This window comes from Roseivirga sp., assembly GCF_049099775.1.
Classification (GTDB): domain Bacteria; phylum Bacteroidota; class Bacteroidia; order Cytophagales; family Cyclobacteriaceae; genus Roseivirga.
On record NZ_JAGDZM010000018.1, the window covers coordinates 1 to 50,528 of the forward strand.

The following is a 50,528-nucleotide window of genomic DNA, read 5'->3' on the forward strand; positions in this document are numbered from 1 at the left end:
TTTTGCCCTAATATGAAGGGAATTGACTCCACTTATATAATTCAGCACTCTTTTTAACCGAAACGGAAAATAAAATTGATTCTTTTCGTATCATTCGGAGAGAAAGACGTAACAGTATATACTTTGCCTGCATTTATAATTTTCGAGGCCCCTTCTATTCTATTTGGATTGTTTGCAATCCTGATCCCGATTATCATTCACCTTTTCAATCTTAGGAAAGTAAAGAAGATAGAATTTTCTAATACAGCACTATTAAGAAAGGTTCAAGAAGAAACATCTTCAAAACGAAAACCAATCGAACTACTAATTTTAGCTTCGCGCATCTTGGCGATTATATGCTTAGTCTTAACCTTTGCTCGCCCCATTTATAAGAGTGAGAGAAACGAGCTGAGTTTTCAGGACGAAGTTTTAATTTACTTTGACAATTCTCAGAGCCTCTCAGTAAAAGGAGATGGAGACCAAACAGGTTTTGATAAAGCATACAACCTTGCTCAAGGTATTGTTAACGCTTATCCTGAAGGAACAATTTTTCGCTTTATTGAAAATGGTTACACCAATTCTGTCACAACAGAATTTACAGAAGCTTCCCTTACTGATAATTTAACAGAACTACAGCAGATAGGTGTGGGCCGATCATTTGATGAAGTCATTCAACGAAAGGATGGTCAAAACATTGAAGGAGATGTCTATTTGGTATCAGATTTTCAGAACACAGCCGGATTAGAAAAATTAAGAGCAGATACACTTAGCCAGTATTTCTTAGTGCCCGTAACAGGGAACGATTACTCAAATATTTCTATTGATACAGCTTTCCTCCAAAACACCTTTCTTTCTGGGAATGTGACCAATCTCTTAAAAGTGAGATTTAAGAGAAACGATAAAACAACTAATAGCATTGGTACGAAAATCTATTTTGAAGATCAACTTTCGGGAACTGCACAAATAGATTTTAAAGAGACACTTTATGCAGAGCATGATTTTGAAATTCCATTGGCAGAAGCGAGGCTAGATAAAATACGGATCAACATAGATGATCCAGGTTTAGCGTTTGATAATGATTTTTATCTTACAATTAATCAATTGGATAAAGTTCGTGTATTAGAAATATATAACGGTCAATCACCTACTTATCTGTCATCGCTATTCGAAAGTAATGAACTCTTTCAGTTCGATAGGTTGAGCATTAACGCATTGGACAATGGGGTTATAGCCGCGGCGGATTTTATTATGATCAATGAATTGAATTCCCTTTCCAACCAACTTCAAACAGCACTAAAAACAGCTATTACTAATGGAAAGGCGGTTGTAGTTGTGCCTTCAAATGATGGTTCAGTCAGTAGTTTCACTGGATTAGGATTGAGCGTTCGAAATGATACCGATGAAATGATTGAATTGGACGTTCCAGACTATGAAAATCCTTTTTTTGAAGGAGTGTTTGAAGAAAACTCCCCAAGCCTAGATATGCCTTCTGCCCGAACCAAGTATAGACTGATTAATGAAGAACTGTCTTATTTGTCTTTTAGAAATGGTCGTTCTTTCCTTTCGAAGGTAGTAAGCGAAGGAAACCTATTCTTTTTTGCCAGTAGCTTTGAGGCAACGCAAACCTCGTTTACCAATCACGCCATTTTTGTTCCCGTTATGTATAAGCTGGCCTTAGGTAGTAAAGTGAGTCTAACCAATTTATACTACTATACGGATAGTGAAACAATATTTTTCCCGATCGATAGACCAGATAATACAAAGGTTTATTCTTTGAGAAAAAATGAAGAAGTAATTATACCAGATCAGCGGCAAGAAGAAAGTCGTTTGATTATGGAAATACCAAAGGACTTAATTGAAGTAGGTCAGTATGAGCTACTCTTAGAGGAAGAACTTATTGGCTTAATATCGTTCAATCTTCCCAAACAAGAATCAGATGTTAAAGAAGTAGATTTTGATGTGCTGGAAGACCTTTCCAGAGCCAATAACATATCTATTTTGAACTCAGCAAGTAGTTCGAGTATCGAAAAAGATTTAGCCGCAAGTATCAACGGATTACCACTTTGGAAGTATGCTCTTTTAGTAGGATTGCTTTTTCTTTTTGTGGAGATAATTTTAATCCGATATTTGTAGCATGGAATTCTTAATCCGTGCTGGAGAAATTCTTCAACCCAATTCTCCACTTCACAAAACCAAAAAAGACATTCTTGTCTCTAATGGTAAGATTACTCAAATAGCAGATAGTATTGATTTTGAGGGAAAGGTTATAAGTGCTGAGCATTTAAAAGTCAGCGTTGGCTGGGTTGATATGCGAGCGCATTATAACGATCCAGGGCAAGAGCATAAGGAGGACATAGAAACAGGTGCCAAAACTGCTTTGGCAGGAGGCTTTACGGATGTTGTACTCTTACCCAATACACATCCAATTGTAAGCACTAAAAATAGTGTTTCCTATTACCAGCGGTTTAATAAAGATTCTCAAGTCGACTTGCACGCTATTGCGGCAGTGACTGTAGGTTGTGAAGGCAAAGAAATCACGGAAATGATTGATTTGCACACTGCAGGTGCAATTGCCTTTTCTGACGGTATCAAACCGATTTGGCACACGGATATCCTCATAAAAGGCTTACAATACCTTCAGAAATTCGATGGATTACTAATCAATAAGCCTGAGGACAGGCTTCTGACTTCATTCGGGCATATGAACGAAGGAGAAGTAAGTACCATGCTGGGGCTAAAGGGAATGCCCACACTTTCAGAAACCTTAATGGTTGAAAGAGATCTCAGTTTATTAGCCTACGCGGGAGGTAAAATTCATTTTTCATTAATATCAAGTGCTGAAAGTGTAAGGCTAATTCGCGAAGCAAAAGCTAATGGATTAAAGGTGACTTGCGATGTGGGTGTAAACTACCTGAAGTTCACCGATGATGATTTAAATGACTACGATACAAACCTGAAAGTAAATCCACCTTACAGAACGGCTGCGGATAGAGATGCGCTTATTGAAGGCGTGAAAGATGGAACCATCGATGCGATTGTCAGTGATCATTTACCACATGATGAAGAGTGTAAAAAATTAGAATTCGACTTAGCAGACTTCGGCTCGTCGAATCAACAAACATACTTTAGTGTTCTAAATGAAGTATTTGGCAATGAATTAGATAACCTGGTAGATCACTTTACTGATCGTCCGAGAGAAGTTTTAGGCCTTGACAAGCCGAAAATTGAAGTTGGCCAAGATGCATGCCTAACTTTATTTAGCCCGGATCAGCCTTGGGAATTTAACTCAAAGACAAATCAATCAAAATCAGTTGCTTCGCCATTGTTCAATTCTAAACTTAAGGGCAAAGTCATAGGCGTAGTCAATAAAGGAGCATTATTCCTCAATTCTTATGAAGATTAAGCTTAATCCGATAATTCCACAACTCTCTGTGAAGTATGGGGCAGTAGGTGGTATTCTTGCTGTAGTTGCGTTTGCGGTGTTTCATTACATGGGCCTTCCCGCAGGTAGTTTCATTTCATTTTTAGCAACTGTGATTGTTGTAGGTATGTTTATTTTTCTGCCTATGCGTGAGTTCAAATTTCAAAATAGTGCTGGGTTTAGATTTTATCATGGGATGACCATCGGGTTTATAAGTTACCTATCAATTGCTACTGTTTTTAGTCTCTTTTATCTACTCTTTATCAAAGTAATCGAGCCAGATTATATCATAGAGAAAATGGAATTCTTAAGAACTAATCTAATCGATCAGCGCGAGCAAAAAATTGAAGAACTCGGATTAGAGGTTTATGAAAGACAATTGAAAGGAATGGATTCAGTATCCGTTTCTGCCGATGTATTGAGCGAATTTGCCAAAAGGCTGTTTATAGGTCTGTTCCTAGCGCCAGTGTTTTCAATCATTCTTAGGACACGTCAAGCTTAAATTATATCGTTAATCATCACATACTATCGCTTAAGTAAAAACTTAAGGGGAATAGTTCTTACTAGGTATAATTGTAGAAAATAAGTATTTTTCGATCAAGCAACCTTAAAATAAAAATCATGGATGAACAAATAAATAGCCGGCAGTACGCACTTAAGTACGGTGTTATACTGGGTTTGGTAGGAACTCTTGTATGGGTGCTCCCTGCAGCACTTAGGCTTAGCATTTCAATACTATTCCTAGTTTACTGGGCGTATTTTGTGGGCGTTTTCTATTTAGCACTGTCAGCTTTCCGTAAAGCAAACGGGGGTATAATGTCTTTTGGCCAAGGCTTTGGAATAGTCATGCTAGCAACGCTAATTGGTGGAGCAGTACGAGCAGTGCTTCGTTATGCATACTTAGTTTTTGATGGTGGTTATTTTGAGTTCGCTCTAGAGGCGCAACAAAACAGTCCGTTTGCACAACCTGAAAGTACAGAGGAAGCAGCAGGCTTTATGGAAGCTATCTTTACCCCAGGCGGTTTTGCAATAATGTCTTTTATAGGCGCTATATTTGCCGGACTGATTTTTGGTGCTATTGTATCAGCAGTCATGAAAAACGAAGCCGAAGAATTTTGATACAAATATCTGTAGTAATACCGCTTTATAATGAAGAAGAGTCATTACCAGAACTCATAGAATGGATAAGCCGTGTGATGAAAAAGCATGGCTTTCTTTATGAAATAATCTTGGTTGACGATGGAAGCGATGATAGTTCTTGGACTGTTATTGAATCACTCTCTGAAAGTCATCCAATAAAAGCCATTAAGTTCAATATGAATTATGGCAAATCCGCTGCGCTGAATATTGGCTTTAAAAATTCAATAGGTGAAGTGGTCATTACAATGGACGCCGATCTGCAGGATAGCCCTGACGAAATTCCTGAGCTTTACGAAATGGTAAAATCAGGCACCCAACTCGTATCAGGTTGGAAAAAGAAAAGATTTGATCCAATATCAAAAACGATCCCCTCGAAACTTTTTAATGGAGTAACTAGGCTACTATCAGGAATTAAACTCCATGATTTTAATTGTGGCTTAAAGGCATATGATCAGCGACTGGTCAAGACCCTAGATATTTATGGCGAGATGCATCGCTATATACCTGTAATTGCGAAGAGAAATGGATTTAAAAAAATCGGTGAAAAAGTAGTTGAACATAGAGCTCGGAAATACGGGAAGACCAAATTCGGTTTAGAACGTTTCATTTATGGCTTTTTAGACCTTCTTTCTATATCGTTTGTTTCTAGATATAAGAAAAGACCAATGCATTTTTTCGGAAGCTTGGGAACAGTCTCTTTCTTATTAGGTTTCGTATCAGTGATTTGGATTATCTGGGAAAAAGTGCGGGCGATTGTTTTCTTGAAAACTTCAGATTATCGAGAGGTAGTTGATCAACCACTATTCTTTATTGCCATCACAGCCATAATTATCGGTGTACAACTCTTTCTAGCAGGATTTGTTGGTGAAATGATGGTCATGAATTCACACAAACGCAACGACTATATTTTCGATGAGACGATTGGTTTGGATCAATGAGACTTTACTCTGTCGTAATACCTGTTTACAATCGCCCTGAAGAAGTTAGAGAATTACTCACCTCTCTACTTGACCAAACCTTCAAAAATTTCGAGATACTGATCATTGAAGATGGTTCAACCAATAAGTGCGATCAAGTCGTTGAAGAATTCAAAGGAGAGCTCGATATTAAGTATTTCTTCAAAGAAAATTCTGGTCAAGGTTTTACTAGAAACTATGGCTTTGAAAGAGCAAATGGAGATTTTTCTATCGTCTTCGATTCTGATTGTATTATACCCAAAGAGTATTTTCAAGAAGTAGACAAATTCCTTGAAGCGAATGAAGTAGACGCTTTTGGAGGACCTGATAGCGCACACCCTTCGTTTAATAGTCTTCAAAAGGCCATCAGCTACTCAATGACATCCCCATTTACAACAGGGGGGATTCGAGGCAATAAAAAACACGTAGGCAAATTTCACCCTAGAAGCTTTAACATGGGTATTTCCAAACGAGTTTTTGAGGAAACTGGAGGTTACCGATTGACACGAATGGGTGAAGATATTGAGTTTAGTATTCGTGTCATCAATGCTGGGTTTAAAACAGCACTCATTAATCCCGCTTTTGTATACCATAAAAGAAGAACCAGTATTTCGCAGTTCTATAAACAACTACACTTTTTTGGTAGAGCGCGAGTAAATGTAAATCGGTTTTTTCCAGGAGAAATTAAAGCCATCCACTTATTGCCGGCAGCCTTTACACTTGGCTTTTTGACATGGTTGAGTACTTTTTTCTGGAATGACCTGTTATTTCAAATCGGAGGATTAATACTAAGTTTATACTTCTTAGGAATTTTGCTCCATGCTATTTCTGAAACAAAGAGCCTTAAAGTTGGCCTAATAAGTATCGTGACATCTTTCGTACAGTTATTTGGTTACGGCATGGGATTAATTACTGAAAAACTAAAGCCAAGAGGTAATCAACCTTTTGCACAGAAATAGATAATCTCTTTTTTTGGAAGAGCATAACGTCTAACTGTCTCTTCAGGAAGTTCCATCACATAGCGATCTTCTGTTACATTGAAACCACCCTTTTCAAGTCTTTTCCCATAGTCCAACCCAAACAACCTAACATGATCATCTTGCCAATAAACTCTTTCTCGCTCTTTAGGGTCAGTAATAGAAGGGTCTTCTAAAGTCTCCTCACGGTTATAATCTTGAGGAGACTGGATAATCGCCCATCCGCCAGGTTTCAGCACTCTATGAATTTCACTCATAGCTTTAATATCATCATCTACGTGTTCCATTACGTGGTTGCAGAAAACGACGTCAAAAGTGTTATCCCCAAAAGGTATGTCATGCACATCCATTTTAACATCTGCTAAGGGTGACTCTAAATCGGCAGAAGTGTAATCTATATTGGGCATCGCTTTGAACTTTTTGATAAAGCAGAGCTCAGGGGCAATGTGAAGTAGCTTTTTATCGGCCGAAAAGAAGTCAGTTTTATCCTTAAGGTATAACCACATTAACCTATGCCGTTCCAAAGAAAGCGAATCAGGGCATAGAGCATTTGGCCTCGGGTTTAACCTACCATATGGAAGGAATTTTCGATAAGATATTTCGCATACCGGGCACTCTACATTGCTGCCTCTCATGAAAAGACTGATAAACCTTAGACCATAATGGCTAAAATACTGCAAGTACCTACGAGGAACATTCCTCAGCATGAAACTAATTAGTTTCTTCATGATTTATTTTTCGTCAAAGATAGAAATCTGTTCCAAGTAAATGACGACCACCTAAATTATGATTCAATCATGTAGTATCGCCTATTTGCCGTTCTTATAATTAGACAAGCTCGATTAAACGTTGGGCTGCTTCAAAACATCTAAAGAATTAATGCCCTAGCATAAAAAAATAAAACAATTGTTAGTGCTTACGGTTTATGCAATGTGTTGTAAAAATCATAACTATTTCACTCGTTCTCAATTATTTCAGAGGCGCTAATCTTTTTTAGATGGGAGTAGAATGATTTTTATTAGACATAATTTTGAAGAGAATTTATAAGGAACTGAGGTTAATCAGAAAGTCATGAGAAACAAGTTAATCATTTTTAGTATCGCAATCATCGCGGTGATCATCGTTGCGGTCCAAGTATTTAATCCAGCAAAAGCTGAAGAATCGGCAGTGCTATTTGCTGAAGCAGAGCGCGGAGAGTTTACGGTCGAAGTAACTACAACTGGTGAGTTGTCAGCAGAACGTTCAACGAAAATAATTGGCCCTGCGGCAGCAAGAGATTTTGGTATTCGTCAAATGACAATTCAAAGGCTCGTTGAAGAAGGTACTCAAGTAAGCGAAGGTGAATTTGTTGCTCAACTCGACCCGGGAGAGCTTTATGATAAGATACAAGCCGAAAAGGATAGACTTACAGCAGAAATTGCAGAATACGACAATGCTAAAATTGACACAGCCTTAACACTAAGTGGTGAGAGAGATAAGCTGATTAATCTTGATTATAATATTGAGGAAAAGAAACTTCAATTAGAGCAGTCTCAGTATGAGCCACCTGCGACAATTAAAAAATATGAAAATGAGTTGGAAAAACTCAAAAGGGACAAGGTGCGGGCAAATGAGAATTATGTCTTAAAAATACAGCAAGCGAAGTCTAAATTAATCGAAGCCACTTCTGACTTAAAGCGTGTAAGAGATAGATACGACAGAATGAACAATTTGATTTCTGACTTTACTATTACTGCCCCTCAATCGGGTATGGTAATCTACACTAAAGGTGGATTTGGAGGAGATAGAGTTGTAGAAGGCTCTCAAATTAATGTTTGGTCTCCAGACGTGGCTGAACTTCCAGACCTATCAAGTATGATTTCTACAACTTTTATTAATGAAGTAGATATTCGTAAAGTAAAGCCAGGTCAGCCAGTTGAAATGGGTTTAGATGCATTCCCTGAGAAAAAATTGACTGGTAAAGTCATGAGAGTAGCGAGAGTAGGTCAGCAAAACCCCAATTCTGACGCTAAGGTATTTGAAGTAGTTGTAAGGTTGAACGAAAGAGATTCAGATCTTAGACCTGCAATGACTACAAGTAATATTATTGTTACTGAGAGATTAGAAGATGTTGTGTTTGTACCATTAGAGTGCTTGCACGTTTACAATGATTCAATCAACTATGTTGTTAAAAAAGGTGGTATACTTCAAGAAGTTAAAGTAAGCAAGACGAATAGTAATGAAGCTGTAATAGATTTAGGCGTAGAAGCTGGAGATATGCTTTACATGTCACTTCCTGAATCACTTGATGGTAAAGAGCCAAACCTCATTCCTGAATTAAATGGAACGAGAATGCAGAAATATGAAGCAGCTCCCGAGCAATTGCTTAATGAAGAATGGTTAATGCCTGACGGTTCTCCAATGAACCAACGTATTATTGATGTCTTAAAGCAAAGAGGAGCTAAAACTCCAGCAGAGGGGCTTGAAATGATGAAGAGCTTTGGTGGTGGTAATAGAGGCGGCGGACGACCAAGAGGTGGCGCAGCAACTTCTGGAGCGGCAACATCAGGACAACCATCTAACTAATTCTTTTAAGAATGGATTTTAATAAGAAGAGTCTATTATCCAATTTCTATATTGCCATGGAGGCGGTGATCGCTAATAAGTTAAGATCACTGCTGACAGCACTAGGAATTATCTTTGGTGTAGCCGCAGTTATTGCGATGCTTGCCATTGGTAATGGTGCGCAATCAGAAATTTTGGAGCAAATAGAGCTCGTTGGCGTGAACAACATCATTGTTAAGCCCAACATAGAGCAAGTGGAACAAACATTAGGAGATGATACAGAAGAAGACGGTAATAAGTTTTCTCCTGGCTTGAAGCTTCTAGATGTCGAAAGTATTAGAAAGAGTATTCCAGGGGTCAAGAGGTTGAGTCCTGAGATCCTACTGGAAACCTATATTATCAAAAATGGTATCAGAAGATCTTCTAAACTAGTAGGTGTAGAGCCTAGTTATTTTGAAGTGGCCAATTTTGAGTTGCAGAGTGGTAAAATGTTCAGTGACCAACAATTGCTTAAAGGAACACCTGTTTGCATAATAGGAAAAGGCATCCAATCTAAGTTCTTCCCAAGAGAAAATCCAATAGGGAAAAAGATCAAAGTGGGAAGTCAGTGGTTAGAAGTAGTTGGTGTTTTGAAAGAGCGTTTTATTTCTGAAAAGGCTATGACTAATCTCGGTATTAGAGATTATAACATGGATGTATATACGCCAATTCAGACTGTTTTAGTTAGATACATCAATAGAGATTTAGTAACAGGTTCCGGTTTGAAAAAGAATTTTGGAACAAGTTTTAGGTCTTTTGGAAGAGGCGGTTTTTCTATAACTACATCGTCAGCATCTGACGATAGCGATAGTAAACCATCAAACTATCATCAAATTGACCGTTTAGTTGTTCAGGTAAACGAATCTGAAAAATTGAATCCTACGGCCGACGTATTAGCTAGAATGCTTGAAAGAAGACATTTTGGTGTGGTAGATTTTGAAGTCACTATTCCCGAGCTCTTGTTGAAACAACAACAGCGTACTCAAAACATTTTCAATATTGTTTTAGCAGCGATTGCTGCTATTTCACTACTAGTAGGTGGTATAGGTATTATGAATATCATGCTAGCATCAGTATTAGAAAGAATCAAAGAGATCGGTTTACGCTTATCCATAGGCGCTAAAAAAGCTGATATCATTATGCAGTTTCTTTTCGAATCGATTGTTATATCGGTTTCCGGAGGTATCGTAGGTGTAATTTTAGGTGTAGGCTTGGCCTATGCAGTATCGAGTTTAGCAGATTTCCCAACCCAGATTAGTTATACATCTATACTCATATCATTTGGTGTTGCGGCAACTGTAGGGCTTGTTTTTGGTATAACACCAGCGAAGCGAGCAGCCGAGCAAGATCCAATTACTTCATTAAGACACGAATAATTCAACACATATGAAAAAGGTCATTATTCTTTTATTGGCATGCTTTTGCCTCTCTCAAACATCAATTTCTCAAGAAAAAAGAGTTCTTACACTTGAGGAAGTTATTGAGTTAGCCAGAACGCAGTCAAGAAATGCTAAGCAAGCTGAGACAAGTAGGAACTTAGGTTATTGGAGTTACAATGTATATAGCTCTCAATTAAGACCGCAATTGTTACTACGAGGTACACTTCCAAATATTACCGATAGAGCAACGCCAGTGACCCAAGAAGATGGAGAAATTGCTTTCGTAACGGTTAACCAAAATAATTCGAATCTAAGCCTCGGCTTAGAGCAAGTCTTACCTTGGACAAATACAACCATTGCTCTAGAGACTAATCTAGCAAGGTTTGATAACTATACTAGCGATATTACAAGGTATCAAGGAGATCCGTTTGGAATTACTTTGACGCAACCGCTTTTCAATGTGAATCCATTCAAGTGGGACAAAGTAACCCAACCTCTAGAATTTGAGCAGTCTAAAAGACAGTATGTTCAAAGCCTAGAGTCTACTTCGCAAAGAGCGGCTCAGTTGTTTTTTCAAGTTCTGGAAGAGCAAATGAATTTGCAAATTGAAGAGCAAAACGAAGCTGCTAGTGATACGATTAATAAAGTTGAGCAAGGAAGGTATAATATTGGTACTTCGACTGAGGATGAAGTGTTACAAACACAACTTGATCTAATTACTGCTCAAAGTGGTGCACAACAAGCTAGACTTGATTTGCAAACAAGCTCATTAGAGTTGAGAAACTTTATTAATATCACTGACGATGTTCAATTAGAATTAATTCCTCCTGCGGATGTTCCTGAATTTGCAATTGAATATGAGACTGCTTTACAATATGCCAAGGAAAATAGAGCTGAATATCTTGATTTTCGATTAGATCGTTTGAATGCGGAACGACAAGTCGCTGAGGCTAGAGCTCTAAGGTTTAGTGCTACTTTGAGAGCCTCTTTTGGATACAATAGTGTTTCTACTGACGCTTTAAGAGGAGTTTACAGAGACGATAATTTGGCGACGGGTTCTACCTTTAGATTAGATTTCGCACTGCCAATTCTTGACGGTGGAAGGAATAAAGCCAGAATGAGGCAAGCACGAGAACGTCAGCAACTTACCGAGTTCAATATTGAACAAGGTCAGATTACTTTTGAGCAAGAAATTGCAATTTCCGTTAGAAATTTCCAACAAATTAGAAGTCAGATAGAAATTGCATTGAAGCGTCAAGAAATCGCACTCAAGCGTTTTGAAATAACTAATGGGAGGTATTTAGCTGGTAAAGTAGATATTCTGGCTCTCGTAAATGCTAGAACTACTAAGGACTCAGCTTTAAGAAGCTATATTACTGCCTTACGTCAGTATTGGAATGCTTTTTACGAATTAAGAGCTCTGACATTGTACGATTTCAAAGAGGATAAACTGTTGTACAACCCATTATTAGAGTATGATCCAAAGACTGATTCAGTAATTGAAAGGGTTCGGAAGAAATAATTCTTTAATAGCCATAGAAAAAAGCCATTTCCGATTTTCGGAAATGGCTTTTTTGTTATTGGCCAGTGTAATTGAAAGGAGTAATAACCTTCAGTTCATTCTTAATCTCATCCGACACGTTCAGCGTACCGATAAACTCCTGAATAGTATTTGCGGTAATCCGGTCTCCTGTTCTTGTTAGTGCTTTAAGCGCTTCATAAGGCTTTGGATAACCTTCTCTTCTTAAAATCGTCTGAATAGCTTCAGAAACTACGGCCCAATTATCTTCAAGGTCAGCATTTATTGCAGCTTCATTAAGCTCAAGCTTTCCTATGCCTTTGATTAATGATCTGAGTGCAATGAGTGTATGTCCTAAAGGCACTCCTACATTTCTTAATACCGTTGAATCCGTTAAATCTCTTTGCAATCTTGAAATAGGAAGTTTAGCAGAAAGGTGTTCGAAAATCGCATTAGCAATACCGAGGTTTCCTTCAGCATTTTCGAAGTCAATTGGGTTAACCTTATGCGGCATAGCTGAAGAACCCACTTCACCCGCTTTTATCTTTTGTTTAAAATAGCCCATCGATACATATTGCCATATGTCGCGAGAGAAATCTATAAGTATCGTATTGATCCTTTTTAGTGCATCGAAGAGAGCAGCTAAATGATCGTAATGTTCAATTTGTGTTGTCGGGTTACTTCGTTTTAAGCCTAAATATTCACTAACAAAGTGGTCACCGAAATCAATCCAATCTTCATTTGGGTAGGCTACATGGTGTGCGTTAAAATTACCGGTAGCACCACCAAACTTTGCAGCAAAAGGTACATCGCCCAGCATTACTAATTGTTCGTCGATTCGAGCGCTAAAAACAGCTATTTCTTTACCCAATCGAGTTGGAGAAGCGGGTTGTCCATGCGTTTTGGCCAACATAGATACATTGGCCCATTCGCTAGACATTTCTTTTAAAAGTGTATTCACTTCTAGGAGTGTAGGTTCAATAACTTCATGCAAGCCTCTTTTAAGTGTAAGCGGTACTGAAGTGTTATTAATGTCTTGAGAAGTCAAACCAAAATGGATGAACTCTTTAAAATCAGAAAGGCCCAATGTGTCAAACTGTTCTTTGATGAAATACTCAACAGCCTTTACATCATGATTAGTCGTTTTCTCGATTTCTTTAATCGATTGTGCATCAGCTTCAGAGAAATTCTGATATATCTTTCTCAAAGCATCAAAAAGACCACTATCAACACCATTCAATTGAGGAATTGGTTTTTCGCAAAGCGCGATGAAGTATTCAATCTCTACCTCAACTCTATATTTGATCAGTGCATATTCTGAGAAATACTCACCTAAAGACGACGTGACTCTTCTATACCTACCATCTACTGGCGAAACTGCGGTTAAACTATTTAATTCCATGAATTGCGATTCTGATTTTGAGAAAGGGCAAAGATACAAAATCAATCATTGACAGGTAAGCCCACTGACAGCTAATGCTCTTACCTAAGCTTCATTTCTAGTGAATAAGTATTTACCTTTGCCCAATCAAAAAAAATAGGGCGATTTAAACTCTTTGCCCAAACTTTTGTTACACAGAAAAGAATTTCAATTCAAGTTATGGCATTCGGTTTATTCAAGAAGAAGCAAGGCAAGGTACCTGAAGTTAAAACAGGGTTTCTTAATCTGAAAGTGAAAGAAGTTATTCACGAAACAGCAGACGCTGTCAGTATTCATTTTGAGCACCCTGTAGGCAGTAATATAGAATACAAATCAGGTCAGTTTTTAACTGTCATTGTGAATGTAAACGGCAAGGAAGAAAGAAGAGCATATTCTCTTTGTACTTCACCATTTGTGGATGATCATCCTGCAGTTACAGTAAAGCGCGTTGAAGGAGGTATAGTCTCTAACTACTTGAATGATCATGTAAAAGCAGGAGATACCATGAAGCTCATGGAGCCGAATGGTAATTTTGTAACTACTATTGATGCAAACCAAAACCGTCATGTCATATTGTTAGGTGGAGGAAGTGGTGTGACACCTTTAATGTCACTTGCCAAGTCAATTTTAGACCAAGAGCCTAATTCGAAAGTCACTCTAGTCTATGCTAATAGAAATATAGATAGCATCATCTTCAAGGATGGTTTAAAGGCTATGGAATCTAATGACAATTTTAATGTTGTTCATGTTTTGGAAACTCCTAATGCTGAAGTCCCTAGCCATGAAGGTTATCTGACACAAGGGATTGTCAAAGAAGTCCTTGATAACCTTGATGATGAAGCATCTGAGTTCTTCATCTGTGGGCCTACACCTATGATGGATGTAGCCATTAGCGCTCTTGAAGGATTGGGAATAGGAGCCTCTAAAATCAGAAAAGAAAGCTTCGTTTCTACAGCTGCCGAAAAGAAGGAAGAGAATGCTGATTCTGACGAGCTGGTTGCCAGAGAGGTAACAATCATATACGATGGCGACGAGTATAAATACACCGTAGAACCGGATGAAACAATTCTTGAAAAAGGATTAGATGAGGATGTTGACCTTCCTTTCTCTTGTCAAAGTGGATTATGTACCGCTTGCCGAGGTAAATGTCTTTCAGGAAAAGTTAAGATGGATGAGGATGAAGGCCTCTCTGAAGCAGAACTTGATGAAGGATATGTGCTTCCATGTGTTGGTCATCCGCTTACAGATAATGTAGTCATAGAGATCGGTTAAAATAAAATTTTAAAAGAATTGAAGCCCAGAGAAAAATCTCTGGGCTTTTTTTGTCCCCAAAGTTGTAACACATCCGACATATAAATATCTAATGCTTAAGGAATGAATTTTGCCTTTATGGTATAATTTGATTAAATCTGAAAAATGAAACTCACAACACATTCTGGTGATGCTAAGTCGAAAGATTTATTAAATCAATATCGTGATGTACGCAATCTTACTGAAGAGATTTGTGCGCCCTTGCAGCCAGAAGATTTTGTAGTTCAACCAGCCACAGAAGTGAGCCCTCCGAAATGGCACTTGGCTCATACCACATGGTTTTTTGAGAATTTCATCTTGAAAGAACATATGCCTGGGTATAAAATTTTCGACGACGATTATCATTTCCTTTTCAACAGTTACTACGAAACGGAAGGAGACAGATGGCAGAGGTCGGAAAGAGGGTTCCTTACTAGGCCTTGGGTGAAAGAAGTAATGGCATATCGCGACTACGTAGATGAACATATGTCGCAATTTTTAACCGGAAACGCATTGAGTAAATCAGTGGCAGATGTACTTGAAATTGGAATTAACCATGAACAACAGCATCAAGAGCTATTGGTTTATGATGTAAAGCATATACTCGGAATTAACCCCCTTTTTCCATCCTATAAAAGCTTCAGTGTAAATGAAGAAGAAGTTATTCTTGATAATAAATTCTTAGAAGTAGAAGAAGGTGTGTATCCAATTGGCTATCAAGGCGATGATTTCCACTTCGATAATGAGGAAGGCGAACACAAAACCTTTGTACATGCTTATAGAATTCAAGACCGATTGATTACTGCAGGCGAATACATGGAATTTATAGAAGCTGGCGGCTATGAAGATTTTAATTATTGGCTCATGGAAGGATTCGAGTGGGCCAAAGCAGAAAAAATTAAAGCACCATTTTACTGGTTTAAGGAAGATGGTGTTTGGAAACACTATACGCTATCAGGCTTAGAAGAAGTCAATCCTAATGAACCTATAACGCATATCAACTATTATGAGGCCGATGCTTTTGCAAAATGGAAAGGAAAGCGCTTGCCAACTGAGTTTGAATGGGAAATTGCTTGTAGAAAGTTCGAACCCACTATTCCAGAAGTTTCAAATTTTTTAGACCAAAGAAATTTTAGGCCTATGCCTAGAAGAGGGAAGAGCAATCAATTTTTTGGCGATGTTTGGGAATGGACAAGTAGTGCTTATGCGCCGTATCCATATTATAAAAAGGTCGATGGGGCGCTTGGAGAGTATAATGGTAAGTTCATGATAAATCAAATGGTACTAAGAGGAGGTTCCTTCGCCACAATGAAAAACCATATTCGTCACACTTATCGAAACTTCTTTCACCCTAATTTACGTTGGCACTTTACCGGCTTACGGTTAGCCGAAACGATTTAATATGAATGAACACACAGAGGCACTCAGTGCCTTCGCATTAGACATAAAAAGGGGCCTTGATCAGTTCCCTAAAACTTTACCTTCCAGATACTTTTATAATGAAATAGGTGACGAGCTATTTCAAAAGATTATGGACTTGGATGAGTACTATCTTACCCGAGCCGAATTCGAGATATTCGTTCGTCAAAAGGCTGAAATTTTAAAAGCCTTTCAAGGTGATAATCAGAAATTTCGTTTGGTAGAATTGGGAGCCGGTGATGGAACCAAGACGAAAGTATTGCTTTCTCATTTTGTTGAGCAGCAGGTAGACTTTACGTACTCGCCAATTGATATATCTGGTAATGTACTCGCGCAACTAGAAGAAGCCTTAAAATCTGAAATCCCCTCTCTGCATGTAGAACCTATCGTTGGAGAGTATTTCAAAGCCCTTAGTGCCCTTAACACCGATAACAGCTCCAAAGAAGTAGTACTTTTCCTAGGGTCTAACATCGGAAATTTTGATCAAGCATCGGGAGTTGAGTTTTTGAAGCATATCGGCGATAATCTTTCGTCAGGAGATATGCTTTTAATAGGTTTCGATTTGATGAAAGACCCAAGAAAAGTTCTCTCGGCTTATAATGATAAGGAAGGAGTCACCAAAGCCTTTAACTTGAATCTACTCACCAGAATTAATGCAGAGTTGGGTGCAAATTTTAAAATCGACCAATTCGATCACTTTCCTACTTATGATCCGTTAACCGGAGAAACCAAAAGTCATATTGTAAGCAAGATCAAGCAAGAAGTATTTATTGAGGCTTTGGGCGAAAGTATCGAGTTTCAAGCTTGGGAAGCAATCCACACAGAAGTTTCTCAAAAGTATTCCTACAAGATGATCGAATCCTTTGCAGAAGAGGCCGGATTCCGAATTGTCAAGAATTTCACGGATTCCAACGACTATTTTGTCGATTCGCTTTGGGAAAAAATGTAGCAATTGCTGGTTATTAGGTTTTAATGCTCCGACAAATTCAGAACAATGATCCCAAATTATTGTCTGTTGATTTTATATAATACTAGCAGTAACTGACGGGCATATTAGTTACTAGGTCCTATTAAGAAACAGTATTTAATGGTACGCAACTATGTGATAAGCCTGCCGTTTTAATAACTATGAAAAAGCTTCTTTCTGTTCTTATTGCCTGTTTCTTAATCAATTCGCTTTCAGCAAAAGAAAAAAATATTGCTGGAACGCTGAGTGATAATACGGTGATTTCAAGCACTATTCTGGGTTATGATCTACAATACAGAGTCTACACCCCCGAGAACTACGAGCAACTGTCGGACCTTCCCGTAATTTACCTAACAGACGGGCAGTGGTATTTAGAAGCAGGTAGCATGCACGAGATCATGGATGAAATGATTTCGAATGGCGAAATAGAACCTCTTGTTGCCGTTTTTGTTGATAATCGCGATCCGCACAACCTAAAGAATAATCGGCGTAACAAACAGTTTTTAGGTTATGACAATTATATAGATTTCTACAGGGAAGAACTTGTACCTCATATTGAAGAAAACTTTAAGGTGAGCAAGCAGCAGAAGGACAGGGGCATTATGGGTTTGTCGTTTGGTGGGTTGAACGCTACTTACTTTGGGGCGAAAGCATCAGATACATTTCACATGTTGGGTATACAATCCCCTGCCTTGCATCCGGTTTCAGAAATTTACGATCTGTATTTAAAGCAGGACCGGTTACCACTGAAGATATTTTTAACAACAGGTACCAAAAACGATACGGAAGTGCATGCCAGACGATTGAAAAGCACTTTAGAAACCAAGCGCTATGATTTTAAATATATGGAAGTAGATGAAGGGCATAACTGGAGGAATTGGAAACCGCTCCTTGATGATGCGCTGCTCTATTTTTTCAAGGCTAAATAGGCTTGAATTGCTCAAACGCTTGCTGGCAGCTGTTGCAGTAATGCATAGACCTGCATAGGGTAGGGCCAAAGGGCGTTTTCATTTCTGTATCCTCGCTGTTGCAATGCGGACAATTAGCCCGTTCAATAATGTCTATATCAACGATCATATCATGAGCAGGAGGAGGTGCTAAACCAAAGTTCTTGAGCGCTACTCTTCCCTTTTCTGAAATCATGTTCGAATTCCATTGGGTTTCGAAAGAGATAATCACGTCGTAGTCAGAAACCCCCCTTTTTTCAAGAACGTCTTTAACGTCTTGTTGCATAACGTCCATAGCGGGACAACCAGTAAAAGTAGGTGTCATGTTCACCACAACCTTATGGTTTGACGATACATCAATATTAGTAATTACGCCTAGATCGTTCAGCGAAAGTACCGGTATCTCCGGGTCTTTTACCTCTTCTAGCCACTCTTTTACAATATCTTCTGATAATTCAGTCACCATATGTTCACTACTTAATTACCAATCCGCAGTTGGGTCTACTTTAAATACCTCCGACATTTCGGTCAGTAGAGGTTGTAAATGCTCCGTATGGACTCCATTTCTTCCACCGGATTTTGCCTCTATTAAAGCTAAATCTGGCAACTCCAAGGCCGTTTCTTCTAAAACAGAAGTAATCGCTGGAATCCATTGTGCCTTAAGAGCTTCTTCTCCACCAAAAATTCCGTCGTTGATCAGGTCTTCTTCAAACGCAGATTTCTCAAAAATTCCCAATGCATATGGCATAGCCATGTCTAAAGAATTCTGAAGCCTAGAAATACTTTCTTGCGTAGCAGAACCAAGTTGCTTTATCCAAACCTTAGCATGCATGCTGTGATATTTCGTCTCACCTTTTATCTTCTTAGAAAGATTGGCAAGCGGTTCATAGCTTGATTCAGATAACATCTGAAACCTGATGAGTTCGGCTGTATCGAATAAGAAATGTCTTATTAGACTGAAATCATATTCACCATTTGGTAATTCTACGAATTGAGAATTATGGAACTGTTCAGCATTTCGCATAAATGCAACCGTATCAGGGTCAGATTCGCCTAGCTCATTCAGTATTTTGAACAGTTGCCAGCTTTGCCCAACCTTATCTTGTGCCATTGAAGAAAACGCAATATCTTCTTCTAGAAGTGGCCCAAAACCAGTCCACTCAGAATTGCGATGACCTAGGATTAGTTGATCATCGGCCATTTTATATAATAGCTCTTTTAGTGCTTGCTGATTCATCTATTCTCTTCTTTGAATGCCTTTATTTTATCCGCTGCCCTATAATCAATGGCATCACGATATTTTTTTTCCTTCAATGTATTCCAGATATCTGCATCTTCCTCGTCCGACATCAAAATGTCTTCCGTTCGGATAACCCAAACATTGTAAACGGGTTTACTTCTTGGATATAATTCCTTTGCAGCGAGCATAGCATCCTGGGAATTTTTTCCCAGCGCATTACCAATGTATTTATGCTGTTTGCCTCGTTTTAGTAGGTGGAAAATTTCAAACGATTCTGATTCATCACCAGAGTAAGTGCCCTCAAAAGTGTCGTAAACATCTTGAAGGTTATCTGTAAATACCGATGTCTTGATAAGCTCCGTTTTTGCTACACAAAGTGCATTACAAAACATTCCTCTTCGACTGAATTGCTCTTTCGCAAAGAGAAATGCCATATCTAGATTAGGTGCGTGTACGATACCCGCATGCTCGAAAGGCTTACCTTCTTTTGTTTGCACAAATGTTTGGTAAGTTTCGAATTGATCTAGTTCATCTTTTGCAGCCATTGGTGCATCAAATGATTCCGGTAATTTCAATCGGTTTACCCTAGGGTCTAGTGATTCTAACATCAAAATTATGCTAAAGGCGTAACGTATTTGGTCTTTGGCGCAAGCAAAGCCTGTCTTACCCATCTACCTCTTTCTTCGGCAGTTCGTCTAACAGCAATTCGTTCCTTATTGCAAGGGCCATCGCCGTTAATTACGCGCTTAAATTCTTCCCAGTCTGGTTCTGTAAATTCCCATTGCCCAGTTTCGGTGTTTTTCTTCAGGTTCTCATCTGGAATGGTTAAGCCAAGTTCCCAGATCTTCGGAACGTACATATCCAAAAATTGCTGACGACATTCGTCATTAGAAGCCATCTTTACCTTCCATCTCATTAGTATTTCAGAGTGAACTGAAATCTTATCAGAAGGGCCGAAGAAATGCATCATTGGTGCCCACCATCGATTGACGGCAGCCTGCATCATTTCTCTTTGCTTAGGCGTACCTGTGGCCAAATGAATCACGCAATGGTGGCCATATTTCAAGTGGAATGATTCTTCTGCACAAATTCTTTCTAAAGCTCTACAATAAGGTCCGTAACTGCCCTTGGAATTAGCTAATTGGTTTACAATTGCACCAGCATCTACCAACCAAGAAATGAAACAAGAATCTGCCCATGTAAAGGCAGGGTAGTTAAATATGTTTGAGTACTTAGATTTTCCAGAAATCAAGTCTTCAATTTGTTGCTCTCTTGGTTTACCTAATGTTTCGGCTGCAGAATAAAGCAATTGTGCATGACCTACTTCATCTTGGACTTTGGCCATTAGTGCCAATTTTCTCTTAAAACCAGGCGCACGAGTAATCCAAGTACCTTCAGGGAGGGCACCGATAATTTCCGAATGTCCGTGCTGTTCAATCATCCTAATGAGCTGCTTTCTGTAAAGCTGGGGCATCCAATCAGAAGGTTCAATTTTTTCTCCTCTATCTATTCTGGCTTCAAATTCAGCAAGTTTGATCGGATCTTCCTCAGCAAGCGCTGTGGCTTTCATAGTTTCAAATGTGTTTCCACCTCCGTACATAAGATTTATTTTTTAAGCCCGTTTAAAATCATTTTTGATAACCTTGAACCAATTTCATCTGGAGCTAATGAGCCATGCGGCTTATACCAGTTATGAGTCCAATTCAGTGAAGAAAGTATGGCAAGCATGGTAAATCGTGCATCTACGGCCTCAAATTCTCCACCCTCAATACCGTCTTCTATTATTTGTATAAAGCGTCCTTCATAGTCATTTCTCATCGATAAGAAATCTCCCAAGAATGGTTCGCTTAAGTGTCGCCATTCATTAAAGAAAACGGCAGATGCCGCTGTATCTTTTGTAATCACAGTTACGTGAGCAATAGCGGCCTTTTTCATTTTAGCTGCAAAACTCGAATTCTCCGATTCTACACCCTTCCACGCTTCAAAAAATTCATCCGCCATGCGAAAACATATTTTTTGAAGAATTTCTTCTTTAGATTTGATGTGCGAATAGAGACTCGCGGCTTCAATGCCAAGTTCTTGAGCAAGATCACGCATAGAGGTTGCAGCGTAACCACGTTCTCGAAAGAGTGCCGTTGCCGTTTCTTCAATTTGCTGCTTCCTGTTCTTTTTAACTAGCGTTTCCATTCACTCAAAATTAAACATACTAACGTTCGTTAGCAAATTATTGTTTTAACTCTTTCAATAACCTTATGGTACTGAATGATCCTGAATTTAACAAAGACAAGTTTATAAAGTCGCTTGAGTCGGTAATCTATCTCTTTTTAGTGATTCCATTGATCCTTTTTGGCTGGGTGTTTCTTGAGAAAGAAAAGGCTGGCGGATTAAGGTCGGTAGTATTTGAAGACCCAGACATCATGTTCCATAGTGTAATGGCAATTGGAATTGGTTATGTGCTTATGCGCACTATTGCGACATGGAAGAAGGATATTTTAAAAGCCTTAGAAAGAACAAAAGAGATAGACGTGAAGCTAAAAGCTGTGCGTAAACCTATAATATATAGAAATATTATGTGGTCTATTGGTGCTGGAATTTGTGCTTATGGACTCTACGAAAAAGGGGATATGGTTTATGCGATTGTATTCACCTTGTTTTTAGTTCTGATAACTACTAACAGACCAAGTACAAGATATTTCGTAAAGTTCTTTAAGCTAAAGGGAGAGGAAAAAGATTGGATGTTAAAAACAGACCAACTGAAAGCTTGAATTAACGATCAGTTGGTCTGGATTTTTTTTAGAAGATTACGCCAATGCTCACAGGGTTTAGCTGAGGGCCATTTCCATCTTCAAACAATTCGTTAAAGTCGTAGTTCACGAACATATCGAAACCATTGATTCCTAGCTGAAAGCGCATTCCGTATCGGAAATCATTTACGAAGAAACCTCCTTTGTCTTTCACCTTATCTCTGCCATCATCATCTTTGAAAATGTATTTGGCTTTGTTGCTAAGTCTTAGGCCTACATATGGGCCAATTCCCACTCGAATGCCTTTTCTGGCACTGAATGCAACTCTAACATCATCTTCTTCATAAACGCGAACAAGTCTTTTCCCTCGTCCAAAATCAAACATAGGAACGGCTTGAAAATTTAGGTAAGTCACTTTAAGCTTACTCTTAATTGCGCTATTGATGTTTAAATCTTCTACAAAATTTAGTTCACCACCATTTGGATCTAATCTAGTCGCGGCATTTTCAAATTTGTAATTGTACCACGTCAATCCTCCACCCCAATCAAGGTATAATGGTCCGGATAGATAAGAAACGTGGTTCCAGTTTAGTCCTACGAATGTTGAGCCTAGTGGCTTCACTTGATACAAGTCACTTGAAGAAGGAAATTCACCATCCTGTAGGAAATTCATGATTCCATATTCAAAGTTCAATCCTTTGAGTGTACCATGATCATGTTGCTCGAAGTATTCTACGTTTCTGGATCTTCTACTTCTACTTCTCCAGTCATTGTCCCAGTCGTCTTCTACTTCTACTTCAAGACCTAGGAAGCTCATTCTTATGTAGAATTGGTTATCTGAAATGAATAGACTATTGTGATTCCTTTTTGGAATACTGACTACCGTATCTAGTCTTTCGAAATCGTCGTACCGACCCCATTGCCATTGTGCTTGTGCATTTTGAGCGGCAAAACATGCCACTATGCATACTAATATTGCTCTATAGATGTTTTTCATCTCTCTAAAGTTTAATGTTGTGATAGAACCAGCGGCACTTTTGACGCGTGCCGCTTGAGGTTCGATTTTGAGTTTTGATTGTTGTTAGAATATTACCCCAAATGTTACTGGGTTTAATCGAGGGGCGGCAATATCATCTTCGAATAGCTCTGTCAAATCATAATTGACAAATAAATCGAAGAAGTCCCAGCCAACAGTGGCTCTTGCACCATATCTAAATGGGTTAATAAACCAGTTGTCTTTTTCTTTATCTTTTTGGCCATTGCCATTAACGTCGTCGTATTTATACTTTACGTGGGCTCCAATTCTATAACCTGCATATGCTCCGAACCCAACTCTAAATGAGCGGTACCTACCGAAAGAGATTGTAGGAACAAAGTGGAGGTTAATATGGCTCATTGTGAGCTTACTTTTCTTCCCAGAAACGGTTGCTTCTTCTGAGAAAGTGATGGAGTCTGGGCCTTTGATAAGACGGGTTCTAGTATTTTCAAAACTAAAGTTCTGAACACTTACACCAGCTCCCCAGTCTAAATAAATAGGTCCGAGTACGTGTGTTACATTGTCAAAGTTAAGGCCTAAGTACCATGAGTTTAAAGGCTGTAAGCTTAAGAGCGAATTGCTGTTAGGAAGTTCTCCATCTTGTAGATAGTTGTTTAATCCGACGTAGACATTGACGAAATTTTGTGTACCTCTTCTCGGGTAGTATTTATCAATATCCCATTTGTCATCGCGAAACCTACGGTTCTTTTTAAACTTGTATCTTCTAGAAACTCTTATGTCTTTACCGAATTCCTCTTTAGGGTCTTCTATAAGTGTTTCGGTCAATTCAAATTGGCCTTCATTTTCTAATTGTATTCCAAGGTCTCTAAGATCGTTTAGAGATTGGTAGTTCTGTGCTTTGATATTCGGTATGCTAAATGCGACCAACATTAGCACCACGGATAGTTTAGTGAGCGTTTTCATTAATATATATTTTGAGTTGATATTTTATTGTTGATTCAAATCCTCATCAATGTCTTCTGATTCTTCAGCGTTAGTCCCATACTTTAGGTCATTGTTAAAGAAATCGTTTTTCGACTTTCTGATTTCGGAAAAGGCTATTTTACTGTTGTTTACCCCTTTGGCCACATTGACAATTCCAGAGAGTAGGCTGAATCTTTTTCGTTTAGAAGCCGATTCCATTGTCATAATCTCATAACTGTTGATATAGCTATTTAAGTTTACTTCGATATCGTTCGCAAGACTCGTTATAGAAGTATTGTTTGCTATAAAGGCTTGCTGTGTATTTAAATCAAATTCAATGCGATCGATTAGTAGAGGAACCGTCAGTTCTTTCTCTATATTATCTATGCTATTTGCCTGAAGACTTGGGCTCACAGTCATCTTAATGGTAGAAACTGGCACCTTATTATCGTCTTTAGGTAAGTTGTCCTGTGGCTTATGGTCTGTCGACATGCTTTTTGTCACCAATTGCCGCGCAGGCGTAGCTTTTTCTATGGCTGGTTGAATTTCTTCTTGTTTGTCGTCTTTCTTATCTACCGAAGGCTCCTCAACAATGGCGGGTTTAATACTCGCTTGCTTTTCTTCGAAACCTGATGAAAGGTTGGCGTTATTGTTACCAATTAATAACCATCCAGAAGTAAGAACTATTAGGATAGAAGCTGCTACACTCATCCAAAAATATATACCCTTCTTAGACTTTTTTGGGAGTTGACTTTCAATCTTATCCCAAGCAGCTGAGGGTGGCGTTATTTTATGTGATCCAAGTCCATTGCGGAAAAGATCATCCGTTTTGTTACCCTTCATGTCTTAATAATTTATCATTCAAAAAATCTTCAGCCTCGATCAAGAGTTTTTGTAAATGTCCTCTTGCTCTACTCAACTGAGATTTAGAAGTATTTTCACTAACTCCCAGTTTATCGGCTATCTCCTTGTGTGAAAAGCCCTCTATGGCGTATAAGTTGAAAACGGTTTTGTATCCGCTCGGAAGTCTATCGATCAGTTTTTGAAGATCTTCAACTTCCAGCTGATCTTGAATCTGACGATAATCAGGTTCTCTATCAGCTTTTTCAATTTCTACTTCCATATACATGCTCTTATTTTTGCGGATGTATGAAAGTGCTTCGTTGACCATAATTCTGCGAACCCAACCCTCAAAACTTCCTTCAGATTTGAATTGATCTATTTTCGCAAACACTTTTGTAAATCCACAAACCAAAACGTCCTCAGCTTCCGCAGTGTCATTGATGTACCTACGGCACACCGCAAACATTAAGGGTGAATACTTTTCGTATAAGTCCCTTTGCGCTTTCCGATCACCTTTTCGGCATCCTTCGAGAAGCTTGTCTTCAGTTTTTGACCTTTTAATTTGAAGCATTTTTTGGTTGACTACACAAGGTAGATGTATGATTGATAAATTCGGTTGCATCCAACTAGAAAAATAATTTCTAATGGTAAAAAAAATGCGCTTGGTGAAAGCGCAAATGCTTGAAAATGAATGGAATAAAAAAGAGTCGCCGGAAAGGCGACTCTTTGAACGGGGAAATTAATATTTGCTTATGGTAGCAGTTCTGCTCTCATCTCTGATTTCGAGCTGAGGATTTCCTTTGTATCGGATAGAGGAAAGCCCCCCTGCCTCGGCAATTAAGTAGCCTTTAACATTTAGTCTTGCTCTGCCTTCCGAAGAGGTGCTAACTTCAGCCTCTTCCACATTGGAATCATAGGCATAAAGCCTTCCTTTTTCTATGATGCTGGCTTTCATGTTCTTCACTGTAGCAGTTAAGTCAATTCGCGAATTATCTGTGATATATAACTCTAATTCATCTAAGTTTCCACTGATATCTGCTTTCGATTTATCATACATTTTCAGAACCAATAAACCACTTTCTTTGGGTGCATACTTTATTGTAGCACCATTTTGAAGGTCTATCGACTTTAGTGGAGGACACTTAATGTAAACTTTCACATTTGACCAATCTCCTCCTGATCCATCTTCGTCTATTTTAAGTTCTTCGCCTGCTACCTGAACAAAAACCTTTTCAACTTTTGATCGTGGCCCTTCCAAGACAAGCTCATAGGAATCAGAGTTGGTAATGATTACTTCCATGTTTTCCCAAACGTCTAGTCCAGTAAAAGCATCTACAGCTATCGTTTTGCTATAGTCGCCGTTATCATATCTTGACGAACTTTGATAATCATCTTTATCGCAAGTTAAACAAACGAGTTGCCCGGAGTCATTAAACATCCAGGTGTTGAGATAAGTCTCACGCCAAGTATATCTGTAGCTAAACCTGTTCACAATATCTCTCAGCTCTCTTGAAATTTTGAATGGCACGTTTTTAGGGATGTAAAAAGTAGCGTCCAATTCTTGAAACCTAAATTCTGCCCTTGGCTTAAACCTCATTTGTGGATCGAATAGAATTTTATCTTCTTCTACTTTGTAACCGTACGTTACATCCTGTGCATTGAAATCGGCGTCTTTCGGATCTCTACCTCTAGCTCGAAATCTTTTCTTCAAGCTGTAAGCGTCATCTTTACTTGCTTCTAAATCAATATCAGTAAATTCAGTTGTCCATTCGTTTGGATCGTCCGTTCTAAACCTTCTTCGCGAACGTCTTGAATCATATTCGTATGCTGGGAAATCATTGATGCCAATGAACAGTGTATCTGCTTGAATATTTACGGCTTCTACTTCTTCATAATAACCTTCCTCACTGAAGTCTCTAATTATGTTTGGAAGGATTGCAAATGTTCCGATTACGGCAATCATCCATATACCAAGGATACTCCAGCCAACAGAACCGCTCATGATTTTGCGCTTCGCGATGATTGTAATACCTGCGATAAAGACATACAAGAATGGTATGAAAATGGCAATCAGTACGAATAGCAAGCCTAGTTCTGGGAAGGTATTCGTGAATACTTCATAAGGGAAGTATTCTGCCTCATTTCCATAAATAAACCAGTCACCATTATATAAGCCTAAAACTACTCCAGCAGTAACCAAAAGGGAGAACATTACAGAAATACCCGTTATGGCGATAACTCCGCCAGTAAATACTCTAATGGCAGCTCCAATAAATTGGAATAATGGTGCTAAGACCTTTCCCGTTAAGCTAAATACCTTGCCTATCAGCCTGAAAGGGAACAATAGGATAGTAGTGAATGCATTTTCACCCTTAGGATTTAACTCTTCCTCTTTGTTTTGCTTAATACTAGAATCGATGTTTGAAAGCGTTACTTTCTCACCTTTCATCTGCATTTTATCGGTAATTGAATTAGCCTTCGGACAAATAATCCAGAGAACTATATAGGTTAGAATTCCGATACCCGCGAATGTGAGCAAGATAAAAGCTATCCGCACGCCAATCGAATCGACCTTGAAATAGTTGGCTAAACCAGAAGCTACCCCGCCTAAAACTCGTTCATCTGGGTTTCGATAGAGTTTTTTAACAGTTGTTTGTTCCACTAAAGCATCATTTGCTGGAATTGCGATCCACATGATGATATATACTAGTGGAGATAAACCTGTTAGCGTAAACACTATAAAAGCACCTCTCGTCCAAATAGGGTCCGTCTTGAAATAATGTGCTAGACCTGCAGCAACTCCGCCTAATACCTGATTTTGACTATCCCTTTGCAAACGTCTTGGCGGAGGGGTGGTGCTGTTCTGATTTGTGGTTTTTCTCTTTTTCTCCTTTTTCGATTTTTCTTTTTCCTCCGTTTGAGCATTGTCAGAAACCGGTTCTTGCTTAGAAAAGTCAGCTTCTTCTTCCATCGCTTCGAAGTCAGAGATTTGCCCCATTGTATTAATGAGTACATCTACGTCTTCAATGGAGATGACTTGCTTACCGTCGTCTAACTTTTCAAGGAAAAGCTCGGCGATTCTACTTTCAATGTCTGCAACAATCTCCTCGCTATCCTCATAGGATGCGAAATATCGGTTAATTGAATCGAGGTACTTTTTAAATCGTTCATAACCGTCTTCTTCTATATGGAAGATGATGCCGCTTATGTTTATGCTTATGTTCTTTTTCATGACCGCTTACTTAGTATTTGAGATGATTTGAGAAGTTGACTTTACAAGTTCTTGCCAAGTGTTGTCTAGGTTGTTTACAAATTCAAGCCCTAGATCAGTAATGGTATAGTACTTTCTAGGAGGCCCAGAATTTGACTCGACCCATTTATAATCCACCAGTCCGGCTTTTCTAAGCCGAGTCAATAGTGGGTATAATGTTCCTTCCACCACCATGATCTTGGCAGATGTTAATTCCCCTAGCATATCCGAAGCGTAGACCTCACCTCTGGATATGATCTTCAGAATACAGAATTCGAGGATTCCCTTCCGCATTTGTACCTGAGTGTTCTCTAAATTCATCTCTTTTTCATTTTAAGATATTGACCTTGTGATACAAACATACGTAAAAAGGTACTATGTGTTGCATAGTACTATAGAAAAAATATTACCATGTAGTCTACATATGTGTTTGCTGTACGACCAAAAGCTGCTTTAAATCGACTTTTGAATACCTTTTTGGGAAATATTCTGGCATTAAATAAGTTGTTATCTAAAATTCCTTTCTTTGGAGTAGGTATATTTGTTTTTGACGTGTACTAGTGGCTATAAAGCTCGTGATAAAGACATTCAATAAATTTTTATGGGGATCATTGCTGATGACGGTTTTGTTGTCGCAGACAGCGTTTGCTCAGTCTACTCCTAAGTATAGCAATGAGTTTCTTTCAATAGGTGTAGGAGCCCGAGCACTTGGCATGTCCAATGCTATGACTTCTGTAGCGGATGATGTTACGGCGGCCTATTGGAATCCGGCTGCCCTTACTGATATAGAACATCGCTACCAATTCTCGTTTCAGCATGCCGCCTATTTTCAAGGAGTTGCAAACTATGACTACTTAGGAGCTGCCATTGCCATCGATACGGATAGCCATTTGGGGATTGCATTGATTCGTTTGGGGATTGATGATATACCTGATACTCGCTTGCTTTTTGACGACCAAGGAAGAATTGATTACAGTTTGATTGACTTTTTCAGTACATCCGATGTCGCTTTGGTGCTTTCATATGCAAGAGGGGTGAGTTTTATAGGAGGTGAAACCTTTGCTGAGGGTGGTGGATTAACTTTTGGGGTAAACTTTAAAGTGGTTCGACGATCTATTGGGGCCTTTGCAAAAGCTTGGGGCTTTGGCCTAGATGCTTCTATGAAATATCGCGTGGATGATTGGAATTTTGGAGTTATGGTGCGCGATATCAGCACAACTTTCAACTCTTGGACTATAGATAGAGAACGGCTTAGAAACTCTTTCAACCAAACTAACAATGAAATACCTGGAAACTCCTTAGAACTTACACTGCCCAAAATGATTGTAGGGGCATCCAGAAGCTTTGTCATCAATTCAAAGATTGACATGCTAGCTTCAACGGATTTGACCTTTAGCTTTGATGGTAGACGCAATGTTCTAATTCCTAACAGAATCGCGTCTATCGATCCGTCCTTTGGTTTTGAATTTGACTATGAGGATAAGTTCTTCTTGAGAATGGGTATGGGGAATTTTCAACGTGTGAAAGACTTTACTACTGGAAACGACCTTACTGAATCGACATTTTGGACTTTTCAGCCAAATATGGGCATGGGTATTCAGTTAGACGAATTTACAATTGACTATGCCCTTACAGATATCGGCAATGTTGCTGAGTCGCCATATTCACATGTTTTTTCAATAACATACTCTCTTGAACCTTTAGCGGCCATTTATTCTAAAAACAAAAGAAGAATTAGGAAAAAGAATATCGATAATGATAAATAGACTTTTACTCTTTATTGGTTTTCTGTGTCTTCCGGCCTTAGTGTTAGGTCAGGCAAGAGGCAATGAATGGATTAATTATAGTCAGAGCTATTATAAGATTAACACCTCTTTGAATACAATTCATCGGATTTCCCCAGAAGCCTTACAGGCCGCCGGAATGGATATAACGACAATAAACTTAACCAACCTTCAGCTTTTTCATAGAGGTGAAGAAGTAGCGATTCATATTGTCGATGGCGGTGATGGTAGTTTCGATGCTGGAGATTATATAGAATTTTATGGCAGAAGAAATGATGGTACTCAAGATGCCGAATTGTTTTATAGAGCTTCGGATCAAATTCACCAATATTATAACCTCTTCTCTGACGTAACGGCCTTTTTCTTAACAGAAGGTTCCGTTGCCGGAAAAAGGATGCAGTCAAACAATGTTGATCCTTCTTCTTTTCCCCTAGTCAACTTACATAGCCAAGAGATTTTAAACCTTCAAACTGGCAGGTTCAGTTTCGGTCAGTATTACCCTTTGAGTAACCCTTCAGGCGAAGTGAAAAGGTCACTGTATGATCTTGGTCAGATGTTTATGAGCCGAGAAATAATCAGAAGTGATTTTGGTGTTTCAAGAGACTTAAATTTCCTCGACTTAGCCCTTAACGGAATTATTCTAGAAGATCAAACCAATGGAAAACCACAGCTTTCCATGCAGATTGTTGGCTTTAATAATGTAGCCCATAAAACTTCCGTTTTTGTTGGGCCAACCACAGATGATTTAAGAGTAATAAGAAGTGAAGTTGAATTTGATAGGAATAATTCCATCACTATTAATTTTCAGCTTGAATGGTCCGACATCGCCGATGGTCGACTAATTGTAAGAACGGAATCACTTGAAGTCGATGGTGTTGTTGACAGTAGAATAGCAGTGAGTCATATCAAGCTTACATTCCCACAAAGAATTGACGCACAGGCACAAGAAAAACGTATTTATTTAGACCCTTTTACCGGTAGCCAGCGCATAGAGATAGCCAATGTAGACGGAGAGGTAGCACTTTATGACGTAACTGATTATCAGAATCCAATTCGCATCGGTGGTTCCGTTTCGGCCAATACATTTACTGGTGGCATTGTCAATGATGCAAATGGTAAAGAACTGTTATTGAAAAAGGTCGATCAAATTGTTGATGCAAGTGTAGAACCTGTGACATTCCAGTTCGAAGACCTATCTGCTTTCAATTACTATATAGTATCCCATCCTTACTTGAAACAAGAAGTTTCTGGTTTTTATGACGATCCCGTTCAGGCATATGTTGACTATCGAGAATCAATTGAAGGTGGTTCTTTCAATGTAGGCTATGCTGACTTCCCCGATCTGATTAATGAGTTTGGTTATGGGGAATATACACCACTTGCTTTACGCCGATATATGGTTCAAGCGTATGCACAAGGCACCCCCGAATACCTTTTTATCCTAGGGAAATCGAGCCGAGTAGACCGTAGAAATCAAAGGCTTTCCGACCCTTTAGCAACTTCTAGAAGGGAGTTAGTGCCTACAATGGGTGCACCAGGTTCAGATATTATGTATGTGGAGGGTTTAGATGGAACTGAACACTATCCAGCATTTCCGGTAGGACGACTTTCGGTGGTGAATCCGGAAAATGTGGCCTATTACTTAGACAAAGTAAAAGAGAAAGAAGCCACTCTGAAAGACTCACCTTGGACAAAGAACTTTATACAGCTTAGCGGTGGTTTAAGTACAGATGAACTGAATCGATTTAGATCATTTATAGAAGGGTTTAAAGAGATTGTAACGGATGATTTTCTTGGAGCTGATGTAACCAATATTTCGAAGCAGAATAACAATGCTGTTCAAAATTTCAATATAGCAGATCAGATCAATAGAGGAACAGGTTTCGTAACATTCTTCGGCCATTCCTCATCTACATTTACTGATATAGATATTGGCAATGTAACAGATTCGAATAATGGCTATAATAATAGTGGTAGGTATCCGGTCTTTTTGGTAAATGGCTGTCGTGGAGGCGAGATATTCTTTTTCAATTCTTTCGGAGAAAACTGGTTGGCGGCTCAGGGTCGTGGAGCCGTGAATTTCATTTCCCATAGCGATGTTGGAATCCCCAATGTTTTAGAGGAGTATACCGAGAATTTCTATAAGGCAATGTCTGACACGCTCTTCATGACCAAGTCGGTAGGAGTTATTCAGCAAAAAGTAATTGCAGAACAGATTTCAGGATTCTTGCCAGACGAAGCAGATTTTGCCACGGCTGAACAAACGGTATTGCAAGGCGATCCCGCCTTAAAGATTTTTGGTCATGATAAAGTAGATTATATCGTAAGAGAAGAAGATATTTTCCGCCAGTCGATCAATGACGAACCGATCACTTCCGCTACTCAGTTTTTCAATCTAGGCGTGGTTGTGAATAATGCAGGTAGAACCACAACTGATCCTATAACGGTGAGTGTTCGAAGAACCTTGTCAGACGGTACAATATTAGATCTCCCGGAAATAGAAGTGCCAGCGGTTAGAAATCGAGATACCGTTTTCTATCAAATCAGTAACCAAGGACTTGATGTTTTTGGTGAAAACAAGTTTGAGGTTTTTCTAGATGTTTCAAATAGTATAGAAGAAGGAAGTGAATTAAACAACAGCGCTGAAATTAGTTTCTTTTTCACCTCCTCCGGTACCTTCAATACAGCACCTGCTAACTTTGCCACTTTTAATCAAACCAGTACACAGCTCGTTGTGCAATCTTCTGATTTAAAGGTGAATGATAAGACCTATATAGTTGAGTTAGATACCGTAAATACATTTGATAGCCCTTGGAAACAAACTACAACTTTGGCCGGAAAAGGATTAGCCTCTTGGGATGTGACCTTGCTACCTGCAACTGTAAATGATACGATCCGATACTATTGGAGGTCAATTTTTGAAGAAGATTTATTAGCAGACCCACAACCATGGGCAAATTCAACCTTTACCTTCCTAGAAAATGGAGGAGAAGGTTGGGCACAAACGACTTTCGATCAATTCGAACAACTGAGCCTTTCTTCAGTCAGTAAAAATGAAGAAAATAGTAATTGGGTATTTAATGGAACGGCGACTGACATTGAAGTAGTCACTTATGGCGGTAATCATCCGCTTGGAGGCCGACCATTTGATATGACGATAGAAATAGACGGTAGATCAATGTTTTCTAGCGGTTCAAACCGCTCCTGTTCTCCTGATGCCATGTTGGCCATAGCTTTTGACAAAGATAGTGGACGGCCGTACTTGATTGTAAGAACACCCGGAGAGGAATTTGACATCCTAGACCCACTAAGCTGTGGGGTTACCCCACAGGTGATTAATAGGTTTACTAATGGCGCATTGAACGATGTAAATACTTCTGGTGACGACAGACTGTTAAGGCAGTATATGAATGGTGTTAATGATGGGGATTTTGTCCTCTTGTTTTCTTTAGGAACCATTAATTATGGCTGGGACGCAGAAACGATTGCTGATTTGGGTAGAATAGGAGTTGGTCAAGGCGGTTTACCATCGGCAGCTGGCGAGCCTTTAATCATTTTTGGAGAAAAAGGTCGTGCTCAAGGTACTGCTCAACTGATTACAGGTGTTGCGGCGGGTGCTTCACTGGACGCTTCTGATACGGAGATCTCTTTTTCTACTTCAATAAGTGCCAGTACAGATAGTGGAACCGTATTCTCACCAATTATCGGTCCGGTTAGTCAGTGGGGGCAACTCACCAAAAGCGTTTTAGAAGAGCCTTCAGACGAGATTAATTTTGAAGTGCGTGGAAGGCGTTTGGATGGAACAGAAGTAACGCTGTTTACGCTCAACGATGTAAATGATCTAGACTTAAGCGGTGTAGATCCTGCGGAGTATCCCTTTGTGAGGCTATTTGTCAATATGGTAGATCGAGTATCTGCTACACCAGCGCAACTCGACCAATGGTCGGTTAGCTATACTGGAGTTCCTGAAGGTGTTATATCACTGCAAAACGATCAGAACCAAGATATTGAATTACAAGAGGGTGAGCCATTTGTGGCTGATTTCCGCTTTACTAATATTTCTCAATATGATTTCCAAGGGCCATTGAATGTTCGATATACCTTGACCAATCAGAATACGAGAGAAGAAACCACAGAAACAGCACAGATTCCAGCAGTAGCTTCAGGACAATCCGTTAATTTTAGTCTACCAATTGCGACAGGGGGTAGAGTTGGACTGAATGATTTAGAAGTTGTAGTCAACCTAGGTGATGAAATAGAGCAGTTTACAAGTAATAATGTCATTCGACTAGAGTCATTTTTTAATGTGCAGCGTGATGATGTTAACCCCGCCATGGACGTGACTTTTGACGGCATTTATATCATTGACGGAGATATTGTATCGCCCGAACCACTCATAGAAGTAGAACTACGAGATAACAATAGGTTTATTTTCAAAACGGATACGCTCGGCGTCGAAATCATGCTGGGTCAAGTGTGCCAAGGTTGCCTACCAGAGCGCGTGAACTTTTCTGATCCTGAGGTAACTTTTACACCAGCATCGGAAAACCAAAATTTCACAGTTCAATACAGACCGTCAGGTTTAGAAGATGCTACATATCAGCTACAAGTAAATGCAACGGATGCTTCAGGAAACCAAGCAGGAATTGGTCCTTATCAAATTAACTTCGAGGTTGTAAATGCGTCAACGGTAACCAACTTTTATCCATACCCCAATCCGTTTTCTACTAGTACTCGATTTGTATTTACCTTAACAGGAAATGAAATTCCAGATCAGATTAAAATTCAAATCTTTACCGTATCTGGTAAGTTGGTAAGAGAAATTACACAAGCAGAACTGGGTCCTATCAGAATTGGTAGTAACATTTCAGAATATGCTTGGGATGGTCGAGATGAATATGGCGACCAACTAGCCAACGGAACCTACCTCTACCGTGTGCAAATACAGAATAGCAATGGAAGTGCTATTGGTAAAAGAGGCACTGGAAAAGACAGCAGAGCCTTTGACAATGGTTTCGGTAAAATGGTAATTATCCGATAAGGAGCGCTCCACCCTGAAATATATTGACGGTTTTAACGGTGAATGATAGGAGTAGTAGTGACGAGGGAGCTATTACTTCTTATCTATTGTTATCATCTTTTTCAATTTTACCTGAAGCAGTTACTTTATCGGTATATAAAATATGTGTGTACCGATTTTGTTCTTCAGGAAATTTCTCACACAAGAACATTTCGTGAGAAAGTGTGGTATTATAAATGTTTTCTTTTCTATCAATATCTCGAATTTTTATTCCTGTGCCGTCGTTGTTGAACATACTGCCTTCACTGAATGCATGGTCAATTGACATGATCTTTTTTGAATCGAAATTGATAGTATCTTTAAACAAGTATCCTGCAATTCTTTCTTTATCAAAACGAGGCGCAATTGAATTATGTACATTTCCTGTTAGTGTCACTATTTTGCTGTCAGGGTGTGTATTACGTATGTCACGTATTTCCATATACATGGATGAATCTCTGGGTGAGGATGGGTAAGAATTATCAATGAATTTTAGAATGATTTTTTCATTTTGGATGCTTTTGTAGATTAAATCAAGCATTGATACACCATTTCTACCATCAAAATTTTCTCTGCGAAAGAAATCCAATTCTTTTAATTCGGCAATTGACATCTCATTTGATAAGTTTTCCATCTGTGAAGCACGGATTTCTAAGGCTAAGACAACTTCTTTTTCAGATTTAGTTATGAGGTCACATAGTCCATAGACAAATTCGGCGGGCTCTTTTGTCCCATGCATTTCTCCAACCATTATTATGTCGTAATCAGATATCTCCTCATAAACCTGCTGATTCAATTTTGAAATATCCTTAATTGGAATTGCGTTTTCAATTAAAAAGTCAACCGGGTTAGTCACTTCTTTTTCTCCGCATGATATACACAATAAAAGGAATAAGTAATTCAGCTTTTTCATGTTTAATTCTTTAATTGATGATAACGATTTGTGCATGGTGCGTATCCCGAAGGGTAGGCATTATACACCATGTTAGCTACAGTTTATTTTACAAAGTACATTTCCAATTCCCCTTTTCCCTTTGCATGGATCTTTCCACGAGAAAGACATGTAAACTCGTTTTTAATCAGTTCATAGGTGGATGAAGATATATTGATTTTACCTGCTTCACCAGTTGATTCTATTCTGCTGGCAGTATTTATCGTGTCTCCAAAAAGGTCGTAAGCAAATTTCTTTTTGCCTACAACACCTGCTACTACCGTTCCCGAATGTATTCCAACCCGCATTCTCCATTTTATTTCATGGCTTTTATTTCTCTCTTCAAGATAGGAAAGCATGATTTGTGCTGCTCGAATGCAGTTTGCAGCATGATTTGTCATTTCTTTATCAAGGCCACATGCTGCCATATATGCATCACCAATTGTTTCAATCTTTTCAACTTCCGTTTCTTCCATTATTTCATCGAAACGACCAAAAATATCATTGAGTTCATTGACCAATGTGATTGCCGGTATAGATGCTACGAGTTTTGTAAACCCCTCAAAATCAGTGAATAGAACGGTGATGTTCTTGTGTCTTTTAGGAATTGTCTTACCACTTTCTTTTAAGTCCCTGACAATGTTTGCTGGAAGAATATTGTGCAGAAGATCATCTGACTTTTTCTGTTCAGCCATTAACGATTCCTCTGATTTATCAATTAACACAGACATACTGGAGATGAGTATAAGGCAAATGAATCCAGTAATGCCGATATTAACTATCTGTGATATGTGTGGATCTAGTCCGCCAACATGACCAGTTATGTTTGATTGAAGCATTACAACGACAATCAATGTTAGGCAAGCCAAAATACTAAAGCCATGGGCTATATTCCTTGCCTTTCGGGGGAAAGTCATGTATGGCAGAATAATTATTAGGAAACAAACGACTGCAATGCCTGAGGAATATCCCAACAAATAAAGAAACACGAGAACGGATATATAAGATGCCAGGATAAGCCATATAGAAGCCATGATCCGCCACCCTTTCCTGTTAAACATTAACGCCATGAGAAACATCAATCCCAACAAAGCATTACTCCCGTAAATCACCAGTGCGTCTGTGAGAAAAAATGCAATTAGCATCCAAATTGCATTGTAACTTGCTCCTAAAATGGATGCAATATTCGTTACACGTAAATATCTGATTTCAGTACTCGAAGAGTTATAATTAGCACCAATGTCAACCAGTCCTTGAAAGAATCTAGATTTATTTTTATCATTAGTTGACATAAGCTCTTCTCAAATTCTATGGATTATTAACTTCTGTTTTATTGTAGTTAACGTCTTGATAAAAAACGTAAAGAGTAAATAACACCTTGCTTTTCGATTTTAAGATACTTATTTAAATATAAAAACGGTTCGAGTTTGCACCCGAACCGCTATTGCTTTTATACATTATTGTAGGTAGTTTTTTTACCTAAAAGTTGAATTTTCCGTTACTGTTTTTATGTTCAGTAGCAGGAGCAATAGTTTCCATTACATCCCAATGTTCAGCAATTTTTCCATTTTCAATTCTGAACAAATCGTAAAAAGAAGTATGTTTTCCAGCAAACTGCCCTTCACTTACTGCAAGTACAAAATTACCTTCTCCTAATACAATATGATTTTTTTCATAAACCATTGTAATTCCATTTTTTGCCATTTCTTCAAGAGCCTTACCTAATCCTGATAGTCCATCTCCAATCATAGAGTTGTGCTGAATATAGTTGTCGCCATCAAAGTAATTTCCCATTTTGTCATAACCACCATTTACTAAAACAGTATTTACAAAATCTTTGACTATTTCTTTATTAGCTTCGGTCTTATCCAAATCTGTTAAAGTAGTACTTCCGTCTGTTTGAGTTCGGCTACTTGGATTTACGTCTGCTATTTGAGAAAGATTGTCCCAATGCTCGACAATTTGCCCATTGTCATATCTGAATATATCAAATCCAACTTTTGGTCCGAAAAAATCATAAACAGTGTGCGAAAAGGTGAAGCCTCCATCTTGAAAAGAACGTACAACATTCGCTTTAAAACCACCTTCTGGCGCATTTTGTAATACGGCTCCAAAACCTTCTAAACCATCAGCAACACCAAGATTGTGCTGTTTATAGTTTGTTGGATTAATATACGCAATGGTTGATTTGTCTCCATTCTCAAGACTTTCTAGTAATGCGGATGATTTTTCTTTGTTTGTTAACTCTTTTTTTGATTCCATTTTTTCTGTGTTATTTGTTTTTGACTCTTTCTGTTTAGTTCCACAAGAAGCTATTAAAAGTGCTGCTGCAACTGTTAGGACTATTTGTTTCATTTCCTTGATTTTTATTTGATACAAAGGTGAAACAGCTATTGTGATACTGAAAGATTGAAAACGGAAGAATAATGGTTAAAATCGAACCTTTTCTATTTTGAAATTGATTTTACGAAGGAATTTGGGGTTAAACTTGTATGCTTTTTGAAGTATTTCGAAAAGTTTGTCGGGTCTTCAAAACCTAATTTATAAGCTAATTCTGTAACCTTTAGGTTTGAATTAATTAGATTTCTTTTTGCTTGAAGAATTATAAAATCGTCAATTACGGTTTTAGCTGTTTTGTTTACCAGCTCTTTACAGATTACGTTTAAGTGTTTATATGTGATGGTTAATTCTCGGGCATAGAAATCAGCACTTCTACTCTTTGATAAATGTGTTTCAATTAAAGAAGTAAATTTTTGAAACACTTTGATGTTTGAATTATCCTTTACATCAAAGGTTTGATTCTGCTTTAAATCTTCAGCTTTTGAAACAAGAATAACAAACAAGGATTCAATAATTGTTTTCCGATTGAATGATTCGTTGCCACTAAATTCTTGTTGTAGCAGGTTGAAATAAGTTCTGAAATCAGATTGTTTTGGGATTTTTAAAATTTGAGAAAATAATTGTGGGTTAAACAATCTAAACACAAAATCTTCAGGCAAATTAGAAAAGCAATTAACAAAATATTGCTCAGTGAATATGATACAGAAACCATTTAAGTTACCTGAAAAATCAAATGCATTAACTTGCTCTTTTGTCAGATAGACTAAACTATTTTCTTGTACCGGGTGCCAATTAAAATCAATGAAATGTTTGCCTGAACCACTTGTAAAAAAGATCAAATTATAAAATTTGAGCTGATGTGGTAATTCAGGATCGTGATTGAATTTTTCCTTTTCTCTAGCAATTTTTTCAATGGGAAGAATTTCAAACCCAAAGTTTTCGCTTCTAGCAGCATCAAATTGTATATGTGGAATGTTCTTTTTCATATTACCTACAACGGTTTGGATATGGCTTGTGGCGGTGTTGGTAAATAGTACTGGGCTTTCGTAAACCACAGGAATCTCTATTTGCTATATACAGTGTTGTACACAGTATTTTTAATTTTTCCATTCTAAATATTGAGTCGGACTCTCTGTATTGTTCCAATGAATTTTCAAAGTGTCCTTACTTACCGAAACAATCTTTCCTTTTTGGATAAAGTCATTGTAAAATATGGTGAGGCTGTCTCGATTCAATAAGTATGGCATTGCTCCATCTCCGTCATAGTCCACTATATAAAATTCTGTCGGTTTAAACCAAAAGTCTGCATGAGGTCCGTCAGGGTCTAATGTCCAAATTTTGAACAATTCTGTAGTATCAACAGTTGGGTTGGTGATTATTGACTTTTCAGGTCTGTTAATATTTTTACTTTCCAAATCTGTGTTATACTCTGAAATAATATAAATATTTCTGCCTTGCTCGTCAGCAAGTTGATTATAACCATTTAAGCTGTCAGTCTTTTCCGAAACTGAACCATCTTCTATAGATTCAAATTCACACTCTTTAGTTTCATAATTCCATCTTCCATCTTTATCCAAGCAACTGTCGACTTTGAAGAATTGGTCAATTTTCGGATAAGCCCAAATTCCTGTCAGAAATAAGAGTAGTCCTAAGATTAATATGATTAGTCTGTTTCGTTTCATTTATATAACGCCCAACGTTCGAAGGTATGATCTGTGAATTATGGAGGGATACCAAAATGTTTAGTTTGCCTCTAATACAGTTTTAGTGATCGAGCTATCTGTTTGATACCTAAGATACGATTGAAATGATTGATTTTGCATATTCCGGGAACCTGTCTGCCGAGAGGCAGGTAAGATCAGTTGACAATTCAAGCTGCTGATGGTTTATACCGGATGTTGGGTATTAGTGCTTTGGTTTAAAACCTGTGAAGTGTTATAGTTTAGGAGCTTGATTTGCTTCGAACGTTGGGATTAATGAATAGGCTGGAAGCCCAGCGAAAGTCTATGTCCCTCGCGGGGCATTAATCCCAACGATTAGTATATGAAGTACAGCATCCCACTGGGTGCTATGATTTCGTATACTGTGTTTTAGCCAGTTTTTCTTTATAGTTCTTTTTAAGTGCATTAATAGCACCTTCTCTATTGCTCTTCATGAATTCAAGCTCATCAGTTTGTCTCATGATTGGATTGAATTCTCTTAAATTTTGGTCGCTCCAAATAGCTAGATCCACCACAACAGGTGCAAGTGATAATCCTTTTTCAGTTAAATGATAAAGTTTAGTTTTCTTATTGGTTGGATGATTTTTTCTTTCTACAAGTCCATAGGACTCCAAGCATTTGAGTTTCAAAGTGAGAATACTTGTAGAGATGGCTTCATCACTATCTGTAAAATCTTTAAATGTTTCCATCCTTTCTATCAGCATCTGCTTGATAATTATCAGTACCCACTTATCCCCTAAAATATCAATAGCTGAAGTAACTGGGCAGTCGCATCTAAATTCTTGGTTCATAGTAATCAAAGTTGAAATCCAAATCTGGAAATTTTTAAATAATTACTTCGGTTTCCAAAGTAATTATTTACTTTTGCTTCGGAAACAAAAGTAATATTTTATAAACAGCCAACAAAAATGAGTACAGAAACAATTTCAATTTTAGGGTTAACCCTATCTTTAGCTCCAGCAGCCGTGCATGCTGTGGAGGTCATCAAGCCCACTTGGGTAAGTTGGGTGGTGAATTTGGTATTGCCCGTGTTTGCACCTGGCTTGCCAAACAAACAGAAGTCCATCAATGAAAAGGAGCAGTTAAGTATGCTCGATGCTGCTATTGCTGCCGCTCCTGAAGCCAAAAAGACTGCTGCTAAAGATTACATTTTCATCCTGCTGTTTGAGCAAAGACAAGGCGCATTAGCGTTCATTGCTATGTTCGTAACGTCTATTTATGCAATGGGTTTGTCTTTACCCGAACGACATACCATTCACCTGTTGTTCGTGTTAATGTCTGCACTATTTGCTTTGGTTAATGCCAATCAAGCTGGTATTCCATTCTTGGGGCATCATCCTAGGGTATCCAAAAATGGGCGTAATGTAGGTATTGTGTTTTCTCTTTTTTGGATAGCATCTACCGTACTGAATTATCTAGCATTCAATGCGTCATCGATTTAATTAAAAAATTTTAAATATTTCAATAATGAAAAAAGCACTAATAATAAACGGGCATCAAGAATACCCTTTCGCTAAAGGTGAATTGAACAGAGAAATTGCGAAAAGAATAGGAGATTATCTACAGAGTATGGGTTTTGAAATAAAAACCACAACCATGAAAGATGACTGGAATGCGGATGAAGAGGTAGACAAACATACTTGGGCAGATATAGTCATTTTACAATCACCGACTAATTGGATGGGGCTGCCTTGGAGTTTCAAAAAATATATGGACGAGGTATACACAGCAGGTATGTTTGGTAAAATGAGTCAGAATGATGGCAGAACAGCAGAAGCGCCTAAGAAAAATTATGGTGGTGGAGGCCTTTTGAAGAATACTAAATATATGTTATCGCTCACTTTCAATGCGCCAGAAGAGGCATTTAATGATTCGGATGATTTTTTTGAAGGAAAGAGCATAGACGATTTATTCTTCCCTCAACATATGAATTTCAAATTTTTTGGAATGCAAAAGCTGCCAACTTTTGCCTGTTTTGACGTAATGAAAAACGGGAATATTGAAAACGATTTTCATCGTTTAGAACAACATTTAAAGGAGGTATTTAATAATCAATAACAACACTTAATAGGTGAAAAATAAGAGAATGAAATCCACATTAAAGTACTTAACTATTGGTCTATCGATTTTGATGCTCACCGCTTGTGAAAAAGATGATGACACAAATCCAAAACCACAGAGCACGTCAATAAATAAAATACTTCCCTTAGGCGCTTCAAGAGTTGAAGGAGCAAGACCTGAATATGAAAGTTATCGCTACGAACTGTGGAAAGATTTGAAGGAAAATGATTGGACTTTTGATTTCATTGGAACTCAATCTGATGAGGCTACTTATCCAGCATTCAATGCTATGAGTTTTGATATAGACCATGAGGGTAGAGGTGGTTCAACTTCTGGAGAAATTTTGAACGGACTAAATGATTGGTTAGACCAGACAGGTGCTCCTGATATTGTTTTATTTAGTTCACCAGGCGGAAACGATATTTTAGATGGACAAGATTACAACCAAACGATATCAAACATCAATGCAATTATTGATGCCTTACAGACAGATAATCCGAATGTGACTATCATTATTGAACAACCTGCGCAAGGACGTTCTGATTTTATGACAACGGAATTCACTAATGCCTTTAATCAAATGCGCCAAGATGTTCTGAGGATTGCAACAGACCAAACAACCACAAATTCACAAGTAATTGCGGTTGATATGTTTACTGGATTTAATGACTCTCATTTGGCAGATGAAGTTCACTACAATCAAGCAGGAGCTGAATTTATTGCGATTAGATATTACAACTTGCTTGTGGACGTATTGGAATAAGGGAAAACTACAGCCTACTGAATAGGCTGGGAGCGCAGCGGAAGTCTATGCCCCTCGAGGCGCATTAATCCCAACGTTCAGCTAAGCAAAGTCGGCTTAGCCTTTGAAATATCTCAAAAGTATCTGTTCACAATGCCTTTTGCAAACAACTAAGTAAGCCGATTGGGTTTAGCGCCTGTTATGTACCTTTCGATTCATAGACCTCTGCTAAGCTTCAGTTCATCAAAAAGTACTTTCACATAATCTCCATCTGACTCGAATTCTCCCAAGTATTTCGAAGTTAGGCTATGGAAGTTATCATTCAGTAACATAAGATCATCTGTGCTATTAGTTCTTTTAAATCTCTTTTCTCTTTTAGTCAGTTCAAGTGATGAAGCGTCAATCAATTTGTCCAGTGATGTATCTTTCTTTTGAAGTTGATTCAGGTGAGATACGAGAAAATCTATGTTGAGAAAGGTTAGGTTTTTGATTTTCTCAAATACTTGATCTAGTCCCTCAAATTCCACTAAAGTTCTAAATTCCTCATCTAAGTATCTTCCGATTCCTGGGAGATCAAAGTGAGGGTCGGTGTAGATGATTATTGGATAGATGATCAAGTTTCGTTTTTTAATTTTCAGTTCATCATACGACTTGCTTTCAAAAGGCTTGCTGGAAAGCTGCTTGATCTGGCTAAGTAGTTGATGAGTACCTTTCTTCTTAGGTTGACTAGTATTATACTTCTTATCAATTTCTGATTTAATAAGCTCATATTTCTCAGAATCGATGATTTTGGAAGGAAATAATGAATCCTTGATTTCAAAAAGGAATACTTTCTTACCTAGCCGGACGTAGGCATCAGGGTGCCCAGAAGAATTACCATTGTCAAATTCAATAATGACGTGCTTATTTTTAAAACAACCCTTTATCAGCCTGCGAAAGAGATATTTTTCAATTGCATTTTCCCCGATAAACTGTTTAAAGGCAGGAAATTTTAGAAACTTTCTTTCATTCGAAATTCCAGATTGATTGTAGAAGTCGAATAGCATACCATCATAGACCTTTCGAGCTAAGAAATCCCAGTTCATTATCACGTAAGAATTTTCACTGACTTTATAGAGAGGTTTCTCTTTTAGTCCCGTGAAATTGCCTTTGCTTTCAGAATAAGTCTCATTGTATTTTTTCAGGTCAATCACGAGTTCATCAAAGAAAGGAATTGATTGTGAATCTGACTTAATGGAGAATGGTGAAAATCGTTTAGTCTGATCCCTTTTCTGTGACAACTGAAGAGTATTGGCAAATCTGAATATATAAGTCAATGAATTAGGATCTTGAAACCTTTCTGTAAAATTCCTAACATACTGTCCAAATTCAGTTTCAAATTCCAAGGCGTCAAAAAAGCACTTTGATTTGACGATTGCTAGAAAATAGTTGTAAGGGTGGTTTAACATGAATTGGCCGATCATAATTGGCCAAGTGTTTTTTCTAAAGTAGTCAAGTGGAGAATCTGTTTGAGTATCAATTTCCATCTGACCAAAAAGTTGGCTTGTAGATACCAGATAGGCTTTGAAAATCTTTAATTCTTGTTCAGGCGTAGTATCTTCAAATGTCTCGTCTTCATGATAATGTAGTAATGAAAGGTGAAGAAACTGAAGATTAAGGTGAGTTGAAAAAATCGAAAAGTCATCAACTCCCTTTCTCCCAAACTGTTGCGCTATTTTGTGATGAATTTCTTCTTGCATGTTTTTGCTTTGTCGTTGGAGAAGAAAGTGCAACAATTTCAGATGCGTTCTGAGATCATATTGATTTAGGTAGAGTTCTCCGTTCATTACAGAGACAAGCCCCACTATAAGCTTCGTTGGTACTCCTGCAATTAGATTTTTGAATTCAGGCGGGTTATCACCGAAAATCTCTTTGTACGTTGGGATAATTCCTATCTTCATTCATCCTAGTGGTGCATAACGTTCGAAGGTATGAACTGTGAATTATGGAGGAATATCAAAATGTTAGCCTGTCCTCTAGCACAGCGCTTGTTTTCGAACTATCTGTTTGCGACTTAAGATACGATTGAATTTGTTGATTTTGAATATTCCGGGAATAAGATCAGTTGACAATTCAAGCTGCACATGGTTTATACCGGATGTTGGGTATTAATGCTTTGGTTTAAAATCTGTGAAGTGTTATAGTTTAGGAGCTTGATTTGCTTCGAACTTTTTGAGATAAGGAAACAGCTCGTTGTTTACAAAGTCTAGTAAATCATCACCTGTCTGCGCATTGTGGTCAATTTTACCATCAGCTAATTTAGGAGCTGCCCAAGTTGTCCATTGATAGGTTGGTTCTATGAGTCTCGTATACTCTTTCCCCGACAATAAAGCCGCGGCTTCTTTGTCTTGTTCAAGGTCTTCTAAATATTTTAAGAACAGCACCCAAAAGGTTTGTTCTACATAATCTAATTCACTTCCGCATCCTGCATCTTTATGTAGTATGTCGCCTATGTTTTTAAAGCTTTGTTCAAACATTTATTCAGCGTCTTTTTTATCTTAATTAATCAAATTCATTACTTCTAGGGCTTTGTACCAATAGTAAAAACCTGATTTATCTGGTTGTTTTTTAAGTCGATTCAAGAAATTCCATTCTTGATTTTCAATATTCCATTCTTTTATGTCTTGCCCTTTGTAATATTCGATTGGTGATAATTCATTATGCAAAATCTTAACAGATAGGTAAGCTATTCTTGCAGCTGCTGGCACAGCATCATCAATCCTAAAATTCCCATTCATAAGAAAACCTGTACCGAAGGCTCTTATGCCTTTTTGCAGTTCAGTGAATTTTTGTTTTTCATCTGCTGAGCCTTTTCCTTTTTTAGCCAGAATTGCGCAAGTGTCTATCGTATCTTGCAGTACTTTTTCTGTAGTTAAGTCTGATTTTTCAGTTTTACGATATTCAATTTCTTGTATGGCGAAGGCTTCAAAGCTTTGAGCAACAATCTCCATATTTTCTATTCTTTCAAAGAGTTTACTTAAATCAAATAATTGTTTGCAAACCTCCATTGAGAATGGTTGTTGGTCTTTTCCTTTAAAATAAGGGATACCAACAGTATTTGGAGCAAAGGCTGTAAGCTTATCTCCTGTAATAGCATCAATAGAGGGAACTACAATCATTGTTTCGTTTTCCGTTTCAATCCATTTGGTTTGAACAGGTCTTTCAGTTAATGCTGGATATATAGAATCTTCAATTAACACATCTAACAGAATGGTCCCAGAATATTTTCCTTTCGTTGCAGAATCAAAGGCAAAAGAATAATGTGCTTTTGGCACACCTTCCTTATAACTGCGGTGTTCGTCTAGTTCGAATGACTTGAAGTTTGATGAATCAATAACCTTGTTCAATATTGTTTCTAAGGCTTCTCTATCAGTATTACAGATGATGTCAATATCAATGGAAAATCTATTTCCTTCTTCCAATAGCAAAGCTAAACTGGTACCACCTTTAAAGGTGAATTCAAGCCCATTTGCTTTAATACGCTCAAGCAAATGCAATGCAAAGATCATTTTTTCTAGAATAGCTTTGTCTATACGTTTGTGTTCCTTCTGTTTCTTGAAGGAGTCTAGCCACTCATCTGTAAAACAATGTTCTTTTATCATTCTATTATATCTTTTACTAGATGATACATATTGTTGGTCATAAATTGCTTAATGTCTTGTTCCTTGTCTCTACGTTTGGCGTAACTGAATAATTTTGTGTAATTAAGTGTATAGTTTTTTAAAGCGTTTTCATACACGTGCATCAATTCTGCACCTTGATAGAAATAGAACAGTTTGTTTTCTGTGAAAAGGTCTACTAATATTTTTTCTAGTAGGGGAGTGTAGAATTTAGTTCTCTTTTCTGTCCTTTTCGAAATAGGCGATCTAGTGATTAGTTTTTTTATAATGACAGGCTTTTGACTCTCAGAGATATAAAAGTCAATCGCTTTTTCATCTGGATTGAGATAAAGATCAAATCTAAAGTTGTCCTTTAGTTCATAGTAGAGTGATTCAATAAAATCCTTTTCAATTTCAATGATGATTAATTTTTTGCCTGATTGATGTTGAGCAAATTCATTTATCCAATGAGTATCCCAAATACAATGTTTTACATCTTCAAAACGCTCAGAAATTACTTTGGCGAGTTTTAAAATTTCTCCAGAAATCTCCGGTTTGTACTTGGGTTTGTATGATATAGTGTAATACCCTCTTTGAATAGATTTGATGATGTTTTTATTCTTCAGGTCATATATTCTCCAACCAAAGGTGCCTTCTTTAAGGTCTGGTTCGAAATACCTAAAAAAGTCAAATAGTTCTTCCCTTGAAAAAGCATCTCTGTTTTTAAATTCCTCTAGGAGTCTATTTTCAATGATTTTCGGCATTTCAAATCTAATTTATGCCAAAGATAGTAATAATTGGCGGATATTAGAAATCAAAAAAACGCCAGTAAATGAAATCACTGGCAAATATTTGAATTATTAATTTGGGTGGCGGTGGGGAAGTGAAAGCTCTTTTGATTTTGTGAGGTACGAGCAAAATTAAATGTGCTTGAACGTGTGGTGGGCTTTTCTTTTTTCCAATGGCATACAACGTTTAGTATATGAGCCGTTTTAATGGATTATATACATTGTTGTTCTTAGTTTTTATTTTCAAAATCGTCATCCTTTTTTAAGTGCTCTTTTCTTAAACTTTCTGCGTAGTGAATAAAAGTGCCGTCAAAAAATTGTTTATTCGGACTTTCTAAAAGTGCTCCAAAGCCAGAGGTTAGTACCATTCCATCTACCAATGATTTTCTAGATTCCCAATTTTTTTTACTCAACATTTTGTTTTCGTTCTGCAAAAATAGATTCTCAACGTGCCTTATTTCCGCAGCAAATAAGTGAAACCCATGATTACGTTCTTCTTCGGTTAAGGCATCCGGATTCATTCGGAAAGTTGAAATTATTCTTGATGCTTCTTTTGAAGCACCTAAACTTAGAAGTATATGAATATCTAGGGCCGCAATCTCATGAAAAGTTGAGGCTTGTGTTGCTTTTGTATTACTCCTTATTTGTAATCCAACAAAAATCAATGAAATGATAACAGCAAGGGCTGATATGATTTGAGCAATCAAAGCATATTCTTCAAGTATTTCTTTCATAATTATGTTCTCTATTTCTATTATCAAAAGTTCAACTCATTAATTTGCTTGTGGTAATTTTTCCCATTTTCTGAAATTAAGCACAACGTTTGAAGGTATGAACTGTGAATTATGGAGGAATATCAAAATGTTAGCCTGTCCTCTAGCACAGTGCTTGTTTTGAACTATTTGTTTGCGACTTAAGATACGATTGAATTTGTTGATTTTGCATATTCCGGGAATAAGATCAGTTGACAATTCAAGCTGTTCATGGTTTATACCGTATGTTGGGTATTAGTGCTTTGGTGTAAAATCTGTGAGGAGTTATAGTTTAGGAGCTTGATTTGCTTCGAACGTTGGGATTAATGAATAGGCTGGGAGCGCAGCGGAAGTCTATGTCCCTAGCGGGGCATTAATCCCAACGGTTTGGCTATGGTGCGTATCCCGAAGGGTATGCACTATAGGTTTTGTTGGCACACGTTTTTATTTCCAATTCAGTTCAGAAAGCAGGTTTTGTATACTTTCTCTTACCGCTTCCTTAGAGTTTATTTCTATCGCAGTTTGCATTAGGCAATCAATGAATTCTTGCTTATTTAGAACATCAGACTTAAACAACATGAAACGAGAATAGCTATATATGTCCATGAAAAGAGTCATGAAACCTTTACTCTCAAAGCTGTCAAGTTTAGCCTTAATAACATCTTCATCAAAGGCTGCATTTTGACCATAGACGAACTCTCCCTTTTTACCGCCACTTTCAATGATTTTACTAAAAGCGTGTTCCAAATCATAAGCTGTGAAGTTTTTATCTTTTACTTCAACAGCATATTGGAACTGTTCGTTTTTGATAATGTCAATATCTCCAACTTCTTTTGAGGAAGCACCACTTTGATTTACTTTATGAGCAATGACTTTGAACTCTCCTTTTTGTCTAGAGTGATATATTTTTTCTAAAGTCCCAACAACAATTGCTGTAGTTTCACCTTCAAACGAATTTTCTATAAAGCGATAAATGAATTCATAAATCTCGACTAGAGTAGGATTATACTTTATCTCACTTTCATTAAGCACTTTTAGTTCTTCTATTCTTTTGTTTAGGAACTCAAGGGCACAAGACAGATATTCTTTTGCGTCTTTTGAAGAGTTGATTTTTGGCAGAGTAGTAATTAAGAGGTCTAAAGTTTCTTTGTCTCTACCTTTTCTTACGGCATTTTCATTTGATAAATGAGTAAATCTCGCTGGCTTGTTCAAGAAAGGTTCATTTGAACCACCAAGTGCATTTTGAAGAAAATCACGTTCGAATGGTACTAGAACTTGGTGACATAAACTACGAGCATCATAAGCTCCGTCTAAGGGAGCACCTGCTTGTAAAGCTAGAGGGTCGATATTTGAATTTGACGCTTTTGCAAGTATTGCATTTACCAATACGTACTTGTAAGTTTTATGGCTGCCGCCTAGCACTTTTTTTACCGCCTTTGAAATTTCATCATTTTTAGCGCATCTGTTTCTGAAGGCACTAAGTAGAGTTTTTTCTGCTATTGATTTGTCTATATTTTCAGCCATTTACTTCCATTTCTAATTGATATGGTAAATTAATTATCATGTTCTCAATGACTTCATTAACTAGGCAATCCATTACCATTTTCCCAATATGTTTTGCAAGGTTTGGAGGTACTGCATTTCCAATTTGACAAAACTTAGAAGATTGTGAACCACAAAATTCATAGTCAAATGGAAATGTCTGGATTAGTGCACACTCTTCTACAGTAAGTCTTCTTAACCTTTCAGGAGCTTCTTTAAACTCACTTGGTTTGCTTCCGTTCATGATTTTTGAATGGTACTCTTGAACCCAACCTGATTGGTTTTCATATAATTCTTTGTCATCAATAATTGGAGTTTTGTTACCACCCATTGAAGCAGGTAGAGTATTAGAATATCCGTCAAGTCTAATAGGTCGACCCATCCCATTAAAAAGCATACCTGCAAAAGGAGATTTTCTCAAAACAGGATTCGGAGTTAAAGTGATTTTTGCTTTGCAAACTCCTGTGTTGTTTCCTGTTCCTGCTTTATCTAGTACTGATAAAGTTTCACGAACTGTTGGAGCCATCTTTTTGTACGGCTCCATCATTTTTTTTAGGTCTGGAATTAGTTTTGAGTTCCCCTTAAATCCAATGAAAAAGACTCTTTCTCTTCCTTGAGGAACATCAAATTCAGTCGCATTTAAAACAACGTAATTTGTTGAGTAACCTAATTCTCTAAATCTTTCAAGTAGAGATTTTCTCAATGGTTCCCATTTTGACAAAGTACCTAATGCTTTTACATTTTCCATTACAAATGCTTTTGGATTGAGCATTTCAACTACGTCAGTAAATGTCCAAACGTGCTTGCTTCTAGGGTCATTTGGGTCCATTTTTCCTGCAACAGAGAATCCTTGACAAGGTGGCCCGCCAATTACAATGTCTACGTTTTTCAGTTCTTTAATTTCTTCTAAATAGTTGTTTATATCTCCGCAGCGTATATGGTCACCAATATTCTTTGCGTAACTCTCACAAGCATATTTGTTAAAGTCGTTAGCCCATTTTATGTCAAAACCTGCTTTTCTAAACCCTATGTCTAGTCCGCCTGCTCCCGAGTAAATTGATATTCCATTCATGTCGTAAAGTTACTTCGTTTATCTGTTTTTTTTAATGTGTGCCAACGTTCGAAGGTATGAACTG

The 50,528-nt window shown here is 37.9% G+C and carries 45 protein-coding genes; 19 read left to right on the forward strand and 26 right to left on the reverse strand.

The features are described from left to right. The first annotated feature begins 75 nt into the window (after window positions 1-75). From JXQ92_RS18795 to JXQ92_RS18820, 6 genes are all read left to right on the forward strand, one after another. Window positions 76-2,112, forward strand: a complete 2,037-nt coding sequence (locus tag JXQ92_RS18795; RefSeq protein WP_421988191.1) for a BatA domain-containing protein — start codon at window positions 76-78, stop codon at window positions 2,110-2,112. A 1-nt stretch (window position 2,113) separates the two neighbouring features. Continuing rightward, on the forward strand, window positions 2,114-3,382 hold the full coding sequence (locus JXQ92_RS18800; RefSeq protein ID WP_421988192.1) for a dihydroorotase: 1,269 nt from the start codon (window positions 2,114-2,116) through the stop codon (window positions 3,380-3,382). Continuing rightward, window positions 3,372-3,902: a DUF4199 domain-containing protein gene (locus tag JXQ92_RS18805; RefSeq protein ID WP_421988193.1), complete on the forward strand. Its 531-nt coding sequence runs from the start codon at window positions 3,372-3,374 to the stop codon at window positions 3,900-3,902. The genes JXQ92_RS18800 and JXQ92_RS18805 overlap by 11 nt, the downstream gene beginning before the upstream one ends. A 119-nt stretch (window positions 3,903-4,021) precedes the next feature. After that, window positions 4,022-4,519, forward strand: a complete 498-nt coding sequence (locus tag JXQ92_RS18810) for a DUF4199 domain-containing protein (protein WP_421988194.1) — start codon at window positions 4,022-4,024, stop codon at window positions 4,517-4,519. After that, window positions 4,516-5,478, forward strand: coding sequence for a glycosyltransferase family 2 protein (locus tag JXQ92_RS18815; RefSeq protein ID WP_421988195.1), 963 nt, complete (start codon window positions 4,516-4,518; stop codon window positions 5,476-5,478). The genes JXQ92_RS18810 and JXQ92_RS18815 overlap by 4 nt, the downstream gene beginning before the upstream one ends. Continuing rightward, on the forward strand, window positions 5,475-6,455 hold the full coding sequence (locus JXQ92_RS18820) for a glycosyltransferase (RefSeq protein ID WP_421988196.1): 981 nt from the start codon (window positions 5,475-5,477) through the stop codon (window positions 6,453-6,455). The genes JXQ92_RS18815 and JXQ92_RS18820 overlap by 4 nt, the downstream gene beginning before the upstream one ends. Here JXQ92_RS18820 and JXQ92_RS18825 read toward each other — a convergent pair. Beyond that, on the reverse strand, window positions 6,434-7,201 hold the full coding sequence (locus tag JXQ92_RS18825; RefSeq protein WP_421988197.1) for a class I SAM-dependent methyltransferase: 768 nt from the start codon (window positions 7,199-7,201) through the stop codon (window positions 6,434-6,436). The genes JXQ92_RS18820 and JXQ92_RS18825 overlap by 22 nt on opposite strands. A 343-nt stretch (window positions 7,202-7,544) precedes the next feature. On the opposite strand from JXQ92_RS18825, the gene JXQ92_RS18830 reads away from it, so the two are divergent. The 3 genes from JXQ92_RS18830 to JXQ92_RS18840 are packed head-to-tail and all read left to right on the forward strand — an operon-like array spanning window position 7,545 to window position 11,957. Next, complete coding sequence (locus tag JXQ92_RS18830) at window positions 7,545-9,038, forward strand: efflux RND transporter periplasmic adaptor subunit (RefSeq protein WP_421988198.1); 1,494 nt, start codon at window positions 7,545-7,547, stop codon at window positions 9,036-9,038. An 11-nt stretch (window positions 9,039-9,049) separates the two neighbouring features. Beyond that, entirely contained in the window at window positions 9,050-10,432 is a 1,383-nt protein-coding gene (locus tag JXQ92_RS18835) for an ABC transporter permease (RefSeq protein ID WP_421988199.1), read from the forward strand. Window positions 10,433-10,442: 10 nt separating this feature from the next. Beyond that, window positions 10,443-11,957 (forward strand): TolC family protein, encoded by a 1,515-nt coding sequence (locus tag JXQ92_RS18840; RefSeq protein ID WP_421988200.1) that lies wholly within the window; start codon window positions 10,443-10,445, stop codon window positions 11,955-11,957. Between the two features lie 55 nt (window positions 11,958-12,012). On the opposite strand, the gene purB is transcribed toward JXQ92_RS18840, so the two are convergent. Next, entirely contained in the window at window positions 12,013-13,356 is a 1,344-nt protein-coding gene (gene purB / locus JXQ92_RS18845) for an adenylosuccinate lyase (protein ID WP_421988201.1), read from the reverse strand. A 198-nt stretch (window positions 13,357-13,554) separates the two neighbouring features. Between purB and JXQ92_RS18850 the strand changes: the two genes are divergently transcribed. From JXQ92_RS18850 to JXQ92_RS18865, 4 genes are all read left to right on the forward strand, one after another. Then, entirely contained in the window at window positions 13,555-14,646 is a 1,092-nt protein-coding gene (locus JXQ92_RS18850; protein ID WP_421988202.1) for a 2Fe-2S iron-sulfur cluster-binding protein, read from the forward strand. A 144-nt stretch (window positions 14,647-14,790) separates the two neighbouring features. After that, the gene (gene egtB, locus JXQ92_RS18855) at window positions 14,791-16,065 is read left to right on the forward strand and encodes an ergothioneine biosynthesis protein EgtB (protein ID WP_421988203.1); all 1,275 of its coding nucleotides are present in this window, start codon (window positions 14,791-14,793) and stop codon (window positions 16,063-16,065) included. Between the two features lies 1 nt (window position 16,066). Beyond that, the gene (gene egtD / locus JXQ92_RS18860; protein ID WP_421988204.1) at window positions 16,067-17,032 is read left to right on the forward strand and encodes an L-histidine N(alpha)-methyltransferase; all 966 of its coding nucleotides are present in this window, start codon (window positions 16,067-16,069) and stop codon (window positions 17,030-17,032) included. Between the two features lie 179 nt (window positions 17,033-17,211). Then, window positions 17,212-17,979, forward strand: coding sequence for an alpha/beta hydrolase (locus tag JXQ92_RS18865; protein WP_421988205.1), 768 nt, complete (start codon window positions 17,212-17,214; stop codon window positions 17,977-17,979). Here the strand turns inward: JXQ92_RS18865 and paaD are convergent. From paaD to JXQ92_RS18890, 5 genes are read right to left on the reverse strand one after another with little or no spacing between them, the layout of a single operon-like run. After that, on the reverse strand, window positions 17,972-18,463 hold the full coding sequence (gene paaD, locus JXQ92_RS18870) for a 1,2-phenylacetyl-CoA epoxidase subunit PaaD (protein ID WP_421988206.1): 492 nt from the start codon (window positions 18,461-18,463) through the stop codon (window positions 17,972-17,974). The two genes, JXQ92_RS18865 and paaD, sit on opposite strands and share 8 nt — an antisense overlap. A gap of 15 nt (window positions 18,464-18,478) precedes the next feature. Next, a complete protein-coding gene (gene paaC / locus JXQ92_RS18875; RefSeq protein WP_421988207.1) occupies window positions 18,479-19,234 on the reverse strand; it encodes a 1,2-phenylacetyl-CoA epoxidase subunit PaaC in 756 nt (251 codons plus the stop codon). Further along, window positions 19,231-19,845 (reverse strand): phenylacetic acid degradation b, encoded by a 615-nt coding sequence (locus tag JXQ92_RS18880; RefSeq protein ID WP_421988208.1) that lies wholly within the window; start codon window positions 19,843-19,845, stop codon window positions 19,231-19,233. Before JXQ92_RS18880 ends, paaC begins: the two co-directional genes overlap by 4 nt. Before the next feature lie 5 nt (window positions 19,846-19,850). Further along, entirely contained in the window at window positions 19,851-20,837 is a 987-nt protein-coding gene (paaA, locus tag JXQ92_RS18885; protein ID WP_421988209.1) for a 1,2-phenylacetyl-CoA epoxidase subunit PaaA, read from the reverse strand. Window positions 20,838-20,842: 5 nt separating this feature from the next. Beyond that, window positions 20,843-21,424: a TetR/AcrR family transcriptional regulator gene (locus JXQ92_RS18890; protein ID WP_421988210.1), complete on the reverse strand. Its 582-nt coding sequence runs from the start codon at window positions 21,422-21,424 to the stop codon at window positions 20,843-20,845. 65 nt (window positions 21,425-21,489) lie between these two features. Here JXQ92_RS18890 and JXQ92_RS18895 point away from each other — a divergent pair, with 65 nt between their 5' ends. Continuing rightward, entirely contained in the window at window positions 21,490-22,002 is a 513-nt protein-coding gene (locus JXQ92_RS18895; protein WP_421988211.1) for a hypothetical protein, read from the forward strand. A 28-nt stretch (window positions 22,003-22,030) separates the two neighbouring features. On the opposite strand, the gene JXQ92_RS18900 is transcribed toward JXQ92_RS18895, so the two are convergent. The 6 genes from JXQ92_RS18900 to JXQ92_RS18925 form a co-directional block, all read right to left on the reverse strand. Next, on the reverse strand, window positions 22,031-22,978 hold the full coding sequence (locus JXQ92_RS18900; RefSeq protein ID WP_421988212.1) for a hypothetical protein: 948 nt from the start codon (window positions 22,976-22,978) through the stop codon (window positions 22,031-22,033). Window positions 22,979-23,062: 84 nt separating this feature from the next. Beyond that, on the reverse strand, window positions 23,063-23,941 hold the full coding sequence (locus JXQ92_RS18905; RefSeq protein WP_421988213.1) for an outer membrane beta-barrel protein: 879 nt from the start codon (window positions 23,939-23,941) through the stop codon (window positions 23,063-23,065). A 24-nt stretch (window positions 23,942-23,965) separates the two neighbouring features. Continuing rightward, window positions 23,966-24,784 carry a hypothetical protein gene (locus JXQ92_RS18910; RefSeq protein ID WP_421988214.1) on the reverse strand — a complete coding sequence of 273 codons (819 nt, stop codon included), beginning with the start codon at window positions 24,782-24,784 and terminating at the stop codon, window positions 23,966-23,968. Then, a complete protein-coding gene (locus JXQ92_RS18915; RefSeq protein WP_421988215.1) occupies window positions 24,774-25,355 on the reverse strand; it encodes an RNA polymerase sigma factor in 582 nt (193 codons plus the stop codon). The genes JXQ92_RS18910 and JXQ92_RS18915 overlap by 11 nt, the downstream gene beginning before the upstream one ends. Before the next feature lie 168 nt (window positions 25,356-25,523). Beyond that, window positions 25,524-28,016, reverse strand: a complete 2,493-nt coding sequence (locus tag JXQ92_RS18920; RefSeq protein ID WP_421988216.1) for a PspC domain-containing protein — start codon at window positions 28,014-28,016, stop codon at window positions 25,524-25,526. Window positions 28,017-28,022: 6 nt separating this feature from the next. Then, window positions 28,023-28,355 carry a PadR family transcriptional regulator gene (locus JXQ92_RS18925; protein WP_421988217.1) on the reverse strand — a complete coding sequence of 111 codons (333 nt, stop codon included), beginning with the start codon at window positions 28,353-28,355 and terminating at the stop codon, window positions 28,023-28,025. 254 nt (window positions 28,356-28,609) lie between these two features. On the opposite strand from JXQ92_RS18925, the gene JXQ92_RS18930 reads away from it, so the two are divergent. Beyond that, entirely contained in the window at window positions 28,610-29,800 is a 1,191-nt protein-coding gene (locus JXQ92_RS18930; protein ID WP_421988218.1) for a PorV/PorQ family protein, read from the forward strand. Next, a complete protein-coding gene (locus JXQ92_RS18935) occupies window positions 29,790-34,859 on the forward strand; it encodes a C25 family cysteine peptidase (protein ID WP_421988219.1) in 5,070 nt (1,689 codons plus the stop codon). Before JXQ92_RS18930 ends, JXQ92_RS18935 begins: the two co-directional genes overlap by 11 nt. A gap of 79 nt (window positions 34,860-34,938) precedes the next feature. On the opposite strand, the gene JXQ92_RS18940 is transcribed toward JXQ92_RS18935, so the two are convergent. The 6 genes from JXQ92_RS18940 to JXQ92_RS18965 form a co-directional block, all read right to left on the reverse strand. Next, entirely contained in the window at window positions 34,939-35,790 is an 852-nt protein-coding gene (locus JXQ92_RS18940; protein WP_421988220.1) for a hypothetical protein, read from the reverse strand. 83 nt (window positions 35,791-35,873) lie between these two features. Further along, window positions 35,874-37,100, reverse strand: a complete 1,227-nt coding sequence (locus JXQ92_RS18945) for an adenylate/guanylate cyclase domain-containing protein (protein WP_421988221.1) — start codon at window positions 37,098-37,100, stop codon at window positions 35,874-35,876. 187 nt (window positions 37,101-37,287) lie between these two features. Further along, window positions 37,288-38,187: a hypothetical protein gene (locus JXQ92_RS18950; RefSeq protein ID WP_421988222.1), complete on the reverse strand. Its 900-nt coding sequence runs from the start codon at window positions 38,185-38,187 to the stop codon at window positions 37,288-37,290. 68 nt (window positions 38,188-38,255) lie between these two features. Continuing rightward, a complete protein-coding gene (locus tag JXQ92_RS18955) occupies window positions 38,256-39,134 on the reverse strand; it encodes a helix-turn-helix domain-containing protein (protein WP_421988223.1) in 879 nt (292 codons plus the stop codon). A 111-nt stretch (window positions 39,135-39,245) separates the two neighbouring features. Then, a complete protein-coding gene (locus tag JXQ92_RS18960) occupies window positions 39,246-39,830 on the reverse strand; it encodes a hypothetical protein (RefSeq protein ID WP_421988224.1) in 585 nt (194 codons plus the stop codon). Between the two features lie 386 nt (window positions 39,831-40,216). Further along, window positions 40,217-40,660 (reverse strand): winged helix-turn-helix transcriptional regulator, encoded by a 444-nt coding sequence (locus JXQ92_RS18965; RefSeq protein ID WP_421988225.1) that lies wholly within the window; start codon window positions 40,658-40,660, stop codon window positions 40,217-40,219. 117 nt (window positions 40,661-40,777) lie between these two features. Here JXQ92_RS18965 and JXQ92_RS18970 point away from each other — a divergent pair, with 117 nt between their 5' ends. From JXQ92_RS18970 to JXQ92_RS18980, 3 genes are read left to right on the forward strand one after another with little or no spacing between them, the layout of a single operon-like run. Then, a complete protein-coding gene (locus JXQ92_RS18970; RefSeq protein WP_421988226.1) occupies window positions 40,778-41,311 on the forward strand; it encodes a hypothetical protein in 534 nt (177 codons plus the stop codon). A gap of 25 nt (window positions 41,312-41,336) precedes the next feature. Next, entirely contained in the window at window positions 41,337-41,927 is a 591-nt protein-coding gene (locus JXQ92_RS18975) for an NAD(P)H-dependent oxidoreductase (RefSeq protein WP_421988227.1), read from the forward strand. 28 nt (window positions 41,928-41,955) lie between these two features. Beyond that, a complete protein-coding gene (locus JXQ92_RS18980) occupies window positions 41,956-42,693 on the forward strand; it encodes a GDSL-type esterase/lipase family protein (protein WP_421988228.1) in 738 nt (245 codons plus the stop codon). Window positions 42,694-42,887: 194 nt separating this feature from the next. Here JXQ92_RS18980 and JXQ92_RS18985 read toward each other — a convergent pair whose 3' ends face one another. From JXQ92_RS18985 to JXQ92_RS19015, 7 genes are all read right to left on the reverse strand, one after another. Continuing rightward, window positions 42,888-44,612 (reverse strand): hypothetical protein, encoded by a 1,725-nt coding sequence (locus JXQ92_RS18985; protein ID WP_421988229.1) that lies wholly within the window; start codon window positions 44,610-44,612, stop codon window positions 42,888-42,890. A 237-nt stretch (window positions 44,613-44,849) separates the two neighbouring features. After that, a complete protein-coding gene (locus JXQ92_RS18990) occupies window positions 44,850-45,188 on the reverse strand; it encodes a type I restriction-modification system subunit M N-terminal domain-containing protein (RefSeq protein WP_421988230.1) in 339 nt (112 codons plus the stop codon). Between the two features lie 21 nt (window positions 45,189-45,209). Continuing rightward, window positions 45,210-46,313, reverse strand: coding sequence for a nucleotidyl transferase AbiEii/AbiGii toxin family protein (locus tag JXQ92_RS18995; RefSeq protein WP_421988231.1), 1,104 nt, complete (start codon window positions 46,311-46,313; stop codon window positions 45,210-45,212). Continuing rightward, on the reverse strand, window positions 46,310-47,074 hold the full coding sequence (locus JXQ92_RS19000) for a DUF6577 family protein (RefSeq protein WP_421988232.1): 765 nt from the start codon (window positions 47,072-47,074) through the stop codon (window positions 46,310-46,312). The genes JXQ92_RS18995 and JXQ92_RS19000 overlap by 4 nt, the downstream gene beginning before the upstream one ends. A gap of 254 nt (window positions 47,075-47,328) precedes the next feature. Beyond that, window positions 47,329-47,832: a hypothetical protein gene (locus JXQ92_RS19005; protein ID WP_421988233.1), complete on the reverse strand. Its 504-nt coding sequence runs from the start codon at window positions 47,830-47,832 to the stop codon at window positions 47,329-47,331. A 462-nt stretch (window positions 47,833-48,294) separates the two neighbouring features. Next, entirely contained in the window at window positions 48,295-49,374 is a 1,080-nt protein-coding gene (locus JXQ92_RS19010; protein ID WP_421988234.1) for a restriction endonuclease, SacI family, read from the reverse strand. Next, window positions 49,367-50,464, reverse strand: a complete 1,098-nt coding sequence (locus JXQ92_RS19015) for a DNA cytosine methyltransferase (RefSeq protein ID WP_421988235.1) — start codon at window positions 50,462-50,464, stop codon at window positions 49,367-49,369. Before JXQ92_RS19015 ends, JXQ92_RS19010 begins: the two co-directional genes overlap by 8 nt. Between the last annotated feature and the right edge of the window lie 64 nt (window positions 50,465-50,528).

Excerpts from the sequence above, each read along its gene's own strand:
- JXQ92_RS18910 (WP_421988214.1), bottom strand. The coding sequence starts at position 24,784 with ATGAAGGGTAACAAAACGGATGATCTTTTCCGCAATGGACTTGGATCA.
- JXQ92_RS18825 (WP_421988197.1), bottom strand. The coding sequence starts at position 7,201 with ATGAAGAAACTAATTAGTTTCATGCTGAGGAATGTTCCTCGTAGGTAC.
- JXQ92_RS19005 (WP_421988233.1), bottom strand. The coding sequence starts at position 47,832 with ATGAAAGAAATACTTGAAGAATATGCTTTGATTGCTCAAATCATATCA.
- JXQ92_RS18810 (WP_421988194.1), top strand. The coding sequence starts at position 4,022 with ATGGATGAACAAATAAATAGCCGGCAGTACGCACTTAAGTACGGTGTT.
- JXQ92_RS18890 (WP_421988210.1), bottom strand. The coding sequence starts at position 21,424 with ATGGAAACGCTAGTTAAAAAGAACAGGAAGCAGCAAATTGAAGAAACG.
- JXQ92_RS18830 (WP_421988198.1), top strand. The coding sequence starts at position 7,545 with ATGAGAAACAAGTTAATCATTTTTAGTATCGCAATCATCGCGGTGATC.
- JXQ92_RS18995 (WP_421988231.1), bottom strand. The coding sequence starts at position 46,313 with ATGATAAAAGAACATTGTTTTACAGATGAGTGGCTAGACTCCTTCAAG.
- JXQ92_RS18895 (WP_421988211.1), top strand. The coding sequence starts at position 21,490 with ATGGTACTGAATGATCCTGAATTTAACAAAGACAAGTTTATAAAGTCG.
- egtD (WP_421988204.1), top strand. The coding sequence starts at position 16,067 with ATGAATGAACACACAGAGGCACTCAGTGCCTTCGCATTAGACATAAAA.
- paaC (WP_421988207.1), bottom strand. The coding sequence starts at position 19,234 with ATGAATCAGCAAGCACTAAAAGAGCTATTATATAAAATGGCCGATGAT.
- JXQ92_RS18990 (WP_421988230.1), bottom strand. The coding sequence starts at position 45,188 with ATGTTTGAACAAAGCTTTAAAAACATAGGCGACATACTACATAAAGAT.
- JXQ92_RS18850 (WP_421988202.1), top strand. The coding sequence starts at position 13,555 with ATGGCATTCGGTTTATTCAAGAAGAAGCAAGGCAAGGTACCTGAAGTT.
- JXQ92_RS18905 (WP_421988213.1), bottom strand. The coding sequence starts at position 23,941 with ATGAAAACGCTCACTAAACTATCCGTGGTGCTAATGTTGGTCGCATTT.
- JXQ92_RS18900 (WP_421988212.1), bottom strand. The coding sequence starts at position 22,978 with ATGAAAAACATCTATAGAGCAATATTAGTATGCATAGTGGCATGTTTT.
- paaD (WP_421988206.1), bottom strand. The coding sequence starts at position 18,463 with ATGGTGACTGAATTATCAGAAGATATTGTAAAAGAGTGGCTAGAAGAG.
- JXQ92_RS18960 (WP_421988224.1), bottom strand. The coding sequence starts at position 39,830 with ATGAAACGAAACAGACTAATCATATTAATCTTAGGACTACTCTTATTT.
- purB (WP_421988201.1), bottom strand. The coding sequence starts at position 13,356 with ATGGAATTAAATAGTTTAACCGCAGTTTCGCCAGTAGATGGTAGGTAT.
- JXQ92_RS18835 (WP_421988199.1), top strand. The coding sequence starts at position 9,050 with ATGGATTTTAATAAGAAGAGTCTATTATCCAATTTCTATATTGCCATG.
- JXQ92_RS18880 (WP_421988208.1), bottom strand. The coding sequence starts at position 19,845 with ATGTTAGAATCACTAGACCCTAGGGTAAACCGATTGAAATTACCGGAA.
- JXQ92_RS18820 (WP_421988196.1), top strand. The coding sequence starts at position 5,475 with ATGAGACTTTACTCTGTCGTAATACCTGTTTACAATCGCCCTGAAGAA.
- JXQ92_RS18920 (WP_421988216.1), bottom strand. The coding sequence starts at position 28,016 with ATGAAAAAGAACATAAGCATAAACATAAGCGGCATCATCTTCCATATA.
- JXQ92_RS18805 (WP_421988193.1), top strand. The coding sequence starts at position 3,372 with ATGAAGATTAAGCTTAATCCGATAATTCCACAACTCTCTGTGAAGTAT.
- JXQ92_RS18935 (WP_421988219.1), top strand. The coding sequence starts at position 29,790 with ATGATAAATAGACTTTTACTCTTTATTGGTTTTCTGTGTCTTCCGGCC.
- JXQ92_RS18980 (WP_421988228.1), top strand. The coding sequence starts at position 41,956 with ATGAAATCCACATTAAAGTACTTAACTATTGGTCTATCGATTTTGATG.
- JXQ92_RS18970 (WP_421988226.1), top strand. The coding sequence starts at position 40,778 with ATGAGTACAGAAACAATTTCAATTTTAGGGTTAACCCTATCTTTAGCT.
- JXQ92_RS19010 (WP_421988234.1), bottom strand. The coding sequence starts at position 49,374 with ATGGCTGAAAATATAGACAAATCAATAGCAGAAAAAACTCTACTTAGT.
- JXQ92_RS18965 (WP_421988225.1), bottom strand. The coding sequence starts at position 40,660 with ATGAACCAAGAATTTAGATGCGACTGCCCAGTTACTTCAGCTATTGAT.
- paaA (WP_421988209.1), bottom strand. The coding sequence starts at position 20,837 with ATGTACGGAGGTGGAAACACATTTGAAACTATGAAAGCCACAGCGCTT.
- JXQ92_RS18865 (WP_421988205.1), top strand. The coding sequence starts at position 17,212 with ATGAAAAAGCTTCTTTCTGTTCTTATTGCCTGTTTCTTAATCAATTCG.
- JXQ92_RS18955 (WP_421988223.1), bottom strand. The coding sequence starts at position 39,134 with ATGAAAAAGAACATTCCACATATACAATTTGATGCTGCTAGAAGCGAA.
- JXQ92_RS18915 (WP_421988215.1), bottom strand. The coding sequence starts at position 25,355 with ATGCTTCAAATTAAAAGGTCAAAAACTGAAGACAAGCTTCTCGAAGGA.
- egtB (WP_421988203.1), top strand. The coding sequence starts at position 14,791 with ATGAAACTCACAACACATTCTGGTGATGCTAAGTCGAAAGATTTATTA.
- JXQ92_RS18840 (WP_421988200.1), top strand. The coding sequence starts at position 10,443 with ATGAAAAAGGTCATTATTCTTTTATTGGCATGCTTTTGCCTCTCTCAA.
- JXQ92_RS18985 (WP_421988229.1), bottom strand. The coding sequence starts at position 44,612 with ATGAAGATAGGAATTATCCCAACGTACAAAGAGATTTTCGGTGATAAC.
- JXQ92_RS18800 (WP_421988192.1), top strand. The coding sequence starts at position 2,114 with ATGGAATTCTTAATCCGTGCTGGAGAAATTCTTCAACCCAATTCTCCA.
- JXQ92_RS19015 (WP_421988235.1), bottom strand. The coding sequence starts at position 50,464 with ATGAATGGAATATCAATTTACTCGGGAGCAGGCGGACTAGACATAGGG.
- JXQ92_RS19000 (WP_421988232.1), bottom strand. The coding sequence starts at position 47,074 with ATGCCGAAAATCATTGAAAATAGACTCCTAGAGGAATTTAAAAACAGA.
- JXQ92_RS18940 (WP_421988220.1), bottom strand. The coding sequence starts at position 35,790 with ATGAAAAAGCTGAATTACTTATTCCTTTTATTGTGTATATCATGCGGA.
- JXQ92_RS18925 (WP_421988217.1), bottom strand. The coding sequence starts at position 28,355 with ATGAATTTAGAGAACACTCAGGTACAAATGCGGAAGGGAATCCTCGAA.
- JXQ92_RS18945 (WP_421988221.1), bottom strand. The coding sequence starts at position 37,100 with ATGTCAACTAATGATAAAAATAAATCTAGATTCTTTCAAGGACTGGTT.
- JXQ92_RS18975 (WP_421988227.1), top strand. The coding sequence starts at position 41,337 with ATGAAAAAAGCACTAATAATAAACGGGCATCAAGAATACCCTTTCGCT.